The 57671-nt window shown below is 47.6% G+C and carries 47 protein-coding genes and 1 pseudogene (2 of these 48 only partly in view); 13 read left to right on the forward strand and 35 right to left on the reverse strand.

Going from position 1 to position 57671, the window contains the following annotated elements; translation table 11 throughout:
- A protein-coding gene (locus MHH48_RS18605) for an SGNH/GDSL hydrolase family protein (protein WP_076322145.1) crosses the window boundary here: on the reverse strand, positions 1-789 show its 5' portion. The gene continues 237 nt to the left of window position 1, outside the view; the window shows 789 of its 1026 coding nt (coding positions 1-789); the start codon lies at positions 787-789; the stop codon falls past the left edge of the window.
- Positions 790-1056: 267 nt separating this feature from the next.
- On the opposite strand from MHH48_RS18605, the gene MHH48_RS18610 reads away from it, so the two are divergent.
- Positions 1057-2118: a GntR family transcriptional regulator gene (locus MHH48_RS18610; RefSeq protein WP_076321448.1), complete on the forward strand. Its 1062-nt coding sequence runs from the start codon at positions 1057-1059 to the stop codon at positions 2116-2118.
- A gap of 42 nt (positions 2119-2160) precedes the next feature.
- Positions 2161-3168 carry an SGNH/GDSL hydrolase family protein gene (locus MHH48_RS18615; RefSeq protein ID WP_076321449.1) on the forward strand — a complete coding sequence of 336 codons (1008 nt, stop codon included), beginning with the start codon at positions 2161-2163 and terminating at the stop codon, positions 3166-3168.
- A 411-nt stretch (positions 3169-3579) separates the two neighbouring features.
- Here MHH48_RS18615 and MHH48_RS18620 read toward each other — a convergent pair whose 3' ends face one another.
- The 3 genes from MHH48_RS18620 to MHH48_RS18630 all read right to left on the reverse strand — a co-directional run bounded on the left by MHH48_RS18620 (position 3580) and on the right by MHH48_RS18630 (position 7516).
- Complete coding sequence (locus MHH48_RS18620; protein ID WP_076321450.1) at positions 3580-5118, reverse strand: extracellular solute-binding protein; 1539 nt, start codon at positions 5116-5118, stop codon at positions 3580-3582.
- Between the two features lie 448 nt (positions 5119-5566).
- Positions 5567-6478: a carbohydrate ABC transporter permease gene (locus MHH48_RS18625; protein ID WP_076321451.1), complete on the reverse strand. Its 912-nt coding sequence runs from the start codon at positions 6476-6478 to the stop codon at positions 5567-5569.
- Between the two features lie 126 nt (positions 6479-6604).
- Entirely contained in the window at positions 6605-7516 is a 912-nt protein-coding gene (locus tag MHH48_RS18630; protein WP_256720432.1) for an ABC transporter permease subunit, read from the reverse strand.
- Positions 7517-7817: 301 nt separating this feature from the next.
- Here MHH48_RS18630 and MHH48_RS18635 point away from each other — a divergent pair, with 301 nt between their 5' ends.
- Complete coding sequence (locus MHH48_RS18635) at positions 7818-10067, forward strand: AraC family transcriptional regulator (protein ID WP_076321453.1); 2250 nt, start codon at positions 7818-7820, stop codon at positions 10065-10067.
- Between the two features lie 157 nt (positions 10068-10224).
- On the opposite strand, the gene MHH48_RS18640 is transcribed toward MHH48_RS18635, so the two are convergent.
- The 7 genes from MHH48_RS18640 to MHH48_RS18670 form a co-directional block, all read right to left on the reverse strand.
- Positions 10225-11850 carry a hypothetical protein gene (locus MHH48_RS18640; RefSeq protein WP_076321454.1) on the reverse strand — a complete coding sequence of 542 codons (1626 nt, stop codon included), beginning with the start codon at positions 11848-11850 and terminating at the stop codon, positions 10225-10227.
- Positions 11851-12358: 508 nt separating this feature from the next.
- Complete coding sequence (locus MHH48_RS18645; protein WP_076321455.1) at positions 12359-13027, reverse strand: SGNH/GDSL hydrolase family protein; 669 nt, start codon at positions 13025-13027, stop codon at positions 12359-12361.
- Positions 13024-16074 carry a glycoside hydrolase family 38 C-terminal domain-containing protein gene (locus MHH48_RS18650; protein ID WP_076321456.1) on the reverse strand — a complete coding sequence of 1017 codons (3051 nt, stop codon included), beginning with the start codon at positions 16072-16074 and terminating at the stop codon, positions 13024-13026. The genes MHH48_RS18645 and MHH48_RS18650 overlap by 4 nt, the downstream gene beginning before the upstream one ends.
- 91 nt (positions 16075-16165) lie before the next feature.
- Complete coding sequence (locus MHH48_RS18655; protein WP_076321457.1) at positions 16166-17791, reverse strand: extracellular solute-binding protein; 1626 nt, start codon at positions 17789-17791, stop codon at positions 16166-16168.
- A 111-nt stretch (positions 17792-17902) separates the two neighbouring features.
- Positions 17903-18799, reverse strand: coding sequence for a carbohydrate ABC transporter permease (locus MHH48_RS18660; protein WP_076322146.1), 897 nt, complete (start codon positions 18797-18799; stop codon positions 17903-17905).
- 11 nt (positions 18800-18810) lie between these two features.
- Positions 18811-19725 (reverse strand): ABC transporter permease subunit, encoded by a 915-nt coding sequence (locus MHH48_RS18665; RefSeq protein ID WP_076321458.1) that lies wholly within the window; start codon positions 19723-19725, stop codon positions 18811-18813.
- Positions 19726-20011: 286 nt separating this feature from the next.
- Entirely contained in the window at positions 20012-20860 is an 849-nt protein-coding gene (locus tag MHH48_RS18670; protein WP_076321459.1) for an AraC family transcriptional regulator, read from the reverse strand.
- A 145-nt stretch (positions 20861-21005) separates the two neighbouring features.
- On the opposite strand from MHH48_RS18670, the gene MHH48_RS18675 reads away from it, so the two are divergent.
- Both MHH48_RS18675 and MHH48_RS18680 read left to right on the forward strand, forming a co-directional pair.
- Positions 21006-21947, forward strand: a complete 942-nt coding sequence (locus tag MHH48_RS18675; protein WP_076321460.1) for a DUF1861 family protein — start codon at positions 21006-21008, stop codon at positions 21945-21947.
- A gap of 327 nt (positions 21948-22274) precedes the next feature.
- Positions 22275-23354: a GntR family transcriptional regulator gene (locus MHH48_RS18680; RefSeq protein WP_076321461.1), complete on the forward strand. Its 1080-nt coding sequence runs from the start codon at positions 22275-22277 to the stop codon at positions 23352-23354.
- 484 nt (positions 23355-23838) lie between these two features.
- On the opposite strand, the gene MHH48_RS18685 is transcribed toward MHH48_RS18680, so the two are convergent.
- A complete protein-coding gene (locus MHH48_RS18685; protein ID WP_076321462.1) occupies positions 23839-24603 on the reverse strand; it encodes a metalloregulator ArsR/SmtB family transcription factor in 765 nt (254 codons plus the stop codon).
- Positions 24604-24803: 200 nt separating this feature from the next.
- Here MHH48_RS18685 and MHH48_RS18690 point away from each other — a divergent pair, with 200 nt between their 5' ends.
- From MHH48_RS18690 to MHH48_RS18705, 4 genes are all read left to right on the forward strand, one after another.
- Positions 24804-25358: an NADPH-dependent FMN reductase gene (locus tag MHH48_RS18690; protein WP_076321463.1), complete on the forward strand. Its 555-nt coding sequence runs from the start codon at positions 24804-24806 to the stop codon at positions 25356-25358.
- A gap of 181 nt (positions 25359-25539) precedes the next feature.
- Entirely contained in the window at positions 25540-25713 is a 174-nt protein-coding gene (locus MHH48_RS18695; protein WP_179090593.1) for a hypothetical protein, read from the forward strand.
- A gap of 521 nt (positions 25714-26234) precedes the next feature.
- The gene (locus tag MHH48_RS18700) at positions 26235-26582 is read left to right on the forward strand and encodes an ester cyclase (RefSeq protein WP_076321464.1); all 348 of its coding nucleotides are present in this window, start codon (positions 26235-26237) and stop codon (positions 26580-26582) included.
- Positions 26583-26653: 71 nt separating this feature from the next.
- Positions 26654-27055 (forward strand): ester cyclase, encoded by a 402-nt coding sequence (locus MHH48_RS18705; protein WP_076321465.1) that lies wholly within the window; start codon positions 26654-26656, stop codon positions 27053-27055.
- 162 nt (positions 27056-27217) lie between these two features.
- Here the strand turns inward: MHH48_RS18705 and MHH48_RS18710 are convergent, their stop codons facing one another.
- The 9 genes from MHH48_RS18710 to MHH48_RS18750 all read right to left on the reverse strand — a co-directional run bounded on the left by MHH48_RS18710 (position 27218) and on the right by MHH48_RS18750 (position 32537).
- Entirely contained in the window at positions 27218-27526 is a 309-nt protein-coding gene (locus MHH48_RS18710) for a hypothetical protein (protein ID WP_076321466.1), read from the reverse strand.
- 97 nt (positions 27527-27623) lie between these two features.
- The gene (locus MHH48_RS18715) at positions 27624-27818 is read right to left on the reverse strand and encodes a helix-turn-helix domain-containing protein (protein ID WP_083659579.1); all 195 of its coding nucleotides are present in this window, start codon (positions 27816-27818) and stop codon (positions 27624-27626) included.
- Positions 27819-27920: 102 nt separating this feature from the next.
- Positions 27921-28778, reverse strand: coding sequence for a GNAT family N-acetyltransferase (locus tag MHH48_RS18720; RefSeq protein WP_076321467.1), 858 nt, complete (start codon positions 28776-28778; stop codon positions 27921-27923).
- A gap of 66 nt (positions 28779-28844) precedes the next feature.
- On the reverse strand, positions 28845-29633 hold the full coding sequence (locus tag MHH48_RS18725) for a hypothetical protein (RefSeq protein WP_256720433.1): 789 nt from the start codon (positions 29631-29633) through the stop codon (positions 28845-28847).
- The gene (locus MHH48_RS18730; protein WP_256720434.1) at positions 29572-29961 is read right to left on the reverse strand and encodes a hypothetical protein; all 390 of its coding nucleotides are present in this window, start codon (positions 29959-29961) and stop codon (positions 29572-29574) included. Before MHH48_RS18730 ends, MHH48_RS18725 begins: the two co-directional genes overlap by 62 nt.
- 245 nt (positions 29962-30206) lie before the next feature.
- Positions 30207-30503, reverse strand: a complete 297-nt coding sequence (locus MHH48_RS18735; RefSeq protein WP_076322147.1) for a putative quinol monooxygenase — start codon at positions 30501-30503, stop codon at positions 30207-30209.
- 10 nt (positions 30504-30513) lie between these two features.
- Complete coding sequence (locus tag MHH48_RS18740; protein ID WP_076321468.1) at positions 30514-31152, reverse strand: nitroreductase family protein; 639 nt, start codon at positions 31150-31152, stop codon at positions 30514-30516.
- A gap of 27 nt (positions 31153-31179) precedes the next feature.
- Positions 31180-31638: a MarR family transcriptional regulator gene (locus tag MHH48_RS18745; RefSeq protein WP_076321469.1), complete on the reverse strand. Its 459-nt coding sequence runs from the start codon at positions 31636-31638 to the stop codon at positions 31180-31182.
- Positions 31639-31850: 212 nt separating this feature from the next.
- Positions 31851-32537: an endonuclease/exonuclease/phosphatase family protein gene (locus MHH48_RS18750; protein ID WP_179090594.1), complete on the reverse strand. Its 687-nt coding sequence runs from the start codon at positions 32535-32537 to the stop codon at positions 31851-31853.
- Between the two features lie 603 nt (positions 32538-33140).
- Between MHH48_RS18750 and MHH48_RS18755 the strand changes: the two genes are divergently transcribed.
- The gene (locus MHH48_RS18755; RefSeq protein ID WP_083659580.1) at positions 33141-34298 is read left to right on the forward strand and encodes a lyase family protein; all 1158 of its coding nucleotides are present in this window, start codon (positions 33141-33143) and stop codon (positions 34296-34298) included.
- Between the two features lie 309 nt (positions 34299-34607).
- Here MHH48_RS18755 and rpoN read toward each other — a convergent pair whose 3' ends face one another.
- On the reverse strand, positions 34608-35954 hold the full coding sequence (gene rpoN, locus MHH48_RS18760; protein ID WP_256720435.1) for an RNA polymerase factor sigma-54: 1347 nt from the start codon (positions 35952-35954) through the stop codon (positions 34608-34610).
- Between the two features lie 106 nt (positions 35955-36060).
- A complete protein-coding gene (pruA, locus tag MHH48_RS18765; RefSeq protein WP_076321472.1) occupies positions 36061-37605 on the reverse strand; it encodes an L-glutamate gamma-semialdehyde dehydrogenase in 1545 nt (514 codons plus the stop codon).
- 191 nt (positions 37606-37796) lie between these two features.
- Between pruA and MHH48_RS18770 the strand changes: the two genes are divergently transcribed.
- Positions 37797-38717 carry a proline dehydrogenase family protein gene (locus MHH48_RS18770; protein WP_076321473.1) on the forward strand — a complete coding sequence of 307 codons (921 nt, stop codon included), beginning with the start codon at positions 37797-37799 and terminating at the stop codon, positions 38715-38717.
- An 85-nt stretch (positions 38718-38802) separates the two neighbouring features.
- Positions 38803-40542, forward strand: a complete 1740-nt coding sequence (locus MHH48_RS18775) for a sigma 54-interacting transcriptional regulator (RefSeq protein WP_076321474.1) — start codon at positions 38803-38805, stop codon at positions 40540-40542.
- 285 nt (positions 40543-40827) lie between these two features.
- On the opposite strand, the gene MHH48_RS18780 is transcribed toward MHH48_RS18775, so the two are convergent.
- The 5 genes and pseudogenes from MHH48_RS18780 to MHH48_RS18800 form a co-directional block, all read right to left on the reverse strand.
- Complete coding sequence (locus tag MHH48_RS18780) at positions 40828-40983, reverse strand: hypothetical protein (RefSeq protein ID WP_256720436.1); 156 nt, start codon at positions 40981-40983, stop codon at positions 40828-40830.
- A gap of 12 nt (positions 40984-40995) precedes the next feature.
- Positions 40996-42222 carry a copper amine oxidase N-terminal domain-containing protein gene (locus MHH48_RS18785; RefSeq protein WP_076321475.1) on the reverse strand — a complete coding sequence of 409 codons (1227 nt, stop codon included), beginning with the start codon at positions 42220-42222 and terminating at the stop codon, positions 40996-40998.
- Between the two features lie 236 nt (positions 42223-42458).
- A complete protein-coding gene (locus MHH48_RS18790; RefSeq protein ID WP_076321476.1) occupies positions 42459-42830 on the reverse strand; it encodes a hypothetical protein in 372 nt (123 codons plus the stop codon).
- 705 nt (positions 42831-43535) lie between these two features.
- Positions 43536-43934: pseudogene (locus MHH48_RS18795) on the reverse strand (Virginiamycin B lyase); the annotation flags it as partial.
- 5 nt (positions 43935-43939) lie between these two features.
- Positions 43940-44428, reverse strand: a complete 489-nt coding sequence (locus MHH48_RS18800; protein WP_076321477.1) for a DUF6022 family protein — start codon at positions 44426-44428, stop codon at positions 43940-43942.
- Positions 44429-44579: 151 nt separating this feature from the next.
- Here MHH48_RS18800 and MHH48_RS18805 point away from each other — a divergent pair, with 151 nt between their 5' ends.
- Positions 44580-45278 carry a MerR family transcriptional regulator gene (locus MHH48_RS18805; protein WP_076321478.1) on the forward strand — a complete coding sequence of 233 codons (699 nt, stop codon included), beginning with the start codon at positions 44580-44582 and terminating at the stop codon, positions 45276-45278.
- A 157-nt stretch (positions 45279-45435) separates the two neighbouring features.
- On the opposite strand, the gene MHH48_RS18810 is transcribed toward MHH48_RS18805, so the two are convergent.
- The 7 genes from MHH48_RS18810 to MHH48_RS18840 all read right to left on the reverse strand — a co-directional run.
- Positions 45436-45648: a DUF4855 domain-containing protein gene (locus tag MHH48_RS18810; protein WP_076321479.1), complete on the reverse strand. Its 213-nt coding sequence runs from the start codon at positions 45646-45648 to the stop codon at positions 45436-45438.
- Between the two features lie 9 nt (positions 45649-45657).
- A complete protein-coding gene (locus tag MHH48_RS18815; protein WP_076321480.1) occupies positions 45658-48639 on the reverse strand; it encodes an NPCBM/NEW2 domain-containing protein in 2982 nt (993 codons plus the stop codon).
- Between the two features lie 465 nt (positions 48640-49104).
- Complete coding sequence (locus MHH48_RS18820; protein WP_083659584.1) at positions 49105-52143, reverse strand: DUF4855 domain-containing protein; 3039 nt, start codon at positions 52141-52143, stop codon at positions 49105-49107.
- Positions 52144-52442: 299 nt separating this feature from the next.
- On the reverse strand, positions 52443-53717 hold the full coding sequence (locus MHH48_RS18825; protein WP_144023420.1) for a Gfo/Idh/MocA family oxidoreductase: 1275 nt from the start codon (positions 53715-53717) through the stop codon (positions 52443-52445).
- A gap of 96 nt (positions 53718-53813) precedes the next feature.
- A complete protein-coding gene (locus tag MHH48_RS18830; protein WP_076321481.1) occupies positions 53814-55496 on the reverse strand; it encodes a response regulator in 1683 nt (560 codons plus the stop codon).
- Positions 55497-55508: 12 nt separating this feature from the next.
- On the reverse strand, positions 55509-57239 hold the full coding sequence (locus MHH48_RS18835) for a histidine kinase (RefSeq protein WP_076321482.1): 1731 nt from the start codon (positions 57237-57239) through the stop codon (positions 55509-55511).
- 40 nt (positions 57240-57279) lie between these two features.
- Positions 57280-57671, reverse strand: the 3' end of a protein-coding gene (locus tag MHH48_RS18840; protein ID WP_179090596.1) for a carbohydrate ABC transporter permease. It continues 493 nt past the right edge of the window; 392 of the gene's 885 nt are visible here — the last part of the coding sequence; its start codon lies off the right edge, out of view — the gene reads right to left on this strand; it ends in the stop codon at positions 57280-57282.

Raw genomic sequence — 57671 nt, forward strand, 5'->3', positions numbered from 1 at the left:
GTTATTCATGGTTCCGACACAGCAAAAGACGTAGGGATCGTTATACTTTTCCAGGATAACCTGAATGAATTCAATATAAGCGGCAATATATGCCTCATCGTCAATTGGCGTAGAATAATCGTTCTGGCCCAAATTAATGACGATTCCATCAGGCATATACCGGGAAAAGTCCCATGGCGCCGTCCCTTTGCCGAGTGTCCCTGAAAAATGTTCCGGCAATCCTTGCTTGTTCCCTACCGCATCCTGCCAAACGCCAATTCCGCATATGGCCATCGTATGATATTCCGCATTCAACATTCTGGCGCTGATCCCGACATAGGACATGTATCCGTCGTCAAGATGCGGAGCTTCAGCGAGCACATGCGGATGACCGATCCCTGCTCCATCCGTGATGGAATCCCCAAAGTATTCAAGATGGACAGGTTTTGCCGCAGGCGGGGCAAGGAAGCTTCCGCCGTCAGGCAGAGAAAAATGATGAAATGCTATACTTCCGGTGAGGATCCCCGTTCGCTTGTGGATCTCTAAAGTGTGTTCACCCTCCGGCAGCCCCTGTTCGATTATGTATTCATGTACTCCCTTCTTCAAATTGATCCAATTACGAGCGACACCGTCCACTACGATTTCAACATAATCCTGGTCGTTGGAATCCTCAGCCGTCATCGAGATGGCCGTACCTCGGAAGGCAACAAAAACCGCGCTGTTGACCCATCCGCATTTCGGCTTCTCTTTCTCGGTCAGATCGAATCTCCCCATCAGCCTGGCATATTTGATAAAACTAAACTCCAACATAATTCCTCCCTTCAGCTTTTGCATAGACTAACGAAATCCTTATAGTAAATTAATGTATACTTTATTTTGTTGATAACTATATTTATATTATCAATCGATATACTTTTAGTCAATTACTAAGTAATGAAACCCCCTTAATTTATACGTATACATATGCATGAAATTCAAGATAACAGCCTTGATTTCAATGGATTAATAAAGTATACTTTTATAAAATCATTTGAAATACCGTGATTAAGCACCATTCTGTAAAAGAGGAGAATTTTTGTGAACGAGCCGAAGTACATGAAGGTAAAACAAGCGCTGCTGCATCAGATTCAAGTCGGCAAGCTTCGCTCTGGCGATAAGCTGCCGAATGAAGAAGATCTTTTGAAACAATTTCATGTAAGCGGAATAACGATTCGAAAAGCAATGACGGAACTGGCCAACGAGGGCGTAATCACCAGAATCAAAAGAAAGGGCTCTTTTGTAAATGGAGATCAAGCCGCAGACCATTCGAGTCACTTGATCGCGTTCATTTTATCGGCGGAGGACAATTACGATGTATCGTATATGAAAATCATCAAAGGCGCCCAGCAAGTAGCCGCCGAATTCAATTACTCTTTAATCGTGGAATGGAGCAACGAAAATTTGGCCGTTGAACAAGCATCCATTCAGAAAATGCTGGACCGGAAAGTCGACGGCTTCTTGATTTATCCGTTCGATCCGATCCAGAGCAAGGATAACTACCTATTCATCGAACAAAATAACATCCCCTATCTATTGGTAGACCGGTACAATGTGGATCATCCCAGCTATTTTTCCGGATGCAACAATTATGACGGAGCGATCCTGGCTACCCGGGAGCTGATCCGTCTGAAGCACACCAAAATAAAGTTCGCAAGCTATCACTTCTTCCTTCATTCCGAGCAGGAGCGGTTCGCCGGCTATTGCAGCGCCATGCGTCAGGCTGGACTTCCGGTGACGGACGATCATTTGTTGACCCGGATAGATTATGAGGCATTGGCCGACAGCATATTGAAGCGGAATGTCACCGCTTTGTTTTGCTCCAATGACAAGCTCGCCATTGAAACCATCGAACAACTGACCCGCCGTGGCGTTAGAATCCCGCAGGATGTTTCCATTATGGGATTCGATGATTGGGACCATGCCGGCAACCTCTCGATCGGATTATCTACCGTTCGGCAAGACTTCGAGGAAATCGGCAGAAACGCTGCGCATTTACTCCACCAGGTTATTCAGGGCAAAACCCATGGAGGCAGCACGAAAATATTGTCAGGTGTTTCTTTGGTGATCCGGGAGTCTACATTCGAGAATCCTTACGGGTAACGTTGTCAACTCAAATAAATCATTGAAAGGAAGGAATGCGTTATGAAATTCGACTTTGCGGCTTCCAGTCTGAGGCACGGGCTCTTTCATCAAGAGCCGGACGGCATCTCCTGTTTTCTTCCCGGAAGCGCGATAACCGTGCGCTTTCAAGGACGGGAAATAACGGCCGAGATCGAGGATGTCAACGGAGAGGGGAAAAGCTGGCTTAACGTCTACATCGACGATCTTCCGGTAAGGGTGATGAGAGTCGATCCGGATAACCGGCTGTACCAGCTTGCGGATGATCTGGAAGACGCGCCCCATACCTTAACGCTGCAGAAACGTACGGAAGCGGCATTCGGCAGCATTAAATTTACCGATTTGACGACGGAACACGGAGCTTTTCTGAGCCCGCCAGCCCCTCTTCCCCATCGCCTGCTCATCATCGGTGATTCGATCACATGCGGCTTCGGCAACGAAGCGCAGATTCCCTGCGACTGCGATGCTTCACGCGAAAATATCGCGCTTGCTTACAGCTCGCTGACCGGTCAACTTTTGAATGCCGAAACTTTGATTGTGGGCGCGTCCGGCACGGGATGCTATCAGAATTTCGGCGGTGGCCAAGAAGGCCGCATGTCGGATTATTTCATGGAAACCATCTGTCCTGATCTCGATCAAAAAGCCATGGATCCGTTTCATCCTGAAATGGTAGTTGTTAATCTCGGGACCAATGATTGGTCCGTGCCCATCGAGCCTGCGGATTACCTTGAACAATATCGCAAATTGACGGGTTTTATTCGCGATAGATATCCATCGGCCCCTTTGTTCTGCGCAATCGGTCCGATGACGCTGGATCCCGCTCCCCATTTGAAGGCTCTCGTCCAGCGTCTCCACGAAGAAGGCGACGACAACATTCATTTCCTGGAGTTTCCGCTCATCAAGCGGCCGGAAGACGGAATGGGAGGCTGCGGGCATCCCTCCGTCAAGAAGCATCGGCAAATGGCCGAACAGTTGGCCGGGACAATCCGTCAGGTTATCTCCGGTCCTGCCCCGTTTACCGGAAGCCGTTAGAAAATAACAACGACCCGCAAAAAGAACCGCTTCCTATGCGAGCGGTCCAATCTTATCAAGGACGATTTCGTCAAAATATCTATACATGCCTCGTAATCACTTTCGATATATTTTGCGAGTCGATGCAGAAAGAAACGGACTAGCGTAAAGTCATACGCTAGTCCGTTTCTGTTTGTTCATTATTCGCCATTTTGAGCTGCTTTCGCTCCACATGGGACACTCCCCATTGATGTAAGGATTCCAAAATCGGGGACAGAGGCATCGTTCTCGAACCGGAATCCACATAAAACGAACTCCACATCATTTCGTAAATAATAAAAAAGCCTGTTGAAGATTTTCAACAGGCTGACCACTTCCTATTGGAAGCGGTCCTTTTTTTGCGGGTCGCTAGTCTCAATGGAAGCAACCCTTTTATTTTGCCAAGAAGGCATCGACCTGATTCTGCAGCTCCGTCTGGATTGGCTTGAGCACCGCTTCGCCTTCCGTTTTGAATCTGGCGAAGTATTCGTCCGGATCAAGCGCGCCGTTAAATAATCCACTATAGTATTTGGCCTGAATAGTCGCAAACTGGGCCACTTCGTTCTTCACCGGAGTCGGATCGAAAGTGAAGCCGGTGAGGATGTCCTTCGTGAAGTTGTCGGCTTTCATAATGAATTGACTGTACTTCTGAGTCTCTTCGTCCGTACCAGCCCACTCCCGCTCTAACGTAGGATTCAACATGAGCTGGAACGAGATGATACCGCCATCGTTGTTCAGCGTTTCGTATTGATGCTCGCCGGTTGATTTCCAGTTCACGCCTTCGATGCCGTGCTCCAGCAAATCATAATTCTCCTGCTTGTTCGCCCAATCGAGGAACATCATCGCGCGGTCTTTATGCTTGCTTGTCTTCACAATGCAGATGAAGTTATCCATCTTGAAATTGGAAAGGTTTTTCCCTTGGGTAAGGTCAAACAGACGCACGGCTTCCAGCTCGCCGCTTGGAACGACCTGTTTCAGTTGGTCGTTGAACGATTGGGGAACCCCAAAGGCCATTTGGGGCGTAGCCGCCACTTTATTCTGAAGCTGCATTTCTGCCGGACTGCTTTTATTCGTCAAAACGTCCTGCGACATGACTTTGTCCACGAACAGCTTGCGGACATCCTGGATGCCGGACCAGATCTTAGGTTCCTGGGTTTCAAAGAAGTTGTAGACCTTACCATCGTTGCCCTTGTAATACAGCATCAGACTGGCTCCAGCAAAATTCGTTGGACGAATGTTGATGCTGGTATCGTCACGGATCAGCCAGTTGACCCAGCTGTAGGTGACGTCGTCTGCGCCTGCGAGTAGCGGTGTAATACCGGACTTACCGTCACGAACGGCATAGAGATAAGTTTTAAGATCCTCATACGTCTTTACGGGCGGCAAGTTGAACTGCTCCCTCAGGTCCTTTCGGATGAAGACCGCTCTCTGTTGGGTATAGGCGCTTCCCAAGGGAACGCCGTAGATGTTGCCGTTAATTTTGTTGGCGTCCCACATTTGTTGCGGCCTCGTCTTTTTCACATTAGGGCCGTATTGGTCCAGCAATTCGCTTAATTCTTCGTAATAGCCCTGGGAAGCCATCGTGTCCAAATGCAGCCACGGGGCATCAAACATCAAATCCACGCTCTCTCCCGAAGCCAGCATGACGTTGGTCTTCTGATTCAGATCGGCAAAGTCGACAAATGTAAATTTAACCTGCGTATTGATTTCGGCTTTTAGTCGCTTGTTGACTTCGGTCAGCACCTCGTCATAGTTAGCCCCCTTTGCCCCCGGAATGACAACCTCCAAAGTGACCGGTTCAAGGGACGGATCGCCGGTTTCCCCGGAATCGCCCGGCGCGGAGGCGTCCCCGCCGGATCCGGAGCACCCGGACAATGCGATGGCTAGTCCGAGCAGCGTCGTCGCCAAGAACTTGCGTTTTGATTTGGCCATGTAAATTACTCCCTTCAAATCATCATCTTATAGTGCGTGTTCAAAAAGTCAGGTTTTCAGGACCAAGAAGATTGGATGAAGCTAGGGACGCCCGGTAGCGCGGCAGCGTAACGGACCGTAATGACCTTATTTGCCCATTTCCCGGCTATTTCCCGCTGTAACGGACTCCAGAGGCCTTATTGGTCCCTCATGGCGGCCATTTAGCCGCTTTTGACCGAAATAAGGTCTCCTCGGTCCGTTAGAATCAGGAACTACCACATAGCGGGCTAATAGCGTTTATGGTGTCCGTTAGCTTACTGGAGGCTACGTGAGCAACTGAAATGTTTCCGCAGGAAACATGCTTCGGGAACATACGCTTTGGCCCGGCTGAATTCAAGATTCGACGTCGAATCCGCTTCATGATCTGCTTCGTCATGCAAAGACGACTTTTTTGAACAACCTCTTATATTCAACCTTTCACCGAACCGAGCGTCAGACCTTTGACAAAATACTTCTGAACCATTGGATAGACAAGTATAATTGGGCCGATCGTCAGGCATACCGTTGCCAACTTGACCCCTTCCGCCGGCGGCAGCGTAAGCACATTGCCGTGATTGAGCGACGTGAGCTGCATCTGCGACATGAGCTGCCGAAGAAGCAGCTGAAGCGGGTACATATCGCTGTTATCGATAAACAGAAGTGACAGCCACCAATCGTTCCAATATTGCAGTGCGTAGAACAAGCTGATCGTTGCAATAACCGGCGTTGAGATCGGCCGGATAATTTTGAAGAAGATCGTCCACTCTCCGGCGCCGTCCATGTTAGCCGATTCGTTCAGCTCATAAGGCAACGAGCGATAGAACGAGACTAAGATAAACGCAAAAAACGGATTCATGACGTAAGGAAGCACAAGCGCCCACAGCGTATCTTTCAGATGCAGCCATTGAACGACCAGAAGATAGAAGCCGACGAGCCCCGAGCCAAACACCATCGGCACGTAGGTCATAAACGAGAGGAAGCCGCGGTATCGGTTCTTCGGATGGGCCAGCACGTAAGCAAACAACGTAGTGACGACGAGGCCGATAACGGTTCCGATGGCTGTTACCGCAATGGTGATGCCATAGCTGGTAAACATTTGCTTGCCCTGAAGGAGGAAACGATACGACTCCAGCGTAAATTCAGCGGGCCAAATGGAGTATCCGTTCACCGCCAAGCTTCGGGTGCTGGAGAACGAATTAATGACCATCAGCCAAAAAGGAAGTAAACAAGCCAGCGCAAATATAATCAAAAACAGTCCGAACAACAACACCGCCATTTTATCGGAGAACTCGGTTGTCCGTTGGACTCGTGGGCGCGGGATCAGAGCGTCCGGACGATTCATTTGGAATTCACCTCCCTTACATTCCGCGAAATTAAAGTGCGTGTCCAAAAAGTCAGCTCAAGATTCGATGTCGAGTCCACTTCATAATTTGCTTTGTCATGGAAAGATGACATTTTGAACAAGCTCTTAAAATAATCTGGAGTCTTTATCGATTTTCCGAACCAACGCATTAAACGAAACGACGGCGATAAGCCCCATGATAGACTGATAGAATATGATAGCCGATGACATGCTAAAATTGCCAAGCTGCCTTAACGCCCGATAGGAATATGTATCGATGACATCAGTCGTCGGGAATAGAATTCCGGTGTCCCCGATAATTCCGTAGATCATGCCGAAATCCCCGTAGAAGATCCGTCCGACTCCCAAAAGGACGAGAATGATGATTTGCGGCTTCAGCAAGGGCAGCGTAATGTATTTCATCTGCTGCAGCCTCGTGGCTCCATCCAGGCGGGCACTCTCATAATAATCGGTGGAGAAACCTGTAATGGCAGCGAGCAGAATAATCGAGTAGTAACCGGCACTCTTCCAGATTCGCGTTAAGGTTAGAATAATCGGCCATACCCAGGGGGTCTGGTACCAATCGACAGCTTGAAGCCCGGTCATGCCCAGCACGCGGTTAATCAGGCCGTCCGTATTGTTGAATAAAATGAATGCCATATACCCGACGACGACCCAGGAAATGAAATAAGGAAGGAAGATGACGGATTGGATCGTGCGTTTAAACCATTTCAAGCGAATCTCATTCAAGAAAAGAGCAATGAGAAGCGCAAAAACCATCTCGAAAATAATGAACAGCGCATTTAAATAAACCGTATTGACCGTCACTTGAATCCAATCCCGATTGGAGAAAAAGAAGCGAAAGTTGTCCAGCCCCACCCAATCACTGCCCCATATGCCTTTGCTGATCTGAAAGTCCTTGAACGCTAGCAGATGTCCGGACAGAGGAACATAGGAGAAGACAACGAGAAAGATGATTCCCGGTATCGCCATCGTATACAAGCCCCGGTTCTTTACAAGATCCCTAAACATTCTCAATTTATAGTATCCCTCCATTCGATCTGGTCTGTCCGATGTGGCCATATCCTGACAGTGTTTATTATGTACGGAAGGAGGAATTCGGAATAGTCCTCATTGTGTCACAAAGGGTATTCAACTTAAGGATTGTGCGGTAAATCGGGCTTTCAGCATCATCTTAATTTCTACTTTGTCAAAATGAGGACTTCACACAAGGGTCAGGATATGATTGAGTAAAGAGGTCACGGCTCATTTCTTCTATCGAACCGTTACGTTATACCCTTAAACCGTCAATCCATCAGCAAGGGGTGCTGGCTTATATATGAAGATCAAACCTATTTTACAGAAGACCTATTTTCGAACCTTTCTTGTACTGACCACCGTTCTGATCTGTTCCATGATTCCCTTCGTCTATTTACTGTCTGCGGAATTCGCAAAATACACCATGCTGGAGGTGCGCAGCAATTCGCAGAACGAAGTAAACAACCTGGCTTCGAAGGCCGAAATGATTCTCGGCAATTTGAAAGCTAACGGGCTCAGCATGTACGCCGATCAGAATATTCAGAACTGGTTCTTCAATACAAGCAACGATCCGCTCATCAACCATGCTGTACTCGTCGCCCAATCCAACTTCATGTCCACCGAACCGCTCATCCAGCGATCCTATCTGATTAATTTGAAGCAAAATCTTGTCGTCGATTCCAAAGCCGGAATCGTCCGCAGTGAATCCTTTGCCGACCCGAGCATGCTGGAGCGTGTGGAGTCATTCCACCGCCAATATTTGCGCTTCTTTAATCATTCGCTGGATGGCTCGGACTCCCTGGCCCTTATTCTGCCCGCAACCCCCGAGAAGCCGTCTGACTTCTATCTCGTGCTGCTCATTGATAAACCGCTGCTGTCGAAGCTTCTGTTCGGTCAAACGGTCTCCTCGGAGCAAGACATTCGGATTCTCGACGAGCATGGGCAACTTCTATTGGGCGTGCCTAATCCCGCGCTGAGCGGACAGCTTTATCAAGCGAGCCAGGAGCAGCAGGACAGTGATTTTCAAGTTCGGCTCCCCCATCAGAGATGGTTCGTCAATACAGCCAAGCTGACTACTGAAAATTGGTCGGTATACTACTCGAACGAGTATCATATTTTGACACGCCATATCTCCTTATTCCAGCACAAATTGATAACGTATACATTGCTGCTACTGGCACTCCTCTCCTTGTTGTTCTTCTGGAGTTCTCGCCGTTCCTTGCGTTCCATCACCTTCTTGTCGGAAAAGCTGAAGGGAAAGGTTGCATTCGCAAACTCCACGTTCGATGCCAAGCCGGATATCCAATGGATCCACGACGGCATCGATATGCTGCTGAACAACGTGGAGCAGCTTCATGCATCCATGAGAAACCAATCCGAGCTCGTTCGAACGGAACTACTCGCCCAGTGGATGCTGCACGGGACGCCGGGTACCAAGGGCTATGAATATATCCATACCCAGACCAAGCTCGCTTCCTGCGACGTTCTGTTTTTGGCCGTTCTTCGGATCGAAGCCTATACGGTCTTTTGCGAACGTTACGATTTCCCCTCCCGGAAATTGATCAAGTACGCCATACGCAATATTAGCGAAGAAGTGTTTGGTGCAGGTTCTTATGCGGCCGAAGGCTTGGATATGGGTGGCGACCATATCATTCTGGTCGTTGGTGGCCATGCATCGGGCGGGCTTCAACTACAACGTCTTCTGGCGGAGACGCAGAATCAGGTCGCACGTATCCTGAACGTTGATACAACGGCTGCAGTCAGCAATGCCTATGACTTCGGCGCCAATATCCGAAACATCTATGATCATATCTACGAATTGACGAAACTGCGATTTCTTAACGGAGAGAAGCAAATTTTTCTGGAGAGCGATTATGAAGAGTTTATGGCAGGGTATCCTTCTGCGTCTGAGGCGCTGGAGACAGCCGAGATCATCAAGTCGATCCGCCGCGGCCGCCCGGAGACCGCGCTCGTTCTGCTGCGTCAGCAGATGAAGCACGTCCATGGTCTTCCTTATCGCGACTGTAAGCTTAACCTGACCTACTTTACCTACGATTTGCTCAAGAACTTCAACAAATCCAGCATCCTGCACGAGATCAGCAGCATTCATCAATTACTCGAGCGGTACAGCACGCTGTCCGAGTTTCAAGCATGGCTGGAGAGCATCGTCACGAAGCTCGCATCCGAGACCGAAGTTCCGAAATCTTCGAACCGCAAGGAAGAGATCGTCTTGGAGATTAAAGAATACGTGGATAACCACTTGCAGGATGCGCAATTATCGATCGAGCAGATAGCCGACAATTTTTCCTTCTCCGTCAGCTATATCCGGCAGTTATTCAAAGAGATCATGAACGTGTCATTGTCCGAGTACATCCTTCAGGAACGAATCGGGAGAGTGAAGGAGAAACTGATCTCCAGCCAGCTCTCGGTGCTGGAGATTGCAGATCAATGCGGTTTCATATCCAAAGGGCATTTTTTTTCCGCATTCAAGAAGTTCACGAATCTGACTCCGAAGCAGTATCGGGAAATCCACGGGGACTCCCCTAGTTAAGATATCGCGCTTGCCAGCTTATCATGGAGAAGCGGCAGCTAAGTATGCTTGTTCCGCAGGAACAGATCCAAGTCGAAAAGGACCTTTCCGGTAAAGCCCCACAGTGCTTACGGAAAGGTCCTTATTCGTTTATCCAAAAAGCTCTGGCGCCCTGGCGCTATTTACCGTTCGTTTCTTGAACCGGCTCAAGACCCAGCTTCGGATTCGCCAAGTCGAGTTTATACATGATCTGATTGTAGTTATACCGTGGCGTTGGGACATGATTCGTGAATGTATTCGTATAGGTTCCTTCGAAGTAGATGACCCGGCCGCCGTCCTTGTTGAAGTGTTTATGCTGGGCTACGTTATAAAAAGTATAGTCGTTATGCGTAACGATATGCTTGGCATTGGTCCAAGGACCTTGAGGCGATGGTGCTTCCGCGTACCAGACTTCCCCAAGTACCGATGTCTTGCCTTGTATCTGCTGCGCGATCATCACGTAACGCTGCCGATATTCATTCCATTCAATGGAGCTTTGGGCGATTTGAACGTCTTCACCGGTATCGATATCCTTCAATTGATAATAACGCGGGTCGTCAGCTTTGATCAGCCCTAATTGGATCAGCTCTTTCTCTTGTTCTTGGTTGAGCGGCTGAGTGTCCTTTTTCCAGCCCCATACGAGCTTACCGTCCGCGTCGCGTTCCAGCGACGTTTGAGCCCCGTTGTATGTCGTTCCCGGCGTCAGGCAAGTAAACGATTCGTATTGGGTATAGTCGATGATGGCGTCATAGCTGGCAGCAACGCGCAAATTCGGAATTCGGTGTTCGGTAAAGAGCCAGTATCCCTTACCCCCCTCCTCGTAGAAGGTCGCCTGTCCGCCCGGATGGCGCCAGTCGTCTTTGGAAGGGAACTGGACGACCTGCTCGAACTCCTTGGTCGTGTCGTTAAAGGCAAGAATACCGAAGGCGGTGGGTTCAGGATTGTGCGTGCTGTAGCCAGCGAGCAGACGTTCCTGTCCGGCGCTGTCCTTGGCGGTCATCAGACCGAATACCCAGGCTATGCCAGCACCATCAGGCAGAGGCGGCACCAAACTTTTGACGAAACCGTCTTGATTCGTAAAATAGTCCAGATTCACACCGACATCCGGGTCCAGTCCCCCCTTACTCGGAAGCTTGGAAGTCGCACCCGTCACGCGGAAGTTCCCCAGCGGATAGGCCGGTCTGTCCGTATCGCCCCAGAACCAGTACAGTTTATTGTTGTACTCGATCGTCTGCACGGAATCCTGTCCCATGACCAAGCCGTTGATCAGCGGCTCCTTAATGGGCGGCTTCTGGCCAACGAGTAAGCTGTCGCGATAAATGCCTTGGCCTGTCAGCCGGTACAGCCGCTCTGCAATGTTGATCCGATTCATCTCGAGCGTTACACTGCCATTTGGCTTAACCTCTACAGCCTGCCCCCGGTAGCCAAACATATCGGCAGGAATGTCGTAGCCGTCACTCGACATATGGAAGAAGACCGTCTGATCCATCAGACCCGGCTCGTCAAATGCCACAATACCGGCACTGTCCGTATAATACAACACACTGTTCGTCGTCTTCAGTTGGACATGTGGGATGCCCCTGCCTGTCTCGGCATCCACCACCTTGATCATGAATGGCCCCTGGACCTTTATCTTCTCGCTGCTCACATTCGGCTCGGCGCTGCTTCCCGCCGCCTGCGCTGCCATCGCGGCGCCCGGCGCCGTCATGGCCATCAGCAGGATACAAGTCCATATCCCCGCACGTTTCCACTGTTTCATTTTCATTTCTCATACCTCCCGAACTTTTGGCCTTTTGATAGAAGAAATCGTTGCTCTAACCCGATACCGTCTGTTCAATCCATATTTCTACTGCCATGGTTACGAAATACCTCTGGATGTGTTTGGTTTATCGCGTCCAAGCGATCGAAGCGACGCTGAGCGGCATTGCTTCTCCGTTGATGAACTCCTCACTAACCACCTCCTTTCGCAGCATGGGAGCAATGCGATGTTCCAGATCGAGCAATAAATACATCTATCCACGTGCTTATTCAATGAAGCCAGACCACATTTAACGGGAGTTTTGTCTTGCGATATGAGGAAGATCCGTCTCGAAGCACATTATGTAAGCGAATACATTAATCTTTGTGAGTAACAGCCGCACAAGCTGCGCGGCTGTTCTCTGTGAAGAAATGTCTTTCGAACCCACAATTCTGCTTATGAATATCAATGAAGTCTGATTTCCCTGTCCCCCCCTAATATATAGTAGGAATTATTCCAACTAAGGCAGTTGACGTCAGGAACCCATGCGCATTCGCGACCAATCGAAGCCAATCGCCTCCAGCAGTGCGCGCGCAAGCAGCAGATGGCCCGTCAAGCTCGGATGCACCCGATCGGACGCCAGCGCAGTCTGATGCACGTAGTCGAAATGGTTGGCGAAAGCCGCCTGCGTATCCACAAACAAGGCGCCTACCCGCTCCGCAACCCTCTTGGCAGCCCGTCCGAACTCGTCCATCCGGCTGCGCATGCGATCTTGGTCATTCGGCTCCAGATAGAACGGCGTCATGATCACGAGTCCTTGCAGGCCGGGCTGCGCCGAACGCACCAGTTCTTCCAGGGTCCTTTCATATTCTTCAAGACTCACATGCGACTCCGGTATCGCGGGTTGGTCGAACTGCCGCCATACATCGTTGATGCCGATCATGACCGTTAACCAATCCGGCTTCAGATCCAGTACGTCCGTTTGCCATCTGGCCTGCAAATCCCGAACCGTATTGCCGCCGATGCCCATATTCGTCACACGAATGGAGAGCTCGGGGTATGCCGCCTGCAGCATCCCGTCTACGAGTGCGGCATACCCTTTGCCGACGCCTTGGAACAACCCTTCTCCATACGGATATTTACGTTCACAGTCCGTGATCGAGTCGCCGATCATGACCAGGCGCTGTCCTTCGTTCAGCTTCATCCCCTATTCCTCCCATTCGGCCGGAGCCTGATCGTCTTCACCTCGAACGGACGGAACTGAAGTGATACCTCTTCGCTCTCGTGCGGCAAAGCCGCCAACTTCTCCTCCAGCATATTTGTCTCATAAATCGCCGCAACGGACAGCCCGAAGTGAAGCCCGCACGCTACGGAAGCTCCCTTGCTCTCGTACAGACGCACGATCCAATCGCCCGATCCGTCTTCGGCAAGCTTGACCGTCTCCACGATCACATTGGCTTGATCGATGGAGAGCAGCGATTGCGCCTCCCGGCCTCTTCCGGACACGAGGCTGACAGGATAGTTCAGCTCGTAAGCTTCTCGCACGACAGGACTATCCAGGAACGCGCCGTTCCAGAACGTAAATCCATATGCAAAATGGTGCGTCCCTTGATCCGACGTCTCATCCGGCCACGTCGGAGCCCGAAGCAGCGTTAGGCTCATTGTGTTGCCGTTGACGGAAATCCCGTATTTGCAATCGTTCAGCAGCGCAAAGCCGCGGTTCGTCTCCGCAAGCGCCGACCATTTATGCTGAACCACTTCGTAACGATCCGCATCATGCGGACGCGAAGCATGATTCGGCCGCTTGACGTAACCGAATTGAATTTCCTGCAGCGACTCGTTTGTGTGAACGCGAACCGGGAAATCGACTTTTAACAGCTTGTTCTTCTCGCGCCAGTGAACCGTCGTATGGAATTCCACTCGACGGCTGCCGGCGCGCAAACGGATATCCTGGACCATGGTCGATTGGTTCAGTTCGCGCTCAACCCGAATATTGGCGAAGAGCGGTCCGTTTGCGGTAACGGATACCTTGGCGTTTGTTTTCAGTTCGACGGGTGCCAAGCGGTAGCGCCGATCGATCTCCCAAGCATCGAAATCCGAATTTTGATCCCGATACATCCGCATGACGTTGCAGCGATCCGCCGCCCATTCCGTGCCGGTCTCCTTGTCAAAAATACGAGTCAACTCTCCCAGTTCGTTCATTTCGAGCGCGATCCATTCGTTCTCTAGACGCGATTCCGTTGCAAGGACCGCAGACGTTGCTGGAGCATCTCCCGCTTCCACTTCTTCAGTCTTGTACGTCGACCAGCCCATGGAAGGCGCCTCGACCTCGGCGTAGCGAAGGCCTTCGTGCATTTGCACCGGCAGAACCACTCCATTCTCATCCGCAATTCCATGGATGCCGGCAGGTAACGCGACCAGTTCCTTTCTCGGCCAGGACAGCGAGTTAAAGACGGTAACCCGGGAGGCATCGTCGTCCGTGAGCGCATCTCTTGCGTCTGAAGCCATGTCATATACGTTCTGATTCAATTCCTTCAGCTCCAACTGCGCCTCTTCGTGGACGCGATGAATGGAGGAGCCAGGCAGAATATCGTGGAATTGGTTCAGCAGCAGAACCTTCCATAGACGGTCCATGTCCTCGTGAGGGTAGCTCCGGTTAAACAGCAGCTCCGCCGCAGCCCCCCAAAGCTCCACCTCGCGGAAACCGATTTCCGCCTTCCGGTTTAGCTTTTTGATGATCGCTTGCGTCGTGTAAGTCCCGCGATGAGCGGGATAATAGAGCTCTCCTACATATTTGGCGTCAGGAATGCCTTTTTCGATCTGATCCTCAAAAAATTCGATCGGCGAGCCATGCTTTGTCTTGGGGACGCCCTCCAAATTGCCGAGCCTGCGCATAAACTCGAGATCATCCCGATTGGATCCGCCGCCTCCGTCACCGTGTCCGAACTGGGTGAGACGTGTGGAAATTCCTTCAAGCTGGACGCGATCGCTCCACTGATGGATCAAGAACGACGGGTTGATCCGAATTGGATAGTAATCGCCGTAATTCATCAGATGCGTCAAAATTTGCGAACCGTCGATCCCTTCCCACATGAACGTATTATGCGGGAACGGGTCAACTACATTATCATAAGTACCGAACAATTTTGTAGACGCGAAATAATGGATCCCGCAGCCCTTCATAATTTGCGGCAGGTTCCCGGAATAGCCGAATACGTCAGGCAGCCACAGCATCTCGTTGTCCACGCCGAATTCGTCCTTGAAGAACCGCTTGCCGTGCAGCGCCTGACGGATCAGGCTCTCGCCGCTGGGCAGATTCGTATCGGGCTCCACCCACATGGAGCCTTCGGGAATGATCCTCCCTTCCTTTACCGCCTGTTTGATACGCGCATAAAGCTCCGGATACAGCGTTTTGACCACATGGAACAAATACGGCTGGCTCTGGGTGTACGTGTATTCCGGATATTCGTCCATGAGCGCCAGCTGATTGGACATGGTCCGCGCAATCTTCCGCTTCGTCTCCGCGATCGGCCACAGCCAGGCGACATCCAGGTGGGACTGTCCCATCAGGTACAGCGTCGGCGCCGTCGAACCGTTCACGCAGGAGAGGAGCGGCTCCATCAACTTCCGGCACTGCTTTGCATTCTCACCGAGCGATTCCTGACGGAGGGTCAGGTCGATGGTCGCGAACACCTGAGTCAGGCATCGATCAATCTCCGCAACGCGGAGGGATTTGGCATCCAGATGATTGCGAAGATCGTACAAACATTCCAAATCGATGAAAAATTGGTAGACTTCCTCTTCAAAAACGCAGAGCTGCGACTCTCCGAACGTCGGTTGAGAATCACCATGGCCTGCGTACGCCTCCGCGACGATTTCAAATGCCTCGCCGGCTTTCGCCGAAATTGTTAACGTTACGTAATGATGGTTAAGGTCCTTTGCACCGCTAACGATGCCATTAATGTATACGGTCGCTTCAGATCCAAAATCAAGCATGGCCACAAGCCGCTTGCCTTCAGCCTCCTCGGGAACAACGATGGTCGTGCGGAACCAGCCGTATCCCCAATTTTCTCCCCACCGTTGTCCCGAAGCGATGTTCTCAAACGGTCGTCCATCCATTTCATGGATGGACAGATGTTCCATTGTCGTAAAACCGCAAAAATCGATAGCAGAAAGCTTCGTCATCATAAATTGATCTCTTTTGTTTAGCAGCTTTTCCACATGGAATAAAATCTCTTTCTTTTCATTCAAGGTTTCTCACATCCTATGTTTCGTTATCTATGATCCTATCGCCTTGCGGCATACCGCCCCTCCGCGGCGGCCTTGCAGCGGAGGACGATTTCTATTCGTTTCCTAGCGCTCTTTGTGCAGCATCATTATAGATTTTCAGCGCTTCATCAATGTTGCCCATTTTTTTGACCTTATCGATGAATGCCTGCCAATTGTCGAAGCTGTTTTTGCCTGCTACGAATTTAGCCTGTTCTTCCGTAACGAACGTCTTGATCGGGTTCATAATCTCCGAAACCCGCTGGCTTTCACTGCCCGTGAGTTGAATCGACGGCTCGCTCAACCAGGAAGGAACATAGTCGTTCTCGGGCATAGGCAGACTCGTCAGGAATTCTGCCTTCTCAATCGGCACCTCTTCATATTTGCCGTTAAATACCGTATAGTCTGTCGCGGCAAAATCCACGAACGCTCTTGCGTCGCTCACCATCTGCAAGCCGGGGTTATGGTTTCGGCTAGCGCGCATGCCGTATTTATCGCCCTCCAACCAGGGATCCTTGGCCGTTTTCAGGGAGTCGACAAAGGTGGGAACGCCATCTTCCCCGATCGTATAGGTTGTGCCCTCGATTCCCCAAGTGATGAGCTGGATCATTTCATCCGAATATTGATAATCGATGAATTTGATCAATTCTTCAGGGTTTTTAACTTTCGAGCTTACGCCGTAGACTCCCCAGCCCAAGTCAGGGGTATTGCCGTTCACAACCTCCTGCCAGGCTTTTCCGTACTTCGGATTGTCGGGATACAACGAAACCGCGAAAATCTTCCCGTCGTCGGCCGTTCTCGTGTACTCGGCCGGCGTCGTAAACCACTGCGTCAGCCACATGAGGTTGTCTCCGTTCAGCGCTTTTCTTTTCAGCGTATCGTCTGTATCAATGGTATACTCCGGATCTAACAGTTTCTCCGCATACAGCTTATTCGCAAATTGGAGCGCATCTTTATATCCTTCATCCAGAACTCCGTATACGTATTTCTCGCCGTCCCAAAAAATTTCATCCCGGATATGGTTCGCGGAGAACAGCGATCTCAAGCTGTTCCATTTTGTCGCAACGGGATATTTATCGGGGTAGAGCTCTTTAAGTTTTTTGGCAGCCCCATAAAAATCATCGAGCGTTTCCGGAATTTTGATGTTATTGGCCTCGAACACGTCATAGCGGTAAGCAGACGTATTCTGGATGAGCATGCCGCGATCCTCAGGGAATCTGGGCGTGGAGGTTTCTTTAAAGGTGAACATGTTGCCGTCGGCATCCGTTACCCGCTTCATCCCGTTCTTTACCTTGCTAATGTAGTTCATATAGTTCGGCATTAAATCTTGATACTGGCCTAACTCGAGAAGCTGGCCTTGTTCGGCCATTTCGGTCGTATCATAGAATAAAGGCGTCACGAAGAAATCCGTCAGATCGTCGCTTGCGATCATAAGCTTGACCTTTTCGTCATACTCGGAAGACGGGATGTAGTTATATTTGATTTCTACCTTTTTGCCCATATAAGCTTCCATGCGTTTGTGCCATTCCTTGCCCACCAGACTATTCGGATTATCCACACCGTTCGCCGGCAGCGTGACCGAAAAGCGCAAGACTTCTTGATTCTCTTCATGGGTATCGGATTTTTTGGAATCATTCGAACATCCGGAAAAAACCATCAGCGCGATCAACCCAAGGACAAGCATTTTTGCCAATTTGTTCATCCCATTTCCCCCTAATTTGCACAAATAACCGCTTCTTCTTCAAATCTGCTATTTATTACTGGTCATGAATGACTGCACACTCAACTTGCTTGCACCGGCGCATCCGGATCTCTAGCCTTTGATGGAGCCGACGAATATCCCTTTGGTGAAATGCTTCTGAAAGATCGGATAAATACACATGATCGGAAACATGGTAATAATGATGACGCTCATTCGTACCGCCTTCGGATCAAGCGTTTCCCCCGGGGCATTGATGGCGACCGCGCCGCCTCCTACTCGTCCTTGAATCGCGGTCGTATCCAAGGTAAACAGGTAGTTTCGGAGCACCATCTGCAAAGGATACTTATCCTGATCTCGCAGATAAATCAAAGCCTCGAACCAGCTATTCCAGCTTCCGACCAGACCGAATAGAGCAAAGGTTGCAAACAGCGCTTTCGACAACGGCAGTATGATCCTGAAAAGAACGACCAAATCACTCGCTCCATCGATATAGGCAGAGTCCTTCAGTTCAGAAGGAATATTCAGAAAGAAGGTCCGAAACAGAAACACATTATAAGCACTGATCGCACCGGGGAGAATCATGACCCAGACCGTATCCAACAGGTTCAAACCGCGCATAAGCAGATAGGTCGGGATTAAGCCGCCGCCGAAAAACATCGTAATCATGAGAAAAATGGTCAGAAATTTCTTGCCCGCAAATCCCGGGATCGTGAGCGGATACGCCATCAGTGCCGTAAACAGCAGCATGATGCCCGTAGAGCCGGTCGCATAAATAATCGAGTTCAGATATCCTTTAAAAATGTACGGATCATTAAATACCGTCGTGTACGCTTCCAGATTAAATCCCTTGGGCCAAATCGTTACGCTCCCCGAGGAGATGTAACGCGTGCCGCTAAGCGATGTCGCGATAATGTTCAGAATCGGATATAGCACGACAATCAGGATGAATAGCATGATAACCATATTGAATACATCGAATGCTCTGGAACCCAAACTAGCCTTTTTCAACATCCCACCACCTAGAACAAACTCGTCTCTGATACTTTCCTGCTTAACCAATTGGTCAAGTAAAGGATCGTAAAGGAAATAACCGACATGAATAATCCGATGGCCGTCGTGTACTCGTATTGTGCGCCCAGTATACCTTGACGATAAACATAGGATCCGATGACATCTGCTACTTCGTAAGTCTCAGGCGAATAGAGCAGAATGATCTTCTGGAAATCGCTCCCGAGGATTCCTCCGACGGCGAAAATCAGCAAAATGATTGTGGTCGGCTTAAGCGACGGCCAAGTGATGTGCAAAACCTTCTTCCATCGGCCTGCGCCGTCTACCTCGGCTACGTCATACAGCGTAGGATCTATTCCGCTTAATGCAGCAAGGTAGATGATCGTACCGAATCCGACGCCCTGCCATATGCCGGAAGAGATGAAGATAGTCCGAAAAAAGTCAGGTTCGAGAAGAAACATGATCGGATCTCCGCCAAAAAAGCCGACAATATGGTTAAACAAACCGTCTCTCGCCGTAAATTCCTTAAGCATCCCCGCAACAATGACGACCGAAATAAAATGCGGGAAATAAGAAACCGTCTGCACAAGCTTCTTAAAGCCCTTGTTTTTCAATTCATTAAACAACAGAGCCAATATAATCGGCGCCGGAAATGACCAAAATAAAGTATACAAACCGAGAAGCAAAGTATTCTTTAATACCCTGAACGCCATCGGATCGTTAAAAAAAGAAGTGAAGTATTTTATCCCTACCCACTCGCTTCCCCATATCCCCTTGGAAGCGTTGAAATCTTTGAAAGCGATTAATATTCCGTACATCGGAAAATAGTGAAAGATTAACAGCGTCAGAAACCCGGGAAGCACCATAAGGTAGAGATAGCGGTGCTTGACGATTCTGGCCACCAGCCTGTTATTGGTTGTCTTCAATGGAACACCTCCTGACTGTTAACATGTTGTGATCAATGCGGCTGGTGCTATTACTCGCCGACGCATAAGCCTGGCCATTTGGTTCGTTTTTTATGTAAGCGCATTCATTTTCACCCCCAGACTGTATCCTAACGTTCGTCGAAAACGCATTTGCTTCCGGCAACCGTCCCCTATAGATATGATCATCGTGATGCCTTACAACTTGTTATGCTAAGTAGAAATTAACACATACTAACTTTATCGTCAACAAATAAAATTACTGATGTATTCATCGGTAATTAGCATACTATCTCCGAATTATCCCGAACTGACGATAGCGATGCGGCGTTAGGTTATGCCTCCTCTTGAATAAGTCGTAAAAGTAGCTGACGTTGTCAAGTCCGATCTCAAGGCTGATCTCCACGATGTCCATATCCGTGTTTAGCAGCAAATTCTCGGCATAGGACATTCTCAATTCGTTAATGTACTGGGTTGGGGACATTCCGAGATGCTCCCTGAACATTCTGCATACATAGGCATGCGATTTGCCCGACAGCTGGACAAGCGCAGCCGTTCCCCGCGTGAAGTGCTCTTTCTTTTTCGCCTCTCGGCATAGGGACTTAAACCATTCCGGTTGTCCGGTAAGATCAATCGAATCCGCGTCAGCCTTGATATACCTGGAGAACAGGTCGGTCAAAATGACTCTTACCTCCGCTTTGACGGCCAGCTTCTTCTCCTGCGGAATCAGACTGAGCTGGTCCAGCCGGTATCGCACATATTCCTTCTCCGTTTTGGACAGCAAGGTCGACGGCGGCATGGCTGGCCCAAGCAGTCTTTCGCTTGGGAACCCTTCTCCCAAGAAAGCTATGAGGTCATCCAGGACCTTGCGATGGAACGACAAATTGATGAACTGGCAATCGCTATCCGTCGTCTGCTCATAGTAATGAACGTCCCGGTCCCGTATGAACACGAGTGTATTTTCCTGCAGCGGCTGCCTTTTGCCGTTAATGACATGCACAACGCTTCCTTTCAGAATAAGAAACAATTCAAAGAAGTCGTGCGTATGCATGCCGATCGTATCGCGCACCGAAGCGATCAGCCGATAGTGGGCCTGAATTTCAGAATCAATGCCGTCTGCCGCAAGAAGCTTCAACATATGCGATATCCCTCCTTGTTTGTATATTGACTAGTTCCTCCGATGTCAAAACACCATAATGCATTCAAAAATAGAGCAAGATTGAGAGCAAGACTTTCGATTAGGATAGAGTTGTTACTGCAGCCTGAAAGGAGATTTGCCACGAATGAACTTATTAGAACTGCGTCAGCAATTCGAAGTAAACAAACGCATTTATGAAAGCGCCAAGCTTGTCTTCCGCGGAGTCGAAGGCTTCGATGTCTACAATCCTTCCATTCCGTTCGAATGGAACGGCAAGCGCTACATTTACGGACGCGTGGAAAAACGCCATGAGTGGGCGAGGTCCTGGGTTCGCCTGTTCGAGCAGAGCGGTCCGGACCAGTGGACAGCCGTGCCGAATACGATGATTTATCAGCTAGAAGATCCTTATATTAGCGTGATCAACAAACAGCTCGTATTGGGCGGCACGCATGTCCGTTACAAGCAGGGACGCCTCGATACATTCTACGGTTATTTCTACAAAGGCAGCGATCTTCATGATCTCTTCTACTTCACGACCGGTCCGAATTATATGAAGGACATTCGGCTCGTAGAGCTACAGGACGGGAGGATCGGCGTCTTCTCCAGGCCGCGCGGCGAAGGGGTTCGCAAGGAATTCGGCAGCGAATCCTTGGTGGGATTCACCGTCATCGACAGCCTGGACGAATTGTCTCCGGAAGTCATCGAGAACGCCCCTTATATCCGCGGATTATTTAGCAAGGACGAGTGGGGCGGCTGCAACCAGGCCTACTTGCTCGAGAGCGGAAAGGTCGGCGTCATCGGCCATATCTGCTATGCTCAAGAAGATAGATCGACCTATATGAACATGGCCTTCGTATTGGACCCGCAGACGAATCAATTCTCGGATTTGAAAATCATCGGCACCCGCCCTTGTTATCCGGATGGCCCCGCCAAGAAGCCGCATCTGACCGACTGCGCGTTCACCGCCGGCATCGAAATGCGTCCCGACGGCAAGGTCAATCTGTACAGCGGCATCGGCGATACCGAAGCGGCGCGCATCGCCATTGACTACCCGTTCGAGAAGGAAGGCGCCATTGTAACCTTATAGTTGTAATTCCATGATGGAGCTGCTGGATTCCCCGGCGGCTCCTTTTTATGTCCGATTCATGGTATAGTACCATTCATTTTTTTCCAAGGTGTCCGCTTCGAAGTTATTATGATAAGTAAATCAAAACACATACCTTATTTGACCCCATCGTAATACAGACCTCCGCGAAATTCAAACCTTTTATATCATTTCGCTCCTTTTTTGTTTAATTTCTGAACATTTCTCACCTATTCGACAAAATCTTTAACGAGACGTGTTTCAAGTACGTATACTTTTTAAAGCGGTGTGCGTTATAATTGAGGAAATGTTGATACGAGGTGAACTTACTTGAACAAGAAGGACTTGGCTCTTCCAAAGTACCAGATGGTAAAAGACTATGTCTTATCCCAGATCGAGAATCAGGAATTTACGAAGGACGATCGGATTCCTAGCGAGTCGGAATTTTCCAAACTGCTGGATGTCAGCTCCATCACTGTGCGTAAAGCGCTGTCAGAGCTGGTGAACGAGGGCGTGATTTACCGCGTCCGAGGTAAGGGAAGCTTTGTCGCCAGCCAAGTAGCCGTCTCGGAGAAGACCTCCAATCTGGTGGCCTTCGTCATCTCCGGCATCGACCTGTACGACAGTTCGTATATGCAGATCATGAGAGGCATTCAGTCACTTCTAGGCCAGCATGGCTGCAAGCTGATCATCGAATTTGTGGAGAACGACTTCGAACAGGAACGTGAGCTCATTCTGGGGCTCATTCAAACGGAGCTAAGAGGATTACTCATCTATTCCTCTGATCCCGAAGCTGCAAAGGGCTATCTCGGAGAGGTTCGCAAAAAATCGATTCCGTTTGTTATGCTGGATCGCTCCCCTTCCAGCTATCCAGTCAACGTTGTCACCTGTAACAACCATGACGGTGCTTACGAAGCTGTTGAATACTTGATCCTGCAAGGACATCGACGAATTGGATTCGCGGCTTACGATTATCATCTGAGCCCGGAAGTCGACAGATATAACGGTTATTGCAATGCCATGTCGAATGCGTCCCTTCCTATACCCGATTCGCTCTTGTTCCTGGATAAGGAACTGGACTATGCTGCGCTTGCGCGCCTTATCCAAGACGGAGAGCTGACCGCGCTATTCTGCGCGAACGACAAGCGGGCCCTTGAGGTAATCGAACAGCTCACCGCACTTGACATACGTATCCCCGAACAAGTATCCCTAATGGGCTTTGATGATTTCGAGAGCTCCAAATTTGCCAAGGTGGCCTTGAGCACCGTGAAGCAATATTTCGACGTCCTAGGCTATGAGAGTGCCAAGCTGCTGCTCGAAATTACCGAAGGCTCATCTTACGGCAATAAGAAAGTCATGCTGCCTACAAGCTTGGTCATACGTGACACGATCAAGATAGTCCAAGGTTAAAGCAAAGCTAAAAAGGCATTGGATTCCAGGATATGCTGGTATCCATTGCCGGTCATAATGCCGCAAAACATGCTAAAGAAATAGGTCCATTGTAATTTCAAAAGATCATGGATCAGCCCCTATCCATAATCCTCCACGCCTATCCTCTTGATACAAATTCTGTACTATTTGACGCTAACGGGTTCGACACCTCCGATTCCTTGATCACATCTACCAACAAATTTCTCTAGATCGATAACCGTTCTATCGAAAAAATGATTGATACGTCGAGCTTCCTCCTCGGTTTTGACACACTTAATGATCTTGTTTTCTTTTCTGTTTCAATAGGCCAGCTATCCAGATTTAACATCATGAGAAACTCTGTACTTTTGATGGTATATCCCTCAGCATCATAACCATCCGTTTTTTCATCAGAAAACACATTGAGCCAACAGTCTTCTTTGATATCTTGTTTATTAATGGTTTCAATACATGTGCTGGATTTTTAGTGGTCAGCGAGCGTCTCTCCGGTTTCAAGCAACGTCTTCATACCTGAAAGAACAATCGGCAACCCGTTTTCAAGAATTTTTGCAGTGCTCATCGCCTGTTCGAATTCATCATGTATAACGGTTACGAGCGTCACGCCATGAAGTTCGGCATGCGAATCGATCTCCCACGTAATGCGCGACGGGGTGTCACTCTCCGTGCCCGGAAACGAAGTAAAACGCCAACTCATCACGAGCTTATTCGGAGGATCAAGTTCCAGAATGATTCCTTCCGCTTTCTTCTCTTCCCCGTTCCATAGTTCGAATGGAGATTCGATTTCCCAGGTGGTTCGGATGGCGCAGTTGAACCAAAACTTCGACGTTTTGGTCGGATCCGTGAGAGCTTGCCACACTTGTTCAGGCTTTGCTTTAATCGCTATCTGGTTTATATTCCGGAGATTCTTATTCATATTCGTATCACGCTCCATTTCATTTTGAAGAGATGTTAACTGGGCGGCCCATGGTTCGGCGTATTTACTCACCCACCGCTCATAAATTTGACGTATGGGCACCGAATTCAAATAGTGCAATTTTTCCCGTCCAACTTTTCTCGTGGTAATGAGCCCGGCTTCCTCCAATATATTCAGATGCTTCATGACGCCGAACCGGGACATGTCTAGTGGCGCGCAGAGATCGTTCAGCGTCTGTGCGTCTGAAGCGTGAAGCAGGTCCAAAAGCTTACGGCGGCTGGGATCCGCAAGTGCTTTGAAAGTGTCATTCTCCAATCGAAACACCCCCTATCTGTCGATTTGAAATAAATTCGTTTGAATTCTCTTGACACGTTACTATTTGGTAACGTATCATAAAAACACAACAAGTTACCTAATAGTCACATTTTATCACAAACGGACCTGTTTGTCAGCCGGCGACATACAAATCCATCTGCCCATAACCAACTTTTTAAAAATGAAAGGTGATGTTGAAGATGAAAATAACGTTGATTGCGGGAAGCAACCGCGCAAACGCCACAAGCACGTATCTTCTCAAGTACATTGAAAGCCTTTTGAAAGCCCAGCAAATTCCGGTCACCTTTGTCGATTTATCGGAGCTGCCGCTGCCGCTTTTTTCACCTGATAACTGGGATTTTCATCCCAATGTTAAGCAGGTCTTGGAGGCAATTACAGGTGGGGACGGTTTGGTCCTTGCTACCCCGGAATACCATGGCTCAGTATCAGGAGCTCTTAAAAATGCCTTGGACTATATTACCGGAAGCCAGGTTGCGGGCAAGGCAGTGCTTTCCGTAAGTTCCGCAGGTGGTCCGCTCGGAGTTAGCTCGCTTTCGCATTTGCAGACTATTGTACGTAATTTGCACGGTATTAACTGTTCGCAGTGGATTTCGATCGGATATGGATCGAATACATTCGGTCCCGACGGCGCACCGTTAGATGAGGGAATGAGAGACAGGATTCGAGATGCGGTGGGCAGTTTCGTGGATCTCACCCGTAAGCTTACAGCAACAGAAGCTGCGGTAGCAAACTAACAGCACAAGCCTTTTTTTAAGAAATCAGAAAGTATAAACTTCCGCGGGTTAACATCCTTATCTCGCAAGAAAAACTACAGCTAAAAGCGGTCTGTCTTCTTTGAACGTACGTCGATAGACGGTTTTCTAATCACCATTAGGTTGCCAAATGGTAACATATTTCCGAAGGAGATGTTTCTTCTTGATAATTCGAATGATTATACATCCGCATGCCTTTGGTTCCAAGATCCGGCTGAAGTTTTCCAATCTTTACGGTTCCAAGCCTGCGGTATTCGGCACAGTGACGGCAGCTTTATCCGCAAAGAACGGGGAAATCGTTCCCGGAACCGGTCGGCAAGTTGCCTTGAATGGCTAACTCACCATAGTTATCCCTGCAGGAAAAGAAATATATACGGATCCTGTCGATCTCCAAGTAAAGGAACATGTTGACGTAACCGTCAGCGTTTATGTACCTGAGTCGACCCCTACCTCAACATGGCATTTTTCGCCTCCTAGGTCCACTTATGTTGCCGAGGGAAACCATACCGACGATAGCAACGCGGATTTTTTTCGAAAGAAGATTCATTCATACTACTGGCTTTCGGGTATGAAGGTTTTATCACAAGATGAGCATTTTCGAGTCATTGCCGCCTTTGGTGATTCCATTACAGAAGGGAGTACGTCTACTTAAGATGCTAACCATCGTTGGCCGGATATTTTCTTTGAACGGCTTCATCGAGAAAATCCAGCCTCTCCGATCTCCGTGCTCAATGCAGGAATCGTTGGCAATCAAATTTAGCCGATTGCATTCCATTGTCCCTATTCATGGATAAAATCTAATTTGTTTTGACCCAGTACAACTGATTTCAACAAAAAATAAAAAAGGAGCTGTTTTGTATGAAAACGATGGAACAAAGAAATGCAGCAGCGGTGACCGCGTTTATCAAGGACATTGCGAATCAGAGCATGTTGGAGAAGACCGATCAATTCTTTGCACCGCAAATCGTAGAGGCATTTACGGATCGGCGGTTTACCGTGGAGGAAATTCTGGCCCAAGGCGAGAAGGTCATCGCTAGAATCTTCATGACGGCTGTGCATGCTGGCCATTTTGCAGGAAATGCACCTACAGGCAGAACCGTGAAGGCAACACAGTTCCGCGAATTTCGCGTCATCGAAGGGGACATCGCTGATCACCGCGGCTGGTTCGATACGGCCACGCTTTTGCCTCAACTCCAAGCTCAATAACCGCCTATGAAGAACGGCATTTCGTCGTTAAGTCAATTCCTAATAACCCATTCATAAGGAGATGTTTAAGTATGAAAACGATGGAACAAACCAATGTGGAGACGGTAAACCAATTTATCGAGGCATTTTGGAATCAGAGTGAATTGGAGTCTGTGGATCGATTTCTGACCGACGATTATCAAGAGCTCTCTTATCAATCCAAGGAAGGCCTAAAAAAATTCGCTGCAACGATCTTGGAGGCATTTCCCGATAAACGCTACACCGTGGAAGAGATCATCGGTCAAGGGGATAAGGTGCTCGTGAGAATGACTGTGAAAGGCACACATCAAGGCATGTTCTTTGGAACCGCGCCCACGGGCAATACGATTGATGTCACGCTTTACCGTCAATACCGTGTTGTGGACGGCAAGATCGCCGAGCATCGGGGCTGGATCGACATGGTGTCCATGTGGAGCCAAATTCGGGGCAACTAACTTCCGTAAAATACAACGCTTCACATACTACCGACCCAAAACTGGGTCGGTTACGTGTTGTAATGAAAGATCATAGAGGCAGAATTAGAGCCTTACTACTTGCCCTTTGTTTTGGGACGCTTCTCATCTAGTTAGATATTCATTTAATCGGCAATAAAGACATTACCCTTCCACGATATCTGCCCGAAAATCAGTTGCAATTTCGATCATGAGGGGTACGATTTCTTGATGGGAGACGGCTACATACAACTCCCCCATATAGTGTCTGAATGGAATAAGGGCTTCTCCCTGTTTCCACATAAAGAAATCCCCTTCTATAGACATAGTGCTTTCCTCCCCTTTCACAGTCAGCACCGTCTGATAAGTAAAATCAGCTTTGGATGAAAAATAAGCTTGGCATTCTTCCAATGAAATCTCTTGACCACTTGAGTTTGGTTGCATGGATCTCGTAATTCGATAACGTTGATTCATAAATATCCTCCAAAAATAAAATGACCTTGTATCCTCCAATACATTAATTGTTAAGTCGGTCTCTGTCAATTGAGTTGGATGACTCCGACTAAGCAACCTATTGGGTCGTAGCGAACTTGCGAGTGATGTTCCTATACTTTGTCGGTGATATGCCTTTTTTAACCGTAAACTGATTGATAAAGTAAGTGTCATACTCAAATCCGGTAGCGCGTGCAATTTCATCAAGCTTCATACCGGTATGAGTTAAAAGATCACAGGCAACTTTCAAACGATGTGAAAACAAATAACCCATTGCTGTATGTCCGCATGTTTCCTGGAACTGTTTATTAAGAGTTCATGAGAATGACTTACACCATACAAACATATTTCCAAGTTCTTGAAAGCCAACCCTCGTTCAGACGCGCATCGCGTCATCCGGTTCAGGTTCCAGCGTCCACATCCCCCCATGATTAATGTAGAGGTTGCTGACGCCGACTTCTTTCAAGCGGCGCATACACTCGTATAAGAGGTTTGTCGCCAATCCCCTTCTTCGATGCGTCGGAGCCGTTCCGAACGGTTCGATAATCGCGATGTTGTTCTCGCGGTCGAGCCAGATATTTGCAAAGCCGACGACTGTATTCGCCTCGTCTAGTATAACCAAGTCGAAATCCTGACTGTACGTTGGACAGGACATCAAACGCCGGTAAATATTCATATCCGGCGCAGTCAACCCTGCTGAACCGCTCATGATCATAACCTTTTGCTCAATATTACCCATCTTAATCGGACGAACCTTGAACCCCTCGGGAAAACGAGGCTCGTGATTCGCAGTTTCCAAATCGATTACCCCGGAATACATGTACCATGTATGCTGCTCGTATCCCCTTGCCTTCAGCGTCTCTACTCGGGGATGATCCTCGACGTAACCCCAAATATAAACTTCCAATCCACTCCGATCTTCAAGCGACAGACCGCAGTAGTGTCTTTCAGCCCAGGCGAATATTTCATCTTCCAGGTGAACGTAATCAGGCCCGGTAAAACAATAAATAATTCGATAATGCCCGGGCCAGATCGCACCGATGATCGTTCCGTCTTCGATTTCACAGATTGTCAGGCTTTGAAGGAACTTATCACCGCCGAAGGCGCGGTTGTAGTCAAAATCTCCAAGACTCGGGTAAAACCGGCGGTTACGGTCGGCAAACTTTTGGGTGATCACCTTGCGAAGCGCCATGTAATCGCTCTCATCCCTATATGGCCGAAATTGTACTGTCACGTCTATACACTCTCCGTTTCTCACTTCTAGACACCTATAACCGTGACCCGTGTTATCGACATGTACTCATACTCTGTTTATATAAAATGATTCGAATTCAGTGACAGAGTCGAACTGGTTCAATGATACACCTTCTGTTCTAAGGTGATTCTCTAATTTTTCTATAAGCTGCAGAATCGCTATTCGCAACGGTTCGAGATCTTTGGGATCCAGCAACGCAGTGAGATCTGGATACCCGAAGCGATGATAAAATTCCCGATACTCGCCCAAATCGAAAATGCCAGGCCAGTGTCCTTTTTCGGCTGCGTACAGTATACGAGCCAATCCATCTTGAACACCTATAGCAACGAAAAACGCGGTTTCATAGTGGCCTTTTTCGCAAGCGGTTAGGAGTTTGTTAAGCATTCCTTTTTCCTCTTCGTAGTATCCCTTCATCCAATCTTGGTATGAACGTAATCCTTTGAGCTTGTTTCTTTGTTCTGAAATTAGATTAAGAGTGTCTAGAGTCAGTTTCTCGCAAGCAGACTTGATTTCATCTTTAGAATGGCTGAACATCATGGTGTCAAGGTAAAGATCCAGTTGTTCTGGCTTCATAGGTAGATTTCTAACTTGTTCACGATAATGGCCCCAACTACGTGTATAGTATCTTTGGTTTATCAATGCAAGAGATCTAAAAATGTGAGCGGCAATTTCTTGTGCCTGTGTTCGACAAAAGGATAAATCCATGGAGTCTTCGGCAAGTCGGAACTTCATCAAGCTAGTAAAACAATCACGCACAACAACCTCAGCTCTGTTAATCATCGTAAGCGTGTTGAATGGCTGCTCCATGGAAGATATGGTTTCGGGAAGTTTCATGAATTTTCGCTAGGTCTTCTTCTGAACGGACATACAATAGTTCACAACCCAAAATAATGGTCGTGCTCCAATCTTCAGATGTTGCCATTCTTTCAGCACGATCCCAGCCGATAGGCCAGAAATCAAAACTAATACCGTCAATTATAAACTGTAATTCTACTTGTTTCCCTCTAGGAGAGGCCGGTATGAAGAAAAATTCTAAATCCGATCGCTCAGTTGCCCTACCCTGTAAGTATGATCCGTAATATCCGACAATCGCAACATCTTGGGGGTAATGGGTCTTAATATGTTTGACAATGATATCAGCTACGGCAAAAACATCTACCATCAAATAACCTCCTTGTTCATGCATCCTGTTTAACTGCGTATTGGGAATACTAATAATGACAAATGTTGATCGTATCGCTCATTCTAGTGGCAGCACTTCAAGTTTAGGTTGTTATCCAGTAAGTGTAAAAGGAAAAGATAATTATAAACAAACAGTCCGGTTATAGGAATATCTCTTCGATCATAACTGGCACAAAAAAAGGTCAATCCTCTTGGATCGACCTTTTTTTGACTTTAGATCTTTAATTATTTTCTAATAGGCTGACCTGTAAGAGCTTGAACCTGTAACGGAGCTGTCAAGTATTTTGGAGCATTAGCTACGAACGCCTGAAAATGGCTGCTTGCATTGTGAGCCCCTACTGCTTCTTCATCTTTCCATTGTTCAACCATCACATATGTGTCATCCTGATCTGTATCCTTTAGGAGTTTATACGACACATTCCCTGCCTCCGCGCGGGATGACGCAATAAGTTCTTGTACGGACTCCAGAAATTCCGCTTCTACTTCACGGTTTACTTTCATTTCTGCATGAATAATAATCATAGTCATAACCTCACTTCCACTCCGCAATGCGGTCAATAGGCAGACGAGTTGTTCTACGTGCCTCTTTAGCAGCTTTACCTACAGATATGAGCATAACCGGTACATAACGTTCCTTTTCCATACCAAATGCTTCCGCAATTCGGGATTTGTCATATCCGCCAATCGGGTTTGTATCATATCCACGGGCACGAGCAGAAAGCATGAGCTGCATGGATACCAAGCCGCTATCAATAAGAATCATTTCGCGAAAAGCTTGTGCTGGTATACGTGCAAAAAGATCAGTATAGTTAGCCATCAGTTGATCTTTAATCTCTTGCGGCAAATAGCCTCTTTCCACAGCAGTACCCATAATTTCGTCAGCATTATCAAATGCGTTCATATCTCCGAAAACGGCGATGACTGCAGAGGAAGTTGTAACTTGTGTTTTGTTACCTGGTGCAAGCTCTTCAAGCGTCGCTTTACCTTCTGGGCTATCAACGACAAGAAATCTCCAAGGCTGAAGATTAACGGAAGATGGTGCCAAAGTTGCTTCTTCCAAAATCTCAGTCATTTCCTCACGGCTGATTTTAACCGCTGGATCGTACACACGCACAGAGCGACGGGAGGTAATTATTTCTTTATAATCATTGATTAGGGATGTTACAGTCATGATATTCTCTCCTTTAATCTCTATAAGTTAATTGGTCTTACTAGATTCTTTCATCTGTTGAATCTGGCTGTTCAGCTTCTGCAGCACTTGAACAAACGCAAGTCGTTCTGATTCTGTAAGGTCTGCCTGCAGGGCCTCCATAAATCGATCTTTCTCCGCTCTAAACGTTGCTACTTTTCTCTTGCCTTCTTCGGTTAGCTGAACTAACGTAATCCGGTTGTCATTCTCACATCTGGTTCGCAGAAGCATTCCTTCCGCTTCCAACTGCTGAACATGTCGGGTCACCGCAGCAGGATCAATAGACACTGCCTTCTGCAGATCCGATTGGCTAATTTGGCCCCCCGTCAGTTTGCATAAGAGTTCGAGCCGATTGGGACTAACTCCAGCACATCGTTCAAACCGGGTCGCTATATGCTTGTTTAAATGCATTAGCAAGTACAGCAGGTCTTCTGTATGACATGTAGAGATGATAAATACCTCCTTCAATTCATTGACTCATCAATAATTGACGGGTCAATCATATATCTTTATTTACAGAAAATCAAGTCCCCTTGCAGAAAATAAGACCGACAAAGATTCCGTTCAGGGAACTTCATCGGTCTATTCAGTAATTTTAATTACTTAGCTTCTACACCTGGATGAGGTTCATTTCTTCGTGGATAAAACACAAAGTCTTTATGACAGATCATCCCAATCTCTTACTGCCAGCGAAGTTCTGCAATGACCGGATAATGATCCGACGCGTCGTAAGGAATAACCCTGGCTGTGGCCAGTTCTGTCGGCATGTTTACAAAGATGTGATCGATCTCCTTACCATTTTCCATGGTAGGCAGGTTGTTCTGAAGCGTGACTTTTTTCCATCGGGCGTTCAACCGTTTCATGAAAGGATCGTCCATCTCCATATTAAAGTCCCCGGCCAGGATCGTCGGTTGTTCCAGTTTCTCTAAAACACTCCAAAGAATTGGATTCTGTTTTATCCGTTCCCTCATATGTACCCCCAAATGCGTATTTACTACTGTAACCACGTCTTCATTGATTTGCAGTTTTACCATTAAGATGCTCCTTCTCTCTTTAGACCCGCCAATATACTGAATTTCTTTTGAAATTATCGGATAGCGGCTTAAAATAGCGTTTCCATATTGAAAAATAATGAGATTAACGCTAGGAGAGAAACAAGCGTGCATCCCGAGCTGTTTAGCCAGCCTTTTCAGCTGATCTCGAAAGCCGCTTCGGGGCAGAAAACGGTCCACCCCTTGCAATGCAACAATATCCGGTTGGACTTTTGTGATCACTTCCGCTATGCGGCTCAAACTTGCTTTCCCATCTAATCCTTTTCCGTGCCGTATGCTGTAGGACATTACTTTCAGATTGATGTTGTTATCCATATGAATCACCTTTTCCATTTTATCTATCTAACCTTCGTGTAATTTACAATGGATATAAAAGTTAATGATCAGATGAAGCGATGAAATCTAACAGCAGGCTTAGCCCTGAAACCCTTTGTTATTTTTTCACAAAATGTCAATATTCATAAGTCCCAATTAATGTTAATAACGCTATATATAAACTACCATCCCTTTACCCTAAATAAGAACGGAAACTGATCGTGAATATTCTTACAACAACAGAATCAACCTTTTCAACAAACATATCCAGGGGCATCATGCAGCGGTCGCTATTTGCAATTAAATAAGGCCGGATAGCATACTCTGATGTATATCGTTTTGTAATTTCATACATTGCATGCAAGGAGATACGCATATGAAGTCACGGTAGGATAAGCTAAAGTGTGGTGAAGCTCCTGGTACTTAATCAACTCCACTCTGACTTCTTCAGCCAAAGATTAAGGTTTCAGAGAAGGACTCGTCTTGATGAATGAATTGTTCCTCCAAAGAGCCCATGTCTCGAAGAATCCCATCTTGATGGCACGAAAATTGCTTATTATCCCTATAAGGAAATGACGACACAACATTTTCGAAAGGGATGAGATGATGATGTTAAGAATTGAGCGGGACAAGAATGGAGAGGTCAACGTGCCCTCCCATGCATACTACGGTGTGGAGACGATGCGCGCTGCCGGAGAATATCCCACTGTGAACGCTCGCGTCCATAGCGAATTTATTAAGGCTTTGGCTTCCGTCAAAAGCGCTACCGTACGTGCAGGCATAGAGCATAGCATCGTGCCGGAGCGAATCGGAAATCTCATTATGAAGGCGACGGATGAAATCATGGATGGAAAGCATTCGGAGCAATTTATTACAGATTATATCCATGGTTCTTCAAGCAATATCCTGAATGTGAATATGAACGAGGTGCTTGCCAACCGGGCACTGGAGCTGATGCTTGAGGATAAAGGAAACTATGCGGTGGTTGATCCAGACATTCACGTGAACGGCCCTCATACAGCCGATTGGATCATTTCGACTACGCTAAATGTCGCCGCCCATCAATCTTCGCACAAGTTAATCACAGCCATCGAGGGATTAAAGTATCGATTATGGATGGCAAAAGAACTTCTCGAGGGACAACGTCCGGCCGATTCCGCGGATTCTGTTATGATGGTGTCGACACGACTGATCCGTTCTTTCAGGGAATCCGCGAAGCAGCTGCAGCTCGATGCGACGCCGCTCACGGAAGCCGCCTCCCGATTAAAGAGCATCCGGATCGATTCCGCACCGGATGCTGCCATGCCCCATTCGTATTGCGAATTAACGGAGAGAACCGTCTCTTACTTAAGGCAAATTACCCGTACTGATTATTTTGCAGCAAGTCACTACCAAGATTCTTCTTCCGGCAGCAAAAGCGCCTATGCAGACCTTTCATCGGTTCTGAAAACATTGGCTGTTAATCTGTTCAAGCTATGCTGCGATATTCGGAACGCCTTTATGAGTGAGAAGGATATGAATCCGCCGAACCGCATTTACTATGAATCGGCTGGATTTTTGCATCAGATCTGTATGCAGGTTATTGGATATGACCATATCATCAACCTCGCCGAGGAAGCCGGGATGCCTGATGACGACACCGTTCCTCCGGTAATCCTCTACCATTTAATGGAGTCGCTTGACATTATGATGAAGGGAATCGGATCGTTTGCAAGTTCGCTGACACGAGAGCAGAATGATGCCGATACAACAGCCGACTGAAGGAAAATGACGCACCGCCTCAGAAGTATTGAAAATCGAATAGGAGGCTACTAATAGTTGAGTAGCCGACCTTCCACACCACCGTACGTAAGTTCGGTATCGGCGGTTCAATCGCTTAAGTGCAAGTTACGCATGCGCTCGTACTGCGCAGGAAAGTCATAATATCCTGCCTATGCGAGCTTTTCATTTGTAATCGAACGCTGTAATATCGCGCTTACGGCTATATACAGATTTTCATCTCCAAGTTATCGCCCATGCTTGGCGGACCCAAGTAAGGGTGTCTCGGAAACCTATCCGAGACACCCTTTTCTATCTGCGCTTGCGGAATGAGGAGGGCATAATCTGCATTTGTTCCCGATACTTCGCAACCGTTCTGCGAGACAGCCGGATTCCCTCCGCTCGCAGCATATCCGCCATATGCTGGTCCGAATAGGGAATGTTTTTATTTTCGGCGTCGATAAGCTCCTTGATTCGGGCTTTAACACTCCGGGAGGATACACCGCTACCGCCCGTCGTCGATAGTCTAGCGGAGAAAAAATATTTCAGAGGGAGCACACCATGCGGCGTAAGTACGAATTTACCGTTCACCGCCCGGCTAACGGTCGATTCATGCAGGTCCAGTTTGGTGGATATCGTATTCATCTTCATCGGTGCAATTCCCTTGATTCCTTCAACCAGAAACTGTCGCTGCTCCTCCATAATGGCATTGACGACCCTCATCAGCGTCCGGTTCCTCTTCGCCAAGCTCCGAACCAGCCAACGGGCAGATCGGACGCAGCTGCTCAAATACGAAGTTGCTTCGGCTGATCCCCGCAACTTAACCCATTCTCGGGAGGAGTTGTTAATGGAGAGCTTGGGGAGATTTTCCGGATGGATCGACACTATGAAGCCACCCTCATAGTATTCGACGATCGCATCCGGAACGATATACTCTGGCTCTAATGAGGCATACGCCAGCCCCGGACGAGGATTCAATCCGCGAATATATTCCGATGCCGTCCTTGCCGTCTCCATGGGTATGTTCAAAGCCATTGCGATCTTCTCCAGCTTCCCGTATGCCAGCTCCGACATATATCGGTCTGCAACTTCATACGCATACGGAGCGGCCGCCGGATCTCTAATAATCTGCAGCAGCAGGCATTCACTCAAATCTCCGCAGCCGACACCGGCAGGCTCTAACGATTGCAATGCCTCATGGGCGGTCCGAATAAGCTCTTCTGATACGTCAAGCTTCCTTCTGATTTCGGTGATCGGGATATCCAGATATCCGTCATCCCTTAGATTCCCCGCCATAAATGCCGCAATTCGGTATACCTCCCTTGGCAAGGGGAGCATACGCAGTTGGCTCCTAAGCCTTGACTCCAACGTGTCCTGCAACTGCCTTGCGTTCCGTAATGGGTCCATCTCGTACCCATTGCTGATTGTGGCCCTTCTCCTGTAGCCATAAGCGTCGTAATCCCGTCTGAATTCGAGTTCAAGGACCGGGTTTTCAGCTTCCTGCTCCTGTAAATACCGGACCAGGTCTTCGGCGGACATGGTTAATATATGAATCGATTGCTTCAGTTCAGGAGTTATTGCCAGCTTCGTGCTTTGGTCTTGCACTAATTGATAGCCCAGCAACAGATTCTCCTCCTCCCGCAGGCTCTCTTCAATCAATATACTGTTCCCTCTTGACTATACTCAAAAACATTCGAAATGAACATCATGATTTCGTGTCTAATATTTTAGACTATATATGTTGAGCGTTTTGATGTTCATCCTGCTAGAAGCGCTCAGCTACCAGCTTTGCCTGCGTAAACAACAGCAAATAATCCCGACCGCCGGCTTTTGAATCCGTGCCTGACATATTAAATCCGCCGAACGGATGCGTTCCGACCAAGGCGCCAGTGCATTTGCGATTGAAATACAGATTGCCAACGAAAAGTTCGCGTCTTGCCTTCTCCAGATTCGGCCCGCTACGAGAAATGACGGCACCGGTCAAGCCATAATCCGTATTGTTGGCATACGCCACCGCCTCATCAAAGGTTTTCGCCTTCGTGAATGTAACTACCGGACCGAATATTTCTTCCCGCGAAATCCGGGCATTCGGGTCTACATCCGCGAAAATCGTCGGTTCGATGAAGAATCCGTTCGGATCTCCTGTGCCGCCACCAAGGACCAGGCGTCCTTCCTGTTTTCCGATTTCGATATACTCCTGAATTTTAAGGTATGCCTTTTCATCAATAACAGGACCTACATCGGTTGCGGCGGCTGCCGGGACACCCATTACCAGCTGACTTGCCCGCTCCACTACACGCTGCAGCACGATGTCGTAGACTTTCTCATGGACGATAGCCCTGGAACAAGCCGAACACTTCTGCCCGGAGAAACCGAAGGCGGACAGCGTTATGGCGTCCACCGCCAGATCGAGGTCTGCATCCTGATCAACGATGATCGCATCTTTGCCGCCCATTTCCGCAATGACACGTTTGATCCATTTTTGCCCAGGCTGCGTCTTGGCCGCCCGTTCATTGATGCGGAGTCCAACATCGCGGGAGCCTGTAAAGCTGACGAAACGGGTCAGTGGGTGGTCAACAAGGTAATCGCCGACCTCTCCACCCGGTCCAGGAACGAAGTTGACGACGCCTGACGGCAACCCCACCTCTTCGAGCAGTGCCATAAATTTAGCAGCGATGACAGGTGTTGGACTGGCCGGTTTAAGGACGACGGTATTCCCGGATACAACGGCAGCCATCGTCATGCCTGCCATAATGGCCAATGGAAAGTTCCATGGCGGAATGATGACACCGACGCCTAAAGGCAGATAATACAGCTCATTCTCTTCTTCCTGGCTAACCGTTAATGGCTGCGGCTGGCTAAGCCGCTGTATCTCGCGTCCATAGAACTCCAGGAAATCGATCGCCTCCGCCGTTTCAACATCCGCTTCTACCCGGGTCTTCCCAGCCTCAAATGTCATCAAGGCGGAAAATTCATGTCTGCGCCGGCGCAAAATAGCTGCTGCCCGGAATAAATAACGTGCACGCTCATTCGGATCAGTCCGCTTCCAAGTCTCAAATGCAGCTGCAGCCGCCTGCATTGCCTGCTCCGCATATTGTACATTCGCCTGAGATACGATACCGACCACCTGAGCTTTATTCGCAGGGTTAATGGAGACGGCTTGCTCAGTCATGATGCGCTCACCTCCGATGATTAGCGGATACTCTTTGCCAAGTCCTGCCTCCGTCTGCTCAAGTACGCGGTCATATTCCGCATTGTTACGCTCATCCTTAAAGTTAACAAACGACTCGTTCCTGAATTCAGTTCTCATAATTATTACCCACCCTTTTTCGTGTGATTTGGGTAGAATCGTCAAACCCTATTCCACCGGTCCTCTTGGATAATAAGCAATTATCGTGCCAACTGTGCTTGTTTCTTTCGTCTGGAACGATTTTTGCTTGCAGTTAAACCTGGTAAAGATTCATTGCACGAGCAATGACAGCCTGAAAGGAGAAATCAACCGTGGATAGTACTGAACTCTATCGAAAAGTATTATTATCAGTTTCCGGCAATAAACTGGTCGAGCATCTTGCCCTTCGGTACGGCCGTAAATTAGCAGCTAAATTCATTGCAGGTAACAGCTTGGAGGAAGCGTTGGATGAAATTCAGAGGTTGAACGAGAAAGGGATCATCGTCACATTGGATCATCTGGGGGAGGGAATCACACAGTTATCGGAAGCTGCAGGCTACAGAGAGGAATATATACGCTTAATTAATGGGATCGCCATGCGGAAGATGAACTCCAACGTATCACTGAAGCCAACGCAGATGGGCTTGGCCCTTGATCCGGAAGCATGCTATAGCAACATTCGGGACATCGTCATCCAAGCTGAACAAGATAACAATTTCGTACGGATCGATATGGAGGATTCCCCCTTTACACAAGCGACAATCGATATCGTTCTTCGCCTTCACGGGGAGGGATTAACCAATGTCGGGACTGTGATTCAAGCCTACTTGCTGCGTTCACGCGAAGATGTGAAGCGATTGATTGAAGCTGGTGTAAACCTCCGTCTCGTAAAAGGAGCGTACAAGGAGCCGGCATCCGTTGCCTATCAGCAAATGAGCGAAGTCATCGATAACTTCAAAGACCTCATTCAAATGCACCTTGACCAAGGCGTGTACACCGCCATTGCCTCGCATGATGATCGCATCATCGATTGGGTCAAGGGATATGCTCTTAAGAACGGCATCTCGAACGATGCCTACGAATTCCAGATGTTGTACGGCCTGCGAATGAACGACCAGGCGCAATTGGCGAAGGAAGGCCACCGAATCCGCTGCTATATGCCCTACGGCAGCATGTGGTACCCGTACTACACCCGACGGCTGGCAGAAAAGCCTGCTAATCTATGGATGGTCGTCAAAAATATGTTCAAATGATTTACACTGGAAAACAGGCCCGGTATAATGGCCCTAGTACCAGATTGTAAGCATTTACATTTCCCATAAAATAGGGGGCAATCGAATGAAGCATCTATTGCCGGACGTGGAGCATTTCATCCGCACGGACTGCATAATTGTAGATCTGACCGACCTTGTAGCCATCCGGGGTGCACGGATGGCTGCCGAGTTCACCCCTGTTTTTGTCAGGGATGAGTCCGGTCAATATGCACTGCTGCCTGTATCGGCAGCCGAAACCATTCTGAATGTTCAAGATATCCTGATCAACGTCAAGACAGTAAACACAGATGATCCGTTAACGAAAGTCTCTGCTGCCTTCAACTCTTGTTCATTGGCGATCGTTCTTAACGACGGCAAGGCTGTCGGTTACCTTTCCGCACAGGATGTTATGGATGCGGTGGTGCAGGCTCACCGGGTGCTGGAGGCTTATTTTGCAACAACGCTGGGTACCTTGGACCCGGACGTTGCCATTACGCTGATTGACGAGGAAGGATGTGTAGCCGTCTGGACGTCAGGAGCGGAGCATATATTCTCCATTCCGAAAGACGATATCATCGGCAAGCCTGCTTCGGATTTCTTTCCCGTCGATCGTCTGCAGTCTCTTCGCACGCTCGAAACCGGCCAGCCCGCCTATAAAATGCAGCATCGGCCGCGGCACGACCTGTTCGTCCTAATTAATTCGAATCCGGTTACTCTCGAGGATCGGATTATCGGCGCCGTTGCGGCGGAATCAGACCTGACCACCCAAATGCGGCTGCATCAAGAGCTGCTGCAGATGACAAGCAAGGTCCATCATCTTCAGAAGGAAGTGGCCCTGCTGAACCCTGCGGCAGACCCATTTCAGCATATCAAGGGAACGAGCCGCGCGATTAAACACAGTATCGAAACGATCAAGAAGATCAGTTCGACGAAAGCGACGGTGCTTATCCTGGGTGAGAGCGGTACCGGAAAAGAATTATTCGCGAAGGCGATCCACGAGTCCCGCGAGTCGATGAACGCCCCCTTCATTGCAATCAATTGCGGAGCCATACCAGCCGCACTGTTCGAGAGCGAATTATTTGGCTATGAACGGGGCGCTTTCTCAGGTGCAGACCCGAAAGGGAAAAAAGGGAAGATCGAACTGGCCCGCGGCGGCACCCTATTCCTTGACGAGATCGGAGAAATGCCTCTTGATCTTCAAGTCAAGCTGCTGCGCGTGCTCCAAGAACGGAGTTACTTCCCGGTCGGCGGCACGAAGTTGCTGCAGGCCGACTGCCGGATTATCGCGGCCACAAACCGTGATTTGAAGCGGATGATTGATGACGGTAGCTTTCGCGAGGACCTATATTACCGGCTAAACGTCGTAACTTTGGAGGTTCCCCCCTTACGTGCCCGCAAAGAAGATATTTACGAGCTGACACAGTCCTTTCTTCACGAATTCTCGCTCGTTTATGGCCGCCATATCCATTCGTTTACGCCGGAGGTATTCGAGGATTTGCTTCATTACGATTGGCCTGGCAACATCCGCGAGCTGCGCAACACCATTGAGCGGCTCGTCATCTTCTCTACCGAAGGAGAGATTCGGCGCGAATATTTGCCAGACCATATTTATTCCGGCGATAAGAGTCCGCAGCTGGGAGAGGATGTTGGTCCAAGCACCGCACCCATCAACGGTGCTTCATACCAGGCTAGGCTTGACGAGTACGAGCGGAACCTAATGCGTGAAGCGCTTGAAGCGGTCAACGGGAACAAGTACACGCTGGCGAAGCAGCTCGGCATTTCGCGGGCTACGCTCTACAATAAGCTCAAACGGCTGAAACTGTGAAGCTAGTTGGATGGACGATGTCTAATATTTTGGACACTTCAATTTTGAATGTCTAAAATTGCATACATAATGGAATTATCATCCAATTATGAATCATACACGCTTGTACCTTGCTTTTCTTGCTGACTTCCATCGTATTGCTCTGTTCATTATTTCCCAAAAACGAAAGGCAGCTGATCGTTTGATCAGCCGCCTCTTTATCATGGTTCAACTACCGTATCCAGTTAGCTAAATAAACTCTATTTCTCTAGCTTGTCATTATTTGTTATTTCAACCTCTGACAGGCTAATCACGGATCTCAAGCTTTCGTTTCTGTAGTCCATACAAACCGGCAGCAGCAATCGCTATAAAAATTGCGCTGGATGCTACGCCGACTTGCAAGCCGTACCGGTTCGACCACCACATCTCCGACGATGGGATCGATAATCTGTCCAGAGGCAAAAAAGCAGCTTCTTATTTCATGTCCTTCCAGCTTTTGAAATCGTGAATGGCGAAGCCGGCATAGCTTGTGTAGTGCTCCAATTGATTATGGGCGGACTGCAACTCTTTTTCCATCACTTCGCTGCTCATGGAATAGAATGAGACCCGTGGCCCCTCTTTGCTTTCGAGCGTTTCTACAGCAACAACAACTTTCTTCTTCAACGTGGAGGCTTCTCTCAGTATGGCCTGCGCATTCTTCACAATTCCATTGTTGCCTAACGCATAATTCCGATAATTCATGATGACTAGGCAATCGAACTTCTCTAGCATCCATGCGCTCATACTGTAATCCTTCCCCGGTACATTAATCGTATTTAGCCAAAACGGAACGTCGATCGCAATTTTCAAGCCGCTCCCTTTGGTTTCTTTCTCGATCAGTCTCAAATTGTCCATCCAGCTTTCAAGAATCGTCTTATTGTCCTTCGTCCATTCACTTAGCGCATAAGGTTCAATATCGAAATGCAATCCCGAAAAGCTTGCTTCCGGGCCAACAGCGGCGTTATAGGCTTTAACCCACGCTATAAATTTTTGAATATCCTCCTGCTTAGACCTATAGGCCCATTCGGGACGACCCTCAAGTGCCTCCACTTGAATTCCTTCGCTCTTCGCTTTTCGAATAAAACCCTCATATATTGCTGGGTCTATGTCTCTATCAACCTGAAGGTAAATATCCGTTAACCCTTTTATTCTTGCAAAACTTATAATTTTATCTTGATCCTGTTTCGGGATGTTGCTATCCCATATCCATGTTCCTTTCGGAGCACGAGCCACTGAGGTCATGACGCTCACCAGATTGAGAGAAGGCTGCCAATCCACAATTGCATGCAAGGCTTCACTAATAAAGCGAAGCGGAACCATCGTGCGACCGTTTTTGAGCACCGCCGACCCTTCAAAATCTACTCTTTTTCCATTCACCAGTGCATGATTATCGCCAATCATCAATATAATGATGTCACGGTTAAGCAAGATCGTGATTTGTTTTAATTTTCCGCTCCATTTCGTAGTAGCTCCGAGCTTGTCGGATACAAAAGCAAGTGGAACCATCGTAAGGTTGGTTTTTTGATCGACGTATGGGTGTTCATCTGGGAATTGTACTTCACGGCCATCCACGGATACTCGGACTTCAGAAGCGTAGGTAGCGGGGGTAAACGCAGCTAAACATAGCATGATAGCTAACGTGCATACTAGCAATTTTCTCATGTGTGACTTCCTCATCTTATTTTTTTATTTTCCTTACTGTGCACTCAATGTTCGACTATAAGATTATAAGGTATGTAATAATTGGTAACAAGAACAACGACGCAACGAAGCGTCGTTGTTCTTCTGATAACTTCCAAGTTATATATGGAATTTCGGTTTCCAGCGTTATTTTTTGAGCGTAATCCTACAGGTCTTCTATCCTTGATCCAGTATCGTTTTACGCCGAGAGCCGCATTTCACTTAAAATTTATTGTGTGAACCTCAAGAGCTTCTATAGCTGCTTCAATAGAAGCAATGCGTCTTTCAAGTAACGTCTTTTGAGGACTACCTTCTTTAGCGTTTTCATGCTGTTTTTCTACAGATGGAAGAATACCAATTATAACCTTTCGGGCTTCAAGGATGTTTTCCTTTTCGTATGAAAAATCTGCTCCATGCCAAGCATTTTCTAGACTATCTAAGGCGATTTTCACTGCATCCAGTCGTTTCTTAACGAGGGTTGCGTTTGATCCTTTCTCAATCATATTCTTGTAGGCATTTTCGAGTTTGCTTAAAGTTGACTGCATCGATTTTATCAACAATGTTTGGCGTTCTGGACTAACAGCTTTCAATTTTCTCACTCCTCACTCCCTTATGTATTGTACTCAACGTAAGGTGCTGATCCCATAGGTCGCTGCACCCAACTCGTGAGCAGTTACATGCGTCACAGCCAGGGCCTGCCCGTCGAGCCTGTGCTGCGTTAGCTTCAAAGGCGGCCTTACTTGATTGAGTTCAATCACTCGACAATGGCGGTCTTCATTTGGTTGTGCTTGCTCGAAATAATGTAGCTCATGTTGTGCGCAATCGACTGCCTATATCGTAAGAAGAGGATAATCCGTATCTGCCAATGTACCGCCCGACTCATAATGACGAAGCTAGGGGCTTCCATTACAATCCGCTTCCTTTCGATTCCAATATAAGTGTACAACATTTATGCAAGTGCAAAGATAAAACTGACATTCCCTTCATTTCCCTAATATCAATATAAAAAGATTATCGAAGTACTTTAATGTTTTCTCTAAAGATTGTTTGAAACATATGAGGTACATTAGATCATTCTCCTCTACTTGTAATGACTCAATTATGGCTACAAAAATGATCTATCAGGCTATTCGGCTTTGTTGATGTGTTTTTCAACTATAGTGTCCTTTAGCTAAATAATCTGTTGATGTTAATCAATTAGAAGCTCTTGTCATCGAGTCACGACAAGAACTTATATACTTAAAAGAAAAAAGCCGCATAGAATGCGACTTACACAGTTTTCATGTTCTTGTCGTCCGACAATTCAGTGTTGGAATTGGAAATTCTGTTACATCACCTTCGGTGGCTATTCTGTCGACCGAATTACCTCGTTTCTGCGTAAACCATAATGCCCCGTCTAGGCCGGGAACAATAAATGAAGGAAATGAGTCTGAATTAGGCAACTCAAATTCGGTCATCTCCCCCGATGTGGTTAACCTTCCGATTCTGCCGCTATTCATTTCCGTAAACCAAATCGCACCTTCCCGATCTTCCGTTATGCCGAAAGGCGCTATTGGCTTGATACTCGGTAAACCGCAAGTCCCGATCCGATCCGATATAATCGACATCACCCCGGCATTCTCTGTCGGCAGGGTGAACGAAGTGATCTCGCCCGCGTCATTCATTCGTCCGATCCGATTGCCCCGTTGTTCCGTTATTTTTATTCCTTGATCCGTCGAATCCCTCGCGCGATTTGTTCCCTCTCATGCTCGCTCAGCGAATATAGTACAGGTGCCATAGGAATGTCGAACTTCAGATGAGAATGAGGGATTTCCGTCAATAATGTTCCAATGGGCTGTTGACTATTCTTACTACGTATAACGTTCCAGAAAATTCTGGACCTATTTTCCTCGGTCCCCCATTTTTCAAGCGAGTTGCGAAATAGCAGACAACTCCCGATTACAAAATCATGCTCCTTGAGGGGCTCCGTTGCTTCGAAACCTGCATCTTCAAGGCTATCAAAGATTACGGGCATCAACTGGTCCAAATAAAGCCCATAGGCAGCATCCTCGATTTCACGAAAAGCGATCGTTAACTCATCAAGCATCGAATCGTATAGTGTTTTCCATACCGATTCGATATATTGATTACCTGCCCCGCCAATCTCCTCAATTGTCATGTCGTAACGGAATACTGGTTTTACAGTCATATATACTCCTCCTTGAATTGGATTATCTCCATCATATAACATGTAAGCCAATTGGAAGGTTAGAGGATAAATTTGAAGGAAATCAATAAATAATCAAGAATAACATTACAACTGTTTTAATGTTGTGCATTGTTCACGAAGGTGGGATAACATGGGCTTTCGACCCAAAAAACTGGCTGAAAAATACGGGTTAAGCAGCAGCACCCTGCGGAACTACGAAGCGAAGGGGCTGATACCTCCTGCAGTTCGATCTTCAAATGGATATCGTATGTATACCGAACGGCATGAAGCTTATCTGGCATGTATTCAAGCCATGGCTGCCGGATTCGGTATGGAAGTAACGAGCGAGGTAATGCATTGTCTTGAGCGAAATGAGTTGAATGACGCATTGTGGATCGTCAGGGATCGGGAGGTCGTGCTGCATCGGGAAAAAGCAAGTTTAGATCAACTGGTAAGGGAATTGAAATCGTATTCTGAAGGTAGTCAAGCTTACGACTTTAACCAACATTTCAGCATCCACGAGGTTTCCAGCCGGACAGGGGCTCCTAAATCGGCAATCCGTTACTGGGAGCAAAGCGGCCTGTTTACGGCTAAGCGAGACCCAGATAACGAATATCGTCTTTATAATGAAGCGCATCTCTTTAAAATTAGGATGATTCAGGTACTGCAGAACTCTGTGTATTCCGAGGAAACCGTGAACTTAAAACAATCCATTGCACGATTAGAACTTGAGAACATCGAGCATGCGATGAAGCTTTCTGAATGTATCCAGGCTTACCTGAACAAAACGATCAAACTCCAGATGCGAGCGCACTATTTTCTATATCGCTTAATTAAAGACCCATTGTAGTGTATAGATTAATAAACATCGACCGATTCAAAAGAAGCCATGGTAACAGCGTAGGATTATCGCTGTGACCATGGCTTTTATTTATTTGGAACTAAAAGTTATCCGTATCATGGCGCGAGGAGTATTTGTCATGAAAGACCTTGGTTCAAGGCCGAAATCAACGATAAACAAGCCGTTTGTTTTCGAATTCTCGCCAGTACATGCCGACAAGCTCCAGATAGGAATAGTTCGCCTCCTGCCATCCTTGGCGGGCCTGATCCAGCCACCACTGCATCACTTTTATCCGGTTTTCGAACGCTTCAACTATAAAAAACTGAATGAATTGCGAACTGCCCTTCTTGTACTCTTTGCCGTCGAATGTTGCGGACACTTTGGTTATTTATCTCGCTTTGTCAGCAATAAATTGGGCGTCCGCCCAATCGGCGTGATCATTGCCATTTCCATCGCTAGCATCGGTAACGATTAACTTCAATTGTTTCCTTCCACTAACATCAACATCAATAAACTTGGCCGGAGTGTCTCTTTTCATCGTCCCACTGTCAAACAATTTTTCACCGTCGGCCCATACTTGAAAAGCTACGGATCCGACATCGTTTCTGTTTGCTTCCTGGTCAAGGCCTACATAGCATTGAAAGCGATCATACCCTTTCCCGGCAATGTCGTAAATGATTTCTGAATTAGCATGCGTTCCAATTCCTTTATCATAAGTGACAACGCCCGAATCACTTAACAATTCAATCGGGTTCCCTTCGACACTAGCATCTCGATGAATCGTTCCCCAACCAGTTGTCGCATAAATCCACGGAAGGTCGCTTAAATACAATTCTGGAGTGATATTAAAATGAATCTTATACGTTTGCGTCATGGATCCATCTGCCGAGGTGACGGTAATCACGGTGGTACCCGGAAGTTGTTCCGCAGGTGAAATATCTACCTTGACATCGTTATTGGCCGGAATGACTTCCACCGTAGGTACATCCGATATCGTGCCTTCCAAAAATGTCATGTAGTAATCTTTGGTTACGTGATCAAAACTGGAGAAGGATTCCCCGTTGATCTTGATGTCATCTACTAACACCTCTTTCAACAGCTTAGCTCCAGCCCAATCAGCATGAGTCGCACCATTGCCTACCCCACCGTCCGTTACTTCCAACGTAAGAACATCAACATTGGAAACATCAACATTGACATGCTGGGTATCCGTCTCACTTTTCATTACGCCGCTATCATAGAGCTTTTGCCCGTCTCCCCACACTCGAAAGACGACAGAGCCCCCCTGAGTCTCACTGTCTAGTCCAATATCCGTGATAAACCTTGAAAAGTTTTTACCGATATAAAATGAAGCTTTAGAGTATGCATGAACGCCCAATCCTTTTTCATACCCTTTACCGTTCAGGGTGATCATATTGCCATCTCCTTGACCACTCCCGCCAACACTTGTATCCCTTTCAGCGGGACCCCAGCCGTTTGAAACGTTGCCGAAAAATGGCATGTCGCTTAGAAATGTATCTTCCGCCTTAGGGGCGGACGGGACTTGCACGGAAAATTCTGAGCGTACATGCCCCTGAATTTCCCCACCAGAAACGAACGCGGCATCCGCTGTAAGATGACTCCAGCCAGCTCCAGCGTCTTGAGGCACCGTCACCTTCCAACTCACCTTAACGGAATTGTTTTTGCCTACCGGTGGCATGGTTTGAAATGTGGTGTCCGAAGCGGGGATTACTGTCCATCCTTCCGGTACATTTAGATTGAGATCCAGGTTATGAACAGCCACTCTTCCATAATTGGTCAGCGTTATTATGATCGTTGTGGTTTCACCTGGGGCTATAACAGAAGGAGCGTCAAACGATATACCAACAGCCGCTGGCACCCCGTTCGGTGTTCCCGGTGTAACACGGTAGGTGACCGCTGAAAATGGTTCAACATCGGAGACGATTTTGCTGGCATAACTCATTGTTTGGCCAGTCCAATCGTCTTCAGCCAAATAAACTGAAGCAGGTTTAAAACCTAATTTTTCCGGTTCAGCACTGATTGTTGTCGCTGCAGTAGTCCGGTTGACCAATGTCATCATTTTGCTTCCGTCAGACAGCGATTTGACCCAAATTTCTTTGCCGTCATTATCGATAACTCGCTTAAATCCGTCAGTTGAAACCTCATTTCTCGTTTCCGGACTGACGCGATACATCATAATTCCGTGAGACGGAACAGAAGCGCTGATTTTGTCTGTGGTCGTAGTCGTTTCATGTGCCCAGAGATTCCGAACCGTATAGGTCTTATTGTCGACAGAGGTTGGTATGCCCAATTGACTTAGACTTATCTCCATATTTGACGCACCATCGGTTGAGTTGAAGAACAACACGGCTTTGTCCCCATTGGCCATCGGTTTCAACAATACATAAGTACCGTCGTTTGGCATCTTGATGGGACGTGCCTGTATTCCGATTGGATCCTGATTCACCGCAGTCACTTCGCGATTGGCGTAAATATCTAAAATTTCTTGGGAGGCATTCAGTAAATCGGTACCCGAGAGCAATGGCGCAGCCATTATGGACCAAAGACTAAATTCGGTACGATATTCTTCTAAACTCATGCCCCCGTTACCGACTTCCAGCATATCGGGATCATTCCAATAACCCGGACCGGCATACGGATACAGTTCAACAGTCTTAAGGAAATGGACTAACATCCGTAGATACGTATCACTAATATCACCTGTTGTCCGCCACAGATTGCCCACCTGCTTGCCCCATATCCACGGATCATCGGTTCCCCCAACGCTCATACTGAAAACAATGTCCCGTCCTGTATCCGCAAGCGCATCGCGCATCTTCTCATAGCGTTCCTTTACCGGTCGACCCTGAGGGTCTCCACAATTATCATACTTTAAATAGTCGATTCCCCACTCGGCAAAACTTTGGGCATCTTTCTTTTCATGGTCGAGACTCCCCGGATAATTGGCACAAGTCGTGGTACCTGCGCTTGCGTAAATACCAATTTTCAGACCGAGAGAGTGAACATAATCAGCGACTTCCTTCATCCCGTTTGGAAACTTCTCCGGATCGGGAACTAAATTGCCGTTTGCATCGCGTTGATTAAGCATCCAACAATCATCGATGTTGACGTACTGATAGCCCGCTTCTTTCATCCCGGAATCAACGATCTTTTTCGCCGTTTTCTTCACGAGATCGGCATTAACGTCACAATGAAAGGCGTTCCAACCATTCCAGCCCATCGGAGGCGTTTTTGCAAGCCCATTGTCAAGCGCATAGGCTTGCGAATGATTGAACCCTAACAAACCAATGACCAGTGTAAACAAAAACAAAAGCGTTACCAACGACTTTTGAAACCTAGGTTTGTTCATTGAACATATCATCCTTTCTTTTATTGTATTCTCGTATGGAACTCTAGATCTTTGATCCCTCCTTTCGCGACATCCGGCACAAACCATTTGGAGAACACTTTCGTAACGGCCATGCTGAAAACGCTTCCGCATGGACTTATGATAAAGGGGGGCTTACAGGAGAGCAAGCAGCATAATTTGATGTATTGTACTATTTTTTTCGTATGCTATATGAGACGTATTGTCCGTGAAAATCGCAAAAAAATAGAAAATGATACACGAAAAAAAGGCCATATCCGAACTGGACACGGCCTATAAGAACCTATATCATTCCCACGTTTCTTTTCTTCATACGATGTATACCGCATGCTATTTGCATCACGCTGCAACAGAATTTGTCATGAAATGCCTTGGTCCAAGGCCGAAATCAACGAATTCAAGCCGTTTGTTATCGAATTCTGCGCTTGCCCGAGAAATAATCATCATTCACTGTGGCTTGTATTCAAATGTTAACTTCACGGGAGTCGACATACCTTCGATTGAGAGATAGGCAACGTTGGTTCCTTTTAGAAAACCGGTAAGCTTGATCGTGAATTGGAAACTTCCCGTTACTGTACTTGTCGTCTGGCCTTCATACCGAACGTTCTCTTTCGAATCGAGCACTTTCAAATTCACTTCGGACTGACTGCTTCCATCCATGACCAGACCATCAATCGTCAATTTTCCTGCGCCGACATCTGCCACAGCTCTTACGCCGTCGATCGGGGTTACCCCGTCGCCTCCCGCCAGGTTGTACACGCCAAACTCATAGAAGGAGTAACCATAATCCGTATTTCTTTCGAGCCCTTGAAATTTGACGTATCTGGCTTTGACCGGCTCAAAATGAACCGTTTCTTTTCCGTCACGTGCCGTAATCATTCCGTCATTGTCCTTGACCACGCTGGTCCAGTTCTGTTTATCGTCAGATACAAGAAGTTTGTAGGTTTTAGCACGCGCAAATTCCCAGCTGATTCGTACGGTATCAAATTCCTTGGTTTCGCCAAGATCGACCTGGTACCAGCTATTATTCGTGTAATCACTGGCCCATCTTGTCGCTGGGAATCCATCTACTGCTTTTTCCGGTTGATAATTCGGGCTGCCGCCTTCTACCGAAGAAGCTTCCGCCTTTTTATTTTGCGCCAAGTTTCCAATGAGGTAATAAACGTCCTCCTTCAGCGCGTTGTACGCCGTTTCTTTTATAACGCCATCTTTCAACAAAATATCAAGTTCCGCGTTAAATCCTTTCAGATATTTGTCAAACTGTGTCGCATCCGTTCCTTCGTAGCGTTTCATTAGCTCTAGATAATTGTTCAAAGAACGAGGCGCTTCGGCATTCGTAAATTGATTTTGTTCCGCAAATCGGTTCACCAATGTTTTCATGCTGTCCGCGTTTGCACGGGCATCGATGATATAAGACGTTTTCTGCGACTTGCCCGCCGTTACGGTAATAACCAATTCATGTTTTCCGGGTGCACCCGACAGATTTATGGTTGTTCCAGCCGTATAAGGCTTGCCGTCAAACTGAGCCGTCACTTTCGTCACGCCATCGTCATCCTTTAACTGCCACGTAAACTGGAACGGCTCTGTTTCATTTACCACGGCACCACTTTGAAGAGGTTGTCCATTTATTTGCACGGCTGCCTCTGGCGGAGCCGCATTATTTATTTCATATGTTCCATTCACATATTGGTACAACCAATCATACAAAATGCGATTGGAAGGATCTTGGCTGACCGCCGCATTGTAAACGGCATTATTGCCTTGATAATAAGCTCTGAATCCGTTTTGCATCAGGCCCGTTTCAACGCCGCTGTTCAAGTAATCAATAAATCGCTCACGGAACACGCCATCAGTCAGCATCCGGTCATCAAACTCGACTTCATTGGTCATGCCGTATTGCTTCGCCAGGTTGGCGGCATCCTCCAGACGGTCGTAGCCCATGTCCTCGAAGAAATAGTTCGGCTGGAAGGCAGCGTTGTCAAAGCCAACGTCCTTCCACATAAACGCTTTGTATGCCAAAGAATGCGGAATCCAGAAAAATTTCAGGTCCATATCATGGACTTTACCGCTTACTGCTTTAATCAAATCCGGGCCCGTATCACTTGTGCTGATTTGTTCTTCCAGCCAGTACATGCCGACAAGCTCCAGATTGGAATAGTTCGCCTCCTGCCATCTTTGGCGGACCTGATCCAGCCACCACTGCATCACTTTTATCCGGTTTTCTTGCGCTTTCTCTTTGCCGACAACCGAGTCTCTGAAGCTTTCGGATACCCCGTCACCGTCAACGTCACCAAAGTCGTTTACGTATTCCCCCGGGTTCGGAATCATGAGCACAACCTTCATTTTATGATCAGGCTGATTCAGCTTGGCTCCGACTTCCACTGTAGCCTCATTTAACTGCTGCATATCCCCTGCGGCTGCGAAGGTTTTATCCAAATACCAATTCCAGTCCTCCAGGATCGTTTGCCCGACACCGAAGTCACGGCCGGCAGGCGAAGCCAGTCCGAGATATAATATCCCGTCAAAAAGCCAGTCGATAGGCTCGCCATCTTTATTTACATAACTGATATTAGGGATGATCCGTTCCTTGTTCCAATCACCCAGACCATTTGGATATTGTCCGTTATAAAGCAGTCCGAGATTGCGGATGCCTCCAGTGGCTTCTCCCGGCGCCATAAACTGCGGATGCTCGGCAGGGACCTTTACTGATCCGTCAGCCTGTCCATCGGTACCCCGAATTTCAATCTCATCAATATATGACCATTGTGTTGGATGCATCGTAAAGGTGACTTTGACATAACGGGCATAAGCCAGCTTGCCGTTCGTATTCCCGCCTTTGATTCCATCCCGGCTGCCGTCCCATTCAAAGGTCTCCTGTCTTGGCGGACCTTCCCCCCAGAGCAGCTGGGTGGCGTTATGGGAAAGCAGTCCCCAATTATCTTTATCGTCGGAGACATACATCGATACCGTCAAAGGTACGAGGATCGAGTTGGTGGGATAATCTTGGAAGAAGCGAGCTGTAATCTTTCCGATTGACTTTTCCTCTCCGAGATCGAAGACAACTTCCCTCGTTTTTCCACGCTGATGCCCTACCCATGCCGGGTCATTCATATCCAGTTTGCCGTATTTTCCATCCGTAAGCTTGTACCCGTCGTCAGGACGCGACACTTCTGGCTCTTCGGACCATTCATAAGGAAGGCCGGCCGCAAGATTGCGGAATTGCGTCTCCTCCACTGCCGAAGATGCTGCCACTTGGTTTGGACTCGGAGCTGATCCTGCCTGTTCCGCTGCTGGTTCCCCAGCATCCGTCGGTAGATCTGGTACGAACTGTGGATTTCCTGCCTCATTTCCTTCCGGCTGGCCTGCATCGCCTGCCTGTGCAATCATCACTTCCGGAACAGGCGTTTTCGCCTGGACCGCAGAAACCGGGGCCATCAGCAATACGGCTGCCATCAGGACGGTTCCCCATTTCTTATTCGAATTCATTTTGGTCAACTCCTTTTTTGTTCTCAACTGAAAGAAATGCCTGAAATCTTTACCGCATTATGATGAATACCTGAATCGATCCCCCCTTTCAAGAAATCTGGCAAAAGCCTTTGTTGGAATCGCTTTCAAAAATAAAAAATTCATATACCCCATTTCCTTTTTCTTTGCTCGCGAACTTGTACGGCATCCGGGGTACGCACTTCCAAACCCCCGACGCCGCGGATGTCCGCCATGGTTACTGCACGGCAAGTAATTCTGTTCTATTTGCCTTTGCCGAATAGTTCCACAGATTTCAACAATTAAACTCCCGCTTCTTCCTTCTCATACATCTCTGTCAGCTTTATGCTTCTGCCTTGCTCCAAGCGAGATCGTTCGGAAGCGAACGCTATCAAATGGCTTTGCAAGGAAGCTGTAGCCGATGTGAGGCCTTGAGACGGGTTGCGGTCGAACTTATGTACATTTTTGAGGAAGGAGCCCACCATGCGCTCATCGCCTCCGCCGTGGCCGTCTCCCTGCACACTGCATTTAATTTCAATTTCTTCGCCCGTCGCATAGCGGTACAGCGTAAATGAGCCCTTATCCATGTCACCAATGATCTCTCCCTGCGTGCCCATAATCTGCACACGGCGGGTAGCGCTCTTGGTTAATCCCGACATAATAAAGTTAGCGTTGGCGCCGGTGGCAAATTCCATATTGACGACCTGATGGTCAACAACATTGTTATCGCAGCGATAGACACAGCGGCCGAACGGTCCTTCCTTAAGCGCCCGGATAATGCCTTCCTGTGATAAATCGTGCGTCATATAGCGCGCCCAATGATCGGCAGGTTGCTCCAAATACATTTTAATCGCCGAAAAGGCACATTCCCTCTCCGCTTCGCAACCATCGATGCAGCGGTCCGTTGCACCCTCGGGCGCGTTCTCGGCTTTAAAATGCAGCAATGAGCCAAAGGAGCTGACCGCTGTGCACGGCTCATCCATCAGCCAGGAGATGATGTCCAGGTCATGGCAGGACTTGGCCAAAATCATCGGGCTTGTTTCCTCGGAATTGCGCCAATTGCCGCGTACGTAGCTATGAACCATATGGTGATAGCCTACGTTTTCGGTCAGTTGAATGGTGCCGATTGCGCCCAGTTCCCCATCCTCGATGCATTTCTTGATGCCCGACCAAAACGGGGAATAGCGAAGCACATGCGTGACCACCAGCAAACGCTTATGCTTAAGTGAAGCTTGCTCCAGTTCTATACATTCCTGCACATTTGGTGACATCGGCTTCTCCAGCATGACATGGTAGCCAAGCTCCAGCGCTTTCATTGCCGGTATATAATGCATCCGATCAAGCGTGGAGATGATCATCACGTCGGCTATTTTCCCCTGCTCGAATGCTTTTTCCCACGAATTGTAAACGTGTTCTTCAGTGATTTGATGAATCTCTGCAAAACGTTGTCTGCGTTCATCATCCGGCTCGGCTACGGCAACAAACTTCAGCTCATTCGGAAATTTTTCCGCATACGGTCCATAGATGTATCTTCCTCTACTGCCTGCGCCTAATAGTACAGCTGTTAATGTCTTCAATGTTCTTCCCCCTTGCCTATACAATTGCATCATAATTTCATTGTAAGGGGTGATTCCGCGCATCAAAATAGATCATTGCTTACATTCCATATACATTTATTGACCTTGCTGCATCGTTTCGGTGCGGGCCGTCCGAAAATCCTGCGGTGTCATATCATTTTGCTTTTTAAAGAAGCGGATAAAGGCAAGCGCTGAATTGTAGCCGAGCTTGGCGGCAATTTCATTGACCTTCATGGATGTATTGAGCAGCATGTCCTTTGCAATGACATTGCGGAAATCATTTACGTATTTAGAGAGTCCAATTCCTGTTATCTGCTTGTAAAGCCTTGATAGATAGGATGGATTCAAGCTGACATAATCCCCAAGAGCGGTTAGGGAAATATCACCCGCAATATGCTCCTCTATATACCGATGCACCTTATTGACGACCTCCGCCGGCAGCTCTGTTCCCCTAATCGCATTCCATTCAAAAAAGCAGTCCGCAACTTGCCAATAGTATGGAATGAGCTCCGTCCATGAAGCCGTTTTCTCCTGGCGGAACAGCATATCCAAATTAATCTGGGTATTCATATAGTCTCGCATATCTTTATTTTTGTGCAAATGCGCCAGAAATACCGCAGATAGGAAATGGTACAACTCAATCTTGCGCTCATAAGGAGTATCCGGATCGTTCCAGATGTCTGTCAATTCAACAAATAGATGATTAAACTGCTCACGGTGATTATTTTCAAGACAGCTCATCAGCAGCTGTACGCGAGCGTGTAAAAAGCTGTCATGATAGCTGTTCGCCTTCTCTTTTTCTTCGGACTTCTGAATATCTTTATCTGTCATGATGACCTCATGGAACAAGCCATGGCCTTGCATAAGACCGTATTTCATCGCATGAAAACGATCCGACAGCCGATTCCATGGGACAGCCTCGCTGCCAATAAGAAAAGATACGGAGAGGCTCAGCAACTTTTTGCTGGTAGCTTGTATCGTCTCCAAATTGCCGCTCACATAGCGGTATGCCCTGGTCCATTCCATCGTACCGGTATCCGTCGTTAACTCCGGGCCGGCTTTAGGCTGAAAGATCCATGCCATTTTGTTCATATCAAATACGACGGAGAAGCAGCGCACATGGGCGGATAAATACTCATCGCCGATATTTTGAAGAGCGTAAGCGAGCAAAGCCTTGTCCGGCGCCGTGAACATTTCCTTCCAGGCATCGATCCGGCCAATCAGCAAATAGACAGGCAGCGATGCGTCAAGCGGAATGTCCATTTCCGCAAAAGCGTCCCGAAGCTGCTGCCCCGTCATCGTCTTGCCTTGAAATAAGCCCCAAATATATTCCTTCTGCAAGGAAGGCATCGCTATTCTCATTTTGGACTGGGCACGCAAGATCATTTGCGCCTGATCCTGTTCCTCTTCAATTTCCTCTATGGCCCGTTCAACGGTATGAATGATCTTCTCGTCGCTTTCCACTTTCAGTAAATAATCAAAAGCGCCAAACGTAAGGGCGTTCTTCGCATAGTGAAAATCATTGTACCCTGTCAATAAAATAACTTTGCACTTCGGCCACTGTGATTTGATTTCCTGCAGAAGCTCAATACCCTCTATGCCGGACATCTTAATGTCCGAAATCACAATATCCATCCGGTGATGAGACAGCACCGCAAGCGCCTCTTCACCGGAATAGGCCTTCATGACTTCAAGGTCCAAATGCTCCGTCTTCTCAAACAACTCCAGAAGACCATCTACAATAATCGGCAGATCATCCACGATTAAAAGCCTGTACATGGCGATTCCTCCTTAGCTCATACTCAGTTTAATAATAGCTTGAAGCCCGCCAAGCTCAGAGCGTGATACGGTAATCCCATACTCTTCTCCATAACGGAGCTGAATTCTGCGATGAACATTAAGCAGGCCGGTTGTCTCCTCAATCTGGTTGGTTGAATAACGCAGCCTCTTGCCAAGCGCTTCGATCTCCTCGTCCGTAATGAACTCGCCGTTATCTTCTACATAAATGTATAAAGCATCATTTCGCAGCTTGCTGTGCACCCATAGCTCGCCCATGCCGCGCATATTGCCGAGGGCGTACTTGTAAGCATTTTCAATAATAGGCTGCAAAATCAAACGGGGGACTTCAATCGGCTGGGCTTCGACTTCAAACAACACTTGGATTCGATCCCCGTAACAGATCGACTGCATCTCCACATAAGTGCGGGAATGCTCAAGCTCCATCTCCAGCGGGATGTCGTCATCATGTTGGCGAGTAATGAACTGAAAATATTGCCCGATGTATAAACAGAACTGGTAGGCTTTTTCCTTCTGGCTATCGGATTTAATCAAACGGCAAAGCACGAAAAAGCAATTATATAAAAAATGAGGATTAATTTGCGATTGCAATCTTTTCAGCTCCGAACGCTGATTGCGAATTTGCTGCTCATAATTTTCCTCAATCAGTGTTTTCAAAGATTTCACCGTATCGTTAAAAGCCTGGTATAAATAGCCGAACTCATCCTTCCTGCGGTCAATCAAGATCGGCTCCAGCTCGTTTTGCTGCATGCGGCGGAAAGAACGCACCAGCTTGATCAACGGACGGTATATTAACCGGATTAAAAAATAGGTGAAGAATAAAAAAATAAAAACAGCAAGCACGCAAGCCCACCAAAACAAAGCTTTATATACCTCGAGCGAACCGAGAATCATCTCTTCCGGTATGCTCGTTATCATGTATGAATTCCAGAGGCTGGAATACTTGAATACGGTTAGAAATCGCTTATTTTTATAATTGATCGTATCATAGCCTTCATCCATTTTTGCTGCCTGCTTTTCAAAAGCCAGCTGCTTCATCAGATCATGCAATTCAGGGTCGGAGCCGCTATTGATTTCCCAGCCGCGCTCCAGATTAAACAATACGCTCTGGCCTCCCCTGCTATTGCCGATTTGCGCTAATGTTTCTTTCATTTTACCGGTTGAGAGCTCTACGCCTACCACATAGAGCGGGTCCTTTTTGCCTGCAGGGTATTGCATCGTAATAAACAGCCGATCCTGCCAATAAATAAAGGGCTCCGTATAGAGCTTCTTGTCTGGCTGCATCGCTTCATATTCTTCCGCATTCAGCTTGGTTTCAAAGCTGTTGCTCAGCACAGTACGCTCGATTTGAGGAATGTACGCCTTCGCCTCGCGAATAAACGGACTGGAGTTTTTCATTAAATCCAAGCGGTGCTGAATATCCAATATTTTATACGACCGCTCATAGGAGTTCATCTGCTCGCCTGTCGCCGCCACTTCCATTAAATCCCTGTCCATGACGTAATTAGGCAAATATCGGCTGATCCGGTCTGCTTCCTGATCCAGGGAGTCTAAATAAAACCGCGTCGTATTTAATATCGAATCGGATATTTCACTGCGGATATGATCGGCCCCTTGCTCATTCATCATCCAGGTAAATGCCATAAGCGGCAGTAAGGCCGCCAAAAAGGCAGCCATTATTTTTCTGAATATAGAGGAATCCTGTAAAAAGAATATACTTTTCATCGTTTGTTCTCCTGTGCCTGAGATCTACGACCTTCCTTGTCTATTCTTTTACACTTCCCATCACAATACCCTTGATGAAAAACCGCTGCAAGAATGGATAGACAATAAGAATCGGGAAAGCCGCTACGAAGATTTGTGCCGCCCTGCTTGTACGGTCAGACAGCTGGAGCATGAGTTCCACATTTTCTGATTTAAGAAATCGGAAATCCATCTTAATAATAACGGTTTGCAAGAAAGTTTGCAGCGGGTAATTTTCCGGATGATTCATATAAAGCATGCCATCAAACCAGCTATTCCAATGCCCTACCATCGTAAAAAGGCCCGTTGTCGCCAGTGCGGGCAACGATAGCGGAACATATATTTTCCAAAGTGTTGCAAAATGCCCGGCTCCGTCAATCCGTGAAGCATCCTCAAGCTCCCTGGGCAAATTGC

The organism is Paenibacillus sp. FSL F4-0100, assembly GCF_037993005.1.
Taxonomy (GTDB): domain Bacteria; phylum Bacillota; class Bacilli; order Paenibacillales; family Paenibacillaceae; genus Paenibacillus_AQ.

What these genes read in the sequence shown, in the direction of transcription:
- MHH48_RS18615 (WP_076321449.1), top strand. Translation starts at nt 2,161, where the DNA reads ATGAAATTCGACTTTGCGGCTTCCAGTCTGAGGCACGGGCTCTTTCAT.
- MHH48_RS18620 (WP_076321450.1), bottom strand. Translation starts at nt 5,118, where the DNA reads ATGGCCAAATCAAAACGCAAGTTCTTGGCGACGACGCTGCTCGGACTA.
- MHH48_RS18625 (WP_076321451.1), bottom strand. Translation starts at nt 6,478, where the DNA reads ATGAATCGTCCGGACGCTCTGATCCCGCGCCCACGAGTCCAACGGACA.
- MHH48_RS18635 (WP_076321453.1), top strand. Translation starts at nt 7,818, where the DNA reads ATGAAGATCAAACCTATTTTACAGAAGACCTATTTTCGAACCTTTCTT.
- MHH48_RS18640 (WP_076321454.1), bottom strand. Translation starts at nt 11,850, where the DNA reads ATGAAAATGAAACAGTGGAAACGTGCGGGGATATGGACTTGTATCCTG.
- MHH48_RS18645 (WP_076321455.1), bottom strand. Translation starts at nt 13,027, where the DNA reads ATGAAGCTGAACGAAGGACAGCGCCTGGTCATGATCGGCGACTCGATC.
- MHH48_RS18655 (WP_076321457.1), bottom strand. Translation starts at nt 17,791, where the DNA reads ATGAACAAATTGGCAAAAATGCTTGTCCTTGGGTTGATCGCGCTGATG.
- MHH48_RS18670 (WP_076321459.1), bottom strand. Translation starts at nt 20,860, where the DNA reads ATGTTGAAGCTTCTTGCGGCAGACGGCATTGATTCTGAAATTCAGGCC.
- MHH48_RS18675 (WP_076321460.1), top strand. Translation starts at nt 21,006, where the DNA reads ATGAACTTATTAGAACTGCGTCAGCAATTCGAAGTAAACAAACGCATT.
- MHH48_RS18690 (WP_076321463.1), top strand. Translation starts at nt 24,804, where the DNA reads ATGAAAATAACGTTGATTGCGGGAAGCAACCGCGCAAACGCCACAAGC.
- MHH48_RS18700 (WP_076321464.1), top strand. Translation starts at nt 26,235, where the DNA reads ATGAAAACGATGGAACAAAGAAATGCAGCAGCGGTGACCGCGTTTATC.
- MHH48_RS18705 (WP_076321465.1), top strand. Translation starts at nt 26,654, where the DNA reads ATGAAAACGATGGAACAAACCAATGTGGAGACGGTAAACCAATTTATC.
- MHH48_RS18710 (WP_076321466.1), bottom strand. Translation starts at nt 27,526, where the DNA reads ATGAATCAACGTTATCGAATTACGAGATCCATGCAACCAAACTCAAGT.
- MHH48_RS18715 (WP_083659579.1), bottom strand. Translation starts at nt 27,818, where the DNA reads ATGGGTTATTTGTTTTCACATCGTTTGAAAGTTGCCTGTGATCTTTTA.
- MHH48_RS18725 (WP_256720433.1), bottom strand. Translation starts at nt 29,633, where the DNA reads ATGAAACTTCCCGAAACCATATCTTCCATGGAGCAGCCATTCAACACG.
- MHH48_RS18730 (WP_256720434.1), bottom strand. Translation starts at nt 29,961, where the DNA reads ATGGTAGATGTTTTTGCCGTAGCTGATATCATTGTCAAACATATTAAG.
- MHH48_RS18735 (WP_076322147.1), bottom strand. Translation starts at nt 30,503, where the DNA reads ATGATTATTATTCATGCAGAAATGAAAGTAAACCGTGAAGTAGAAGCG.
- MHH48_RS18740 (WP_076321468.1), bottom strand. Translation starts at nt 31,152, where the DNA reads ATGACTGTAACATCCCTAATCAATGATTATAAAGAAATAATTACCTCC.
- MHH48_RS18750 (WP_179090594.1), bottom strand. Translation starts at nt 32,537, where the DNA reads ATGGATAACAACATCAATCTGAAAGTAATGTCCTACAGCATACGGCAC.
- MHH48_RS18755 (WP_083659580.1), top strand. Translation starts at nt 33,141, where the DNA reads ATGATGATGTTAAGAATTGAGCGGGACAAGAATGGAGAGGTCAACGTG.
- pruA (WP_076321472.1), bottom strand. Translation starts at nt 37,605, where the DNA reads ATGAGAACTGAATTCAGGAACGAGTCGTTTGTTAACTTTAAGGATGAG.
- MHH48_RS18775 (WP_076321474.1), top strand. Translation starts at nt 38,803, where the DNA reads ATGAAGCATCTATTGCCGGACGTGGAGCATTTCATCCGCACGGACTGC.
- MHH48_RS18785 (WP_076321475.1), bottom strand. Translation starts at nt 42,222, where the DNA reads ATGAGAAAATTGCTAGTATGCACGTTAGCTATCATGCTATGTTTAGCT.
- MHH48_RS18800 (WP_076321477.1), bottom strand. Translation starts at nt 44,428, where the DNA reads ATGACTGTAAAACCAGTATTCCGTTACGACATGACAATTGAGGAGATT.
- MHH48_RS18805 (WP_076321478.1), top strand. Translation starts at nt 44,580, where the DNA reads ATGGGCTTTCGACCCAAAAAACTGGCTGAAAAATACGGGTTAAGCAGC.
- MHH48_RS18815 (WP_076321480.1), bottom strand. Translation starts at nt 48,639, where the DNA reads ATGAACAAACCTAGGTTTCAAAAGTCGTTGGTAACGCTTTTGTTTTTG.
- MHH48_RS18820 (WP_083659584.1), bottom strand. Translation starts at nt 52,143, where the DNA reads ATGAATTCGAATAAGAAATGGGGAACCGTCCTGATGGCAGCCGTATTG.
- MHH48_RS18830 (WP_076321481.1), bottom strand. Translation starts at nt 55,496, where the DNA reads ATGTACAGGCTTTTAATCGTGGATGATCTGCCGATTATTGTAGATGGT.
- MHH48_RS18835 (WP_076321482.1), bottom strand. Translation starts at nt 57,239, where the DNA reads ATGAAAAGTATATTCTTTTTACAGGATTCCTCTATATTCAGAAAAATA.